The sequence below is a fragment of the Allorhodopirellula solitaria genome (assembly GCF_007859855.1).
In the GTDB taxonomy this organism is placed as follows: domain Bacteria; phylum Planctomycetota; class Planctomycetia; order Pirellulales; family Pirellulaceae; genus Rhodopirellula; species Rhodopirellula solitaria.
In genome coordinates this window covers 1-57,671 of sequence record NZ_SJPK01000015.1, presented here as the reverse complement: position 1 = coordinate 57,671, position 57,671 = coordinate 1, and the positions used below count along the sequence as shown (strand labels likewise).

Sequence of the window (57,671 nt, the reverse complement as noted above, 5' to 3'; positions counted from 1 at the left end):
CCCATTTATCGTCATCGGCTGCTGCGGCTTTTTCGGCGCGGGCTACCGCCTCTGCGGAGGATTGGACCGCCTCGTTTAACGTCGACATGGCCTCAGGGCCGCTGAGCGGTCGCAGCAACAGCGAACGGAATTCGACCTCCACCGGCGGACCGGCGTGCAGCTGCAGACCGAGCTTTCCCGATGACTTCGCAGCGGGATTTTCGTCGGTGATATCGACGGTTGTGATCCCATTGACTTGATGAATCAACCGATTACCGACCGCGATGATGCGAAGATCGTTCCAGCTACTGCCGTCGAGAGTATCCGCATTGCCGACTTCGCTCACGATCTGCGTCGTGCCATCGGCTTGGGCGACAATTCTCTGCCCCCTGGTGGCGATGATCCCACGCGGGGTTCGTTCGCCGTACATCATCCCGAAGTACTCTTGGCTGGGATGCAAGTCGGCTTGATAACCCGCCATGGCAAATTTGTCAGCGTCGACGATGTCGCTGCGATACTGCACTCCTGAATTATTGCCTTCGAACCGGACTTTGCAGCGGAACTCAAAGTCTCCGACTTCGCCTCCTTGCCAGACCAGAAAAGTGTTGCCGTTGGTCGGATGATCGCTGGTCGTCTGACCGTGGATCGCGCCATCGACGACCGACCAAAATCCGTCCAGCCCTTGCCAGCCATCGAGCGATTGACCATCGAACAAAATTTGGAAGCTCGATTCACCGCCGTTATCAGGCCCTGCCTGTTGGGCAGCGGCGTTGGATTGGGCAGCGGAGCAGAGGCCGAGCAAACAAAAACACAAGTATCCGGTGCGCGCGAGGGCACCCAAATTCAGCGGCATGGGAGGCTATATGAGGAAGGATAGGAGGCGGGGGAGGGGAGGTGGGACACCAGGCAGATCACCGAGCGAGAGCTACTGCAGATCAGCGAGCGTGTGCATCGGTTCACTCAGCCGAGTGTAGAGGTCACGATAGACTGGGAACAGTTTGTTGTAAATCGCTTTCGACTTCGCATCGGGCTTGGTTTCGTCGGCGACTTCGATCGTCGCAGCACAGGCCGATGCGATATTGCGATGAGCGCCGTCACCGACTGCCGCGAGCAGCGCGACACCGTAAGCGGCGCCTTGTTCGACTCGCAGGGTGGTGATTTTTTTGCCAAACACATCGGCTTGCATCTGTCGCCACATCGTGTTCTTGCTACCGCCTCCGGAAGCTCGGATCTGCCGAACGGGAACGCCGAGCGACTCGATAATATCGAGGCTGTCACGCAGGGCGAAGGTGATCCCTTCCATCACGCTGCGTGTCATCGCGGCCCGGTCATGGGTCAGGTTCATGCCGACAAAGGCACCTCGGGCTCGAGGATCCGCATGTGGTGTGCGCTCGCCATTGAGGTAGGGCAGGAACAGCAAGGCACCGCTGCCGGCGGGAGCGCCGGCGGCTTCCTCGGTGGCCGCAGCGAAGGAGCGACTCTTGGGTACGCCCGCTAAACCCTGCAGCACATTCTCAACCCACCACTGCAGCGATCCGCCGCTGGTCAGGTTCACGCCCATCATGTGCCATTTGCCTCGGACAGCGTGACAGAAGGTGTGTAGCCGTCCGGCGGCGTCAATATTGGGCTGGTCACTGTGCACGAACATGACACCGCTCGTTCCGATCGAGGTGCTCAGCAGACCGGTTTTCACGATGCCGTTGCCGATCGCACCAGCAGCACAATCGCCAGCTCCGCCGACAACTTTGCAATCGGTGGTCAGCCCGAGCGATTTGGCCGCTGCCGTGGTCAGCGTTCCGGTGACATCTTCGGATTCCACCACGCGCGGCAGCAGCGAGGAATCCAGGTCCAACTTGCTGAGCAGTTTGCTCGACCAAGCCCGCTCTTTCACATCGAGTAACAAGGTACCGCTCGCATCGCTGACCTCGGTTACGTAGTCCCCGATCAGACGCCGACGAATATCGTCTTTGGGCAGCAGGACCTTTGCGAGTTTTCCAAAGTTGCGTTTCTCTTTGTCTCGCAACCACAGAATTTTGGGTGCTTGGAATCCAGTCAGCGCTGGATTGGCGACCATGCCAATGAGTTTCTCGCGTGAACCGGCCGCGGAGGTGATCGCTTCGCACTGATCGGCGGTTCGTTGATCGTTCCACAACAAGGCGGGCCGGATCACTTCGTCGGAGGCATCTAGAAAGACCGAACCATGCATTTGTCCGGACAATCCGATCGCCTTGACATCGGCCTTATCGACCTTGGATTGCCGCATCACCGCCCGAACGGTTTTGATGGTTGCCTTCCACCAGTCCTCAGGGTCCTGCTCGGTCCAGCCGGGGCGAGGCTGGGCCATCGGATAGGTCGCGTCGGATTCCGCGAGCACCTTGCCCGCTTCATCGATGAGGAGTGTCTTCGTACCGCTGGTGCCGATGTCGATTCCGAGGTAATAGCTCATGCTGCCGTAAATCGTGAATAATTGGAAGAGTCGAAAGAAGAAGGATCCGGGGCTACCCTGAACAAGACGACAATATAACGCGTATGATGGCCGCGTTGGCCTCGCCGGCCAACGTTTTCTTGCGTTCCGAACCCTGACTGTTCTTTCATGCGATCATCCTCCCGCGCGGGCGACCTCCCATCTTCCTCGACACCGCGTCTGGCACGCCGTGAATGGATCGCAGGTGCCGCCTGCGTGATCGCGTCGGCCGGCTGCCGCCCTGATCCACAAGCCGCCGAAGAATCGTCCAAACGCCCAACACGCACTGACGTGCCCCTGCGAGTTCTTTGGATGGGAAGTCAGCAGGACGCCGACACGCTGCAAAGGACATGGGGGTCGATCAGCGAACAACCGCTCGAAATTCAGTTGATCGATCCGGTGCGTCAGCTGCCTGCGACCGAGGCACCCACTTCGCTCCTGTCCGATGAATTGTTCGAGCGAGCTGCTGCTGCCGATGTGCTGTTGTACCCTGTCTCAATGCTGGCCGAGATGGTGTCGCGAAAACGCGTCATGCCTCTGCTCGCGAGTGAGACCGTGTCAGCCGAGTTCGCCGATGCGGATGCGGAGGTTCCGGTCCTGGAGAATCGCTCGGCCGTGCCGGTCGCACTGCGAATGGCAACCTCGATCGCTGGCGAGAAGCTTGCCAAGCCACTCGGAGGCTACTTGCCCTCGCTGATGTTGGGCGAATCGTCCAGCGACGTGTCGGTCCCCACCTGGGACGACTACACGGCTTTGGTCGAATCATCCGATGGGAAGTGTAGTGAACCCACCGCGCCGCAGTGGGCCGGGGCGATGTATCTATGGCGATTGGCGAGCAGCCTGCAAACGACGTGGTTGTTTGACCGCGAATCACTCGCACCGCTGCTGACGCAGCCCGAATATGTTGCTGTCTTGCAGCAGATGAAGGACGCTGTTGCGAAATCCAGTCCGGAGTATCACGGTCTCACGCCAGGAGAAATCTACCGTGCGGTCGCCAATGGCGAGCTGCAGGCAGGTATCGGATTCCCCCAGCTCGATACAGGGCCGGAAGCCGATGGACCTTCCGGCGATACGGTGATCACTTTTAAGGAACTGCCAGGTAGCGCAGTATCCTCGAGGGCGACGGGCACGGAGGACGAGCGGCGCCCACTGCCGCACCGAGCCATGGTCGATCCATTCATGCTCGTCGGATCCATGGCGGCATCCTGTCGTCAAACAGCGGCTGCGGGCGTATTCCTGGAATGGATTGGAGGCGGTCAAGGCAGCGAACCGCTGTATCGCAATATTTCTTCGCTGGTCAACGTGGCGACGCCCGCGAGCGAGTCTTCCACTGACATGGCCGAGCGGTATCGGGCTTGGCTGAGCACGCAGTTATCTAGCCCAGGGTTTGTGCCTACCCTGCAGCTCGCTGGTGCTGCCGAGTATTACAATGTCCTCGACCGCAAGGTGCGAGAATGTGTACTCGGCGAGTTGTCCGCAGAGGTCGCCTGCGAGCAGATTTCGGAGGCCTGGAGCAAACTGCATCAGAAGCATGATCGAGCGAGCCAAAAGCGAATGTGGCGACGCGCCCGATCGATCGGCTGAAATTGCATGCTGGCAGTTCACGCCATTTGTGGTTCTCCCGACGTGCTGACAGGCTAGCCTTGCCTGGGTTCCAGCTCGGCCAAGACCATCGCCTGGCTCTCAACTCGTCGCAGTTGATCGAGCGCGTTGGCGACATGATCAGGAAGCGGCAATGGCGAACGTTCGCCAATCTGAAAAATTGCCCACACGCAGGCCGCTCTCACCATCGGCTCGGTGTCTTGGAGGCCGGATAAGAGCGGGGAGAGGCAGTCGAACGTGCCAGTGTTTCCCAAGACGATTGCTGCATTTCGTAGCAAACCACGCCGCCGCGTTCGCCACATCGGAGTCTTACGAAACCGCTCGCGAAAGGAATCCTCGTCGAGCCAAAAGAGTTCAGCCAGCTGCATTCGACCGCGTGAGGGCTGGGCGGCAGATTGGTGGCCCGACGCGTCGCTGCCCTCCGCTGCGATCGCCCGACGAGATGGTTTGCGATTCCATGGGCAGACTTCTTGGCAGACGTCGCAACCGAAAACCCAGTCGCCGATGTCGTGACGCAGCGATTCCGGTATCAGCTCCCGACTTTCTATGGTTAGAAAGCTGATGCACTTTGATGCGTCGAGCACGTGCGGGGCTACGAACGCATCCGTTGGACAGGCATCCAGACACGCTGTACAGGTGCCGCAGTGGTCCGTCTCAAAGGGCGTATCCGACGGAAGTTCGATGTCGACAAGAACGCACGCGAGAAAGAAATAGCTGCCCAGCGTTCGGCTCAGTAGCAACGTGTTCTTGCCTCGCCATCCCAATCCCGCCAACTGAGCGACTTCCCGTTCCATCATTGGTGCGGTGTCCACGATGCCACGGGCGTGGGCCTCGGGAGAAAGCTGCTTAATGCTGCGGCAAATCCGCTTGAGCTTGGGGTGAATCACGTCGTGGTAGTCGGCTCCGGACCAGGTGTACCGGGCGACGCGTCCGTGTATCGTTATTCCCGTCCCATTTCCGTCGGCGATCTTGCTCCCAGTCAGGTCCGGTGGAATGGGATCGGTCGCGGGATACGGATACGCCAAAACGACCACGCTCCGGGCCCCGGGCAGCACCCCACTGGGATGGCGATAGGCATCCAAGCGGTCCGCAAAATAGGTCATCTCCGCCGCGAAACCAGCTTCGATCCATTCCACGAGATCGCTAAACCCCGCGCTATCTAGGGCGGGCGCAAAACCGCAGGCGATAAACCCTTCCGCCAATGCATCCGCTCGAATCGCGGCAGCGATCGCGTCCGGTGCAGGTTTCGAAAGTGGCATAGGCTTTGGATCGACAGATTCGTTAACGTGAAACGGGTTGCGAGGACAGTTGCTTGGCGTGATCGGCGCCGCGACTTCTCGATGGATCGGGAACACTCGCAACCGATGCTACCATTTTCGCTTCAGTTTGGCCGCCCGGCATGCCGACTGTAACGATTAGATAGGTTATCCGCTTTTTTCGTTTTGTGCCGCTTCGGGACGTCGACCATGTCATCGGTTGAAACACAGTTTCACGTACCCCCGTTTCCTCCCTTCCCCAGCGCCTCGCGATACCTTCGCGTCGGTTCCCAGGATGACGCGTTGCAGCGAGTTCGCCACGCCGTGGAGGCTTGGGAGGCCATCTCGCTCGTCATCGGACCGCCCGGCACCGGCAAATCCTTGATCTGCCAAGTGCTGCAGCAATACTTCTCGCGAGATCGTGAAGTCATTGTGTTCGGCGACACCACGTTGGAGAGTCCGCTCGCTCTGCAGCGTCACCTGCTCAGCCGGCTCGATCGCATTCGCGGCATCGCGCCGTCGCCCCCAGCTCACGGTGATGATCCTCAACTCGCTATCATCGAGCGTATCGCAAACAGTTCCAAGGACTTCTCGGGTCTGTTGTTGCTCGTCGATGAAGCACAATCGCTCCGCCCGGATGTGCTCGAAACGATCCGCATTTTGACCAATGCGATGTCCGATGGTCGACCACGTGTCAGCGCCGTTTTGCTGGGTGGTCCCCAGCTCGATGAGACGCTCGCATTGCCGTCGCTCGACGCGCTTGTCCAACGGGTCGCCACGCGGTGTTATGTCCATCCGCTCTCCAGTGACGAGACCGAACGCTACATCCGCAGGTCAATCGAGCAGAACTGTGAGCCGGAGAGCATTGAGATCGACGAGTCGGCCGTTCGTTCGGTACATCACGCCTGCAGCGGCGTGCCACGATTGATCAACCAGTTGATGTCGGCTGCCATCGGATTGGCAGTCTCACGGCAACAGCCCTGCATCACAACCGACACGGTCGAGGGAGCGTGGTCGATTCTGCAGCAACTACCAGGGCCGCTTGTCGAAGAGCCGGAGCTGAGCCGTCCAGAATCCAATGTGGAGTTCGGACCGCTCACCGACGAGTGCTCTGCCTTCGAGAGTGCCGACTGTGAGGAGCCTGCCTTCGAGGAAGTCACCTCTGAGCAAACCGCCTCTGAGCAAGCGGCAGTTGAGCAAGCGGCTGAACAAGACGTTCTGGCAGACGATGACCGCGGGCAGTCCGGCGCCTCACAGGACGACACAGTTGCTGCTGTTGCCGAGGCGGCCTGTCATCCATGCGATCAACAGTCGGATCCGTGCGGATCAGCCGACGAAGATCACGAGAGTCAGACTCCGGAGTTCACGATGCAGACGCAGCTTGGCTGCACCGGTGATGATGGATCTCAGTACGGGGCGGTCAGCTTTGACTGCCAAGCGGAGAGTGACTTCGATTACGACCGCGTGGGTGCAATCGACGATAGCTCACACGCCGATCCGCCCCAGATTCTCTCTCACCAAGACGCCTGCGAGGAACCGATTCGGGATGCCACGCCATCGCCGAACGATCTTTTCGGCGACTTTGATGACGAGGAAGACGTCCGCGAGTTGCCTCAGGACGAGGAATTGAATCATAGCGAAGACATCGAATCAGAGCTTCATCGCGAAGTGCTGAGCCTGAGAGATGTCGCGACCGCGCCGGTGCTTTGGGTGGAAGATGCCGAAGAGGACGGATTCACTCACGATGACCGCGATATGCTGGTGATCGAGGACGACGTGCAAGTCGAATCGACTGTGATCGTCGAGGAAGCCCATTGCGACGGACCCGATGAGCCATCGATGGCGATCGACTTTCACGCGATGCTCGCCAAGATGCGTACTTCCAAGCATGCTGACCAATGACGCACGAACGATCCGTCCAATCGCTCTCGAGTGACACGACACTCGACGCGTTTCTCTCGCATGCCGTTGCGGCCAATCGAGCGGAACAGAAGACACTGGCTCTCGTCATGCCAGCGAGTCTTGCCTTGACGCCTGCGTTTTTCTGTGATCTCGGTAGTCGTTGGTGCGAGTTGCGTGAGAAATTGACGCTGGCGCCGAACACTCTTTTGCGAGTGGACTTCTGTACGGATACCGCTGGGATGAATTGGATCCCGAGTATCGGAGCTCGCTTTGAGCAGTGGCGACGCCAGCGGGCTCTGAGTCAGCGAAATTTGCACGCGGCGATTTCGCTGACACACTGCCTGCTCATCGGTCGTCCCGCCCGGGACGCCGCCACGGTCGTCATGGGGATCGCCGATCCGTCGCTCGATCTTCCCGACTGGGTCAAGGCCGCACCTGTGTCTCTACCGCGCCACTCCATGTGCTGATGGGCGACGGTGCAGAGGTGCTCTCTCGCCGATTCGACTGATGCGGGCAATGCTGCTGCTACACAGGTGACGACCCAAAACGACCTGCCCGCTGGGACGCGGCTTCGCAGCCCTCGCCCTATGCTGATGTCGGAGCTCACTGTCTAATGCTACGGTATCCCTGAACCGCATACTACGCAGGCAGAACGTGAGGTTTCTCCGCTGTGGTCCAACCGCACTGTCCAAAAGACACGACTGGAAAGAACTCGCCAAAACGATTGGGAAGCACGAGTCCGCCCCGATGGAGCCAAACGCGGCGGCTTGCTCCTGCCGAACTGTTCGTTGGCTCATTCTTGGCGCTGATTGTTGCCGGTACATTAGCACTTAAATTCATCCCCGGATTGTACGAGAACGAGGGGCTGGGTTGGACCGATGCTGTTTTTACGTCGACCAGTGCGGTTTGTGTCACGGGTTTGATTGTCGTTGATACCGCTACCTATTTCACGCCGCTGGGCCAAGCTGTCGTGTTGGTTCTGATTCAGCTCGGCGGACTTGGCATGCTCGTGCTGACCAGCGTTATCATCGGCGCTCTCGGGGGCAGGCCATCGCTAAGGACAGAGAGCCTGGCGGTTGGCGCACGGCATTTGCTGCCGCAGGTACCCACAAAACGGCTCATCGTCGATGTGGTCCGATTCACTTTTTTATTCGAGGCAATTGGCGCGTTTACGCTGTACCTGTTTTGGACGCCTCGGATGGGGTGGAAGGAGGCGATCTGGCCCTCGATCTTTCATTCCGTGAGTGCGTTCTGCAACGCGGGCTTTTCAACGAACTCGGGTTCTTTGATCGAGTATCAAGACTCTCCCGCCACGATCGTCGTGATCTCCGTGCTTATCGTCGCCGGCGGGTTGGGTTTCATCACGATGGAAGAGATCCATCAACGCTACATTCGGCGGAATCCCGCTTTCAGGCGTCTATCGATCCATAGCAAGCTTGTGCTCGCAACCACAGCTTTCCTACTGCTCAGTGGCTGGGCACTCTTCGCACTGTTTGAGTGGCAGGGCCTTCTTTCAAAAATGCCTCTGGTCGACAAGCTGACCAATTCGCTCTTCATGAGTGTCACACCCCGCACGGCCGGTTTTAACACGATTGACTATGGATCAGCGACGGATAGCACGAATTTCCTGACGATCATTTTGATGATGATAGGTGGATCCCCGGGCTCAACGGCTGGCGGGATGAAAACGACGACCTTTGCACTGCTGGGACTGCTTGCCTGGTCCCGGCTGCGATCGCATCAGACGGCGAGTTTCGCGAATCGTTCCATTCCATCTGAAACCATTCAGCGAGCAAGCGGCCTGTTTGTGATCGCAACTGGCATCGTAGTCTTGGGAGTCTTCGTGCTCGCCTTCATTGGAGATTCTCACAGGGCCACGCAAGCGTTTTTGGTGCGACTGTTTGAGACGACAAGTGCTTTTAATACGGTCGGGCTCTCGATGGGGATCACTCCGCAATTATCGACTCCATCACGCTGGATTGTCATCGTCCTGATGTTTATAGGGAGAACAGGTCCGCTGTCCATTGCCGCGGCACTCATCGTTCGTCTTTCGACTCGAGGGCGTTTCCGTCTGGCCTATGAAGACGTGGTTGTCGGATAGCCCCATGATCCAAACAATAGGAGGAGATTCGGTATGAAGCGTTTCGTTGTGGTAGGTTTAGGCAATTTCGGCTTCACCGTGGCCAAGACTTTGTCCGAAGGCGGACAGGATGTCATAGCAGTGGACCTGGATGGCGATGTTATCGACCGTTTGGCAACATTCGTGTCCCATGCCGCAGTGGGCGATGCCACCGACGTCGAAACACTACGTGGAATCGGGGCGGCGGAAGCCGACGCCGCGATCGTCTCCACGGGCGACGATATGGCATCGAGCATCCTTGTTGCGATGGCGCTGCATGACCTGAAGGTGAAAGAGATTTTCGTGAAGGTGGTATCGAGCGATCACGCCCGCGTGATGCGTCGCATCGGCGTTACCGACGTCGTTTTTCCCGAGCGTGATACCGCCCTGGCGCTCGCCACCCGGATCAGTGGTTCGGCGTTGCTAAACTACGTCCGCCTGGGAACAGGCTTTAGTATCCAAGAGATGGGGGTTCCGGCGAGTTGGTATGGCAAATCCATTCGTCAACTCGAGCTTCGTCAGAATTACGACATTTCGATCGTCGCGCTCCATGATGTTCTCGTCGACACGATCACAGCGACTCCCGACCCCGACTACATCCTGAAGGATTCGGACACGCTGCTCGTTGCTGGTGACGACACGGCGTTGGAAAAGGCAGCCATGGTGAAGTAGATGTTCATGACCGGTTCTATTGGACGGCCTTCCGTGGAGAGATTGATTCAGCGATCATGATCGCAACATCCATGTGATTGACCCGCGCGCCATTGGAAGCGACGATAGAGGCGATCGGTGCCTACCGTGGAATTCGCCTCCCTTGAATTAACGAGAGCAATCTATCGATGAGCAGCCCAGCGATCTCAAACGATCTTGCTCAGTTGGCGATTGCGATGTCCGGCATGGGGCTAGTACGGATAGACTGTTCTGCTGAGACGGCGTTTCTGGACGACCGCGCTGCCGCACTACTGGGTTTGCCCGTTGACCAAAGGCTTCCGCTGCGGCAGTTTCGTGAGCGATTTCACTGCCAAGATCGCAGCCGGTTTGACGATCAATGCGCAGCAGCGCTCCGTAAGGAAGTGCAACATCACTTCGAACACGAGTATCGTGTGGTCCATCCTAATGGAGATCTTTTCTGGCTGCTCGTGCGTTGCCAGCATCCATCCGCTGAGGAGGGGGATGATGGTGCTGCAGAATCCATCTTGCTGGCTTTGCTGGATATCACCGAACGAAAGCGACTACAAGACGAGCTCGGGCGCGCTCACGAGACTTTCTATCACTTGGTCGAGGACAATCCATTGGGGTTGTATGTGGTCGATGCAGACCTGCGCATGCGGTATGCGAGCCAGGGGGCCCGCGACGTATTCCAAAGTGTTACGCCGCTGATCGGATGTGACTTCGCTGAGTTGATGCATTCGATCTGGCCCGATTCCTTTGCATCCGAAGCGGTGCATCAATTTCAGCGTACGCTCGGCACCGGAGAGCCGTACATCGCGCCGCCCCTGGTGGAACGTCGGACCGACGTGGATGCGACCGAAGCCTACGATTGGTCGATCTACCGCATCGCACTGCCTGACAATCAATATGGAGTTGTCTGCTACTTCTATGATGCCACCAGTCGACAAATGGCCGAGGAAGCCATCCGGCAGCGCGAGACGTACTTTCGTGAAATGACAAATACTGCACCGGCGATGGTCTGGGTCACCGACGTCAACCATCAATGCACGTTTCTCTCACAGGGTTGGTGTGAATACACCGGACAAAACGCATGCGATGGATTGGGATTTGGTTGGCTGGATATGGTTCATCCCGATGACCGTCCTGTGGCCAAAGCTGTGGTAATGCCTGCGTTCGAGCGTCACGAGACGTTTTCGTTCGACTACCGCCTGCGTACCGTCTCGGGCGAGTATCGCTGGGCGATTGATTCTGGACGCCCCAAATTTTCTGAAAGCGGTGAATTTGAAGGCTATGTCGGCAGTGTCATCGATGTGCATGAGCGGCACACGGCTGAGAAGGCGCTTCGTGATCGGGCACATGAACTCGAAATCAGTGAGGAACGCCTCCGATTGGCAGCCGAAGCGACCGGCTTTGGTACCTATGACTACGATGTAGAAACAGATGAGACCGTTTGGTCAGATCAGCTCTATCGCATCTTCCAGCAAAAACCGAAGGCGGCCCTCCAGCCGAGTTTGGTGATGCGGTTGATTCATGATCAAGACCGGCCCAAGGTCCGCAAGCTCATTGAAGATGCCAAACGATCTGCCGGAGATGAAAGCTTCCAGTGCGAGTATCGCATCATCCGGCCCTCGGGAGAAATTCGCTGGGTCCTCGACTCCGGACGGGTTATATTCCAAGAACGCCGGCGCGTTCGATCCCCGGTGCGTATCATCGGTACCCTACAGGACATCACGCAGCGGAAGCTGCATGAGGTTTCCCTGGAACAAGCCAAGAAGTCGGCCGAATCTGCCAATCGTTCCCGTGGCGAGTTTTTGGCGAACATGTCGCATGAAATCCGGACCCCCATGGCAGCGATTATCGGGCATACCGATATTCTCAAAGACCATCTCACCGATCCCGATAACCTTCAATTAGTCGAAACGATTCGCCGCAACGGCAATTTCCTGTTGGAGATTATCAACGATATCCTCGACCTTTCCAAGATTGATGCGGGAAAGGTGGAGGTTGCGAACCGTATCGTTCGTCCAGATGCTATTCTTGCGGAGGTGAGGTCACTGATGGACGTGCGCGCCGCTGAAAAGAATCTGCCGCTGAGGATCGAGTTTACTGGGCCCATTCCGGAAACGATTCATACCGACGCGATCCGACTTCGTCAGATTCTCGTCAATCTCGTTGGCAACGCGATTAAGTTCACCGATGAAGGGGAAGTACGTTTAAGAATCAGTCATGGCTCCAGCGGAATGCTAACCTTTGAGGTCATCGATACCGGGATAGGGATCGCCCCGGATAAGATTGAAACTCTATTTGATCCGTTCGTACAGGCCGACAACACGTCGACGCGTTCGTTCGGCGGTACGGGACTTGGTCTGACAATCTGTCGCCGATTGGCACGCATCCTCGGCGGCGATATCGCCGTCGAAAGCATCCTGGGTGTGGGCAGTCGATTCACCCTGGCGATGGAAGCCCGGTCGCCGGGTCAGTTGGTTCAGCCCAATCTGGCGCTCGACGACGCTGCGGAGAAACCGGACACGTCGATTCGACTCAATGTCGCCGTGCTCGTCGTCGATGACCGTCGAGACATTCGCTATCTCGCTCAGCATTGTATCGAAAAGGCGGGCGGACGCGTTCTTACTGCAACCAACGGACGGGAAGCCATCGAGGTCGTCACGGAAGGCGTCTCGCCTCAGATCGGTGTGATTGTAATGGACATGCAAATGCCGGTTATGGACGGTTACGAGGTCACTGCAGAACTACGCCGCCGTGGGTGTGATGTACCGATCATTGCCTTGACCGCGAACGCGATGAAAAGCGACCGCGACAAATGCATGGCGGCGGGATGCACGGACTATACGACCAAGCCTCTCGATCGTCATCAATTGGTCGCGATGATCGACCGCCTGTCCCATCTCGGCGAATCGAACAGCCTTCGCTCTCACTGAATGCAACGGGAAAGAGCAGGATGAGGCTCCGCCAGTCCATCCGGTTGACTACAGCCGACAGTTATTGAGCGTCATCTCGAAGACGGCTGTCGCGCCGATCAATTTGAGTTGGTCCATGACGTCAACAACTTCGCCCCGGCGCACCATTACTTGCACGCTGCACCAGTCTGCATCTTCGAGCGAATTGATCGTCGGAGAGTTGAAACCTGGCGTCACTTTCTCCGCAGCGGCAAGCTCGCGCCGGGGAACGTTGTACTGGATCAGTGAGTAGTCACGGGCGATCACGACACCCTCGAGACGCTGCACAAGACTGTCGGCGATCCCGCTGAGTCGTCTCGTGTCGTTTTGGATCAAGACGGTTTCGTAGTGTCCGATTTCTTCGAGGATGCGGAGTCGGTTCGCCGCCAGTGTGCTGCCGGTTTCCACGAGATCGACGATCGCGTCAGCAACGCCGAGCTGAATCATCGCTTCGACGCTGCCAGCGAGCGAGACCAGGTGCGCTTGAGCCCCGTGCTCAGCGAGATATTGCCGGGTGACATTGGGGAAACTGGTGGCGATCCGTTTGCCATCGAGTTCCGCGGCCGACTTGATCTCTTTATCGTCAGGGACACAAAAAGCGAGCCGGCATCGACCGACGCCAAACTTCATCCGCTGCTCGACGGCGGCTCCCGATTCTTGAACTAAATCGCCGCCGGTGATCCCCATGTCGATGGCTCCCTCGGCGCAAAGCGTGGGGATGTCGTCGGTGCGAAGGTAGACGAGATCCACATCCATACCGCTGACCCGGGCGAACAGGCCCCGGTTTTGGCGTCGGAAACGCAACCCAGCTTGTGACAGGAGGTCGGTCGCTAAATCGCTCAGCCGTCCCTTGCTTGGGATGCCCAATCGAAGGTGAGAATCGGAGATCATGGCTACTACTTTGTTAGTCCATCGTTGGATTGACGGGCGGCCTTCTCGGCCAACCCGGAGGTGCCCTCGCGGCGGGCCAGTTCCGCGGCGACCTCGTCGAGCGAGATCCCGCGCCAGGCCAACATTACGAGGGTGTGATAAATCAAATCGCCAGCCTCGTAGACGGCGTGAGCACGTCCGTCAGCTCCTGCTTCGCCCGCTGCCTCGATCAGCTCTTCCGCTTCCTCGCGAATCTTCTTGCCGATCGCATCGGCGCCACCGTCGAGTAGTTTTGTCGTGTACGAGCCCGCCGGTCGCTCAGCGGCACGCTCAGCGAGGGTGGACATCAGACGATCGAGTGGAGCGAGCGAATCAGGCACGGGAAAAGGCTGTCGTGTCAGGAAAAGATCGTAAAAAACCGCAGGGCAGGAAGCCGCAGATGTTAGTCGGAGAAGCCGATTTCGCCAACCGCCACATGTTTTCCCGTCCGCCGCTGGCATTTTGGACAAAAAAACGTCGATCGTTGGGCCTGAACGATTCGGCGGATCGTGCCCTCGTGGCAGCGTGAGCACAGCTCCCCCGCCCGGTCGTACACGCGGTGCATGTTTTGGTACCCGCCCGATTGATTCAGCGCATTGCGATACGTTCCGTCGCTCAGCGTGCTGCCCTCGTGAGCGATCGCCTGGTTCAAGACCCGGCCAATGGCTGCGTGCAGCCGCGACCACTGCGGCCGGCTGAGTTGGTCGCACCTCCGTCGCGGATCGATGCCGGCGACGAATAAGATCTCCGCTGCGTAGAGGTTGCCGATGCCTGCCACGGCAGTCTGATCGAGCAGAGCGACCTTGATCGCCCGTCCGCTCCGGCTGAGCCGCTCGCGAAGTGTCGGTTCTGAAATCAACAGTGCGTCTTCGCCCAATCTCGCGTCGATCTGTGATTCGTACTCTGTGGGACTCATCAAGCGGATCGTGCCGAGGCCCCGCCGATCCCACACCAAGAGCGGACTATCGCTAGGCACTGCACGAGCGTTAGGCACTGTACGAGACATTCCGGCAGCGGCTTCGTTCGCCGCGGAGCCGGCCCTTCCCGGACGCTCGTCTGGCCCCAACCGCTCGGCAGCGGAAGTCTGCTCACTGCAAAATTCAATTCGGAGCCGCAGGTGATCGACACCCGGTGGATCGGCTAGCAATACCAGCCCGCTCATACGCGGTTCGATCACAAGTCGATACTGGTCCTCGAACACGATCATCACCCGCTTGCCCCGCCGCTGAATGTCGCTGACGAGTTGGCCCACGCGCGAGCGGTGGATCTCGGTGATTGGCGGTTCGATCCGACACGGTCGACAGGCGCAGGGTGGCTGCTCGACACGGGCGACCCGCGAACCAATGATGGGTCGAATCCCTCGACACATCGTCTCGACTTCCGGAAGCTCCGGCATCAGTGAGTCTGAGCGTCCGGAGAGTCGGCGTCATCCACACGGAGCAGTCCGAGCGTTTTGCCGGCCGAGTCGAGTTCGAACTTGTATCGATTGAGATAGCTGAGTCCCAACAGGGGTTCGGCTTTGAGAGGGATCGCTTCGAGCACGACGGCATCGACATCCTCGGCTTCGAATTGACCGACGCGAACACTCGAGAGTTTGACGCGTCGGCCACTGATCTGTTGCCCATTGGCGAGTTGCAGGCGGAGAATGGGAGCATCATCGGGAACGACGATCTGCAGCTCCTTTGCGGCGTCGGCAGGCAGTGTCACGAGGGTGGCACCACTGTCGATGATCATCCGGACGGATTGCTGGTTGACGCTGACCATTGTGTACAGTGCGCCACTCGGCGCAGCGTTCAGTTCAATCGTCTCTTGAAAGACCTCCTGTTCGAAATCGCGAAAGCGATTCTCGATCGCGTGCAAGACTTGCTCCGCATCAACATCTTTCGGGACGTCAAAGTTCGCGTTCATCACGCTGATCGCAATCTGAACCTGCCCGTTCTCGAGCTGAGTTTGAATCGTGTCCTCGAGTTCATCGATCTGCTTGCGTACTTGAAAGACGGACTCGGCGTAACCTTGTTCGGCAGTGTTGATCTTCGCTCGAGCCTTCTGGATCAGCTCTTTATGTTCGCCATGCTGCTTTTTAAGCTGTTCAATCTTGGTCCGCGTGGCATTGATCAATGCTACCAGTCGATTGTTTTTTGCCACGTCGATGCCAGCGACGCGGGCGAGTTGCAGGTTCAGTTCGCCGTCTTGGTTTTTAAGTTGGTTGATTTCATTCTCGAACATCGCCCCCTGGTTCTGGGAGACCGTGAACGCTTTCTGTTGCAGTTGGAGCTCTCGTCGTTCGCGGCCGAGCCCACTGAGCGTCCGCGACAACTCCGCCGCGTCGGTACTCTGGATCGATTTTCCGCTTCGTCGCAGCCCAGCGTCGAGCAATACAGTCTCCGCCTTTTCGACGACGGCCGCTGAGTAGGTTACCGAGGGCGCCGTCGTGTTGGAGTCGCTCGCCGCCGCGGTCGGGCCGTCTGCGTAGACGCTTGCGAGACCGCCCGTGACCGATCCACAAAGAAGCACCAATGCGAACTCGCCGGTCCGCCAGGCTACCCTCGAACAGATCCGGCGACCTGAAGCCCAGCAACCCCAGATCCGGCGACCCAAGATCCGGCGACCTGAAGCCCAGCGGCGCGGGGCCCACGAGCGCGAGGCCGGCAGGTGGGGGGCGGTGTGGGGCACGGAGAACATGGCAATCCATCCAAGGTTTTTCAAAACGATCCTTCTATTGTAAGCTATGGGGGTCCGCGGTGGCGTTCCGTTGTTGGACGCCTCATCATTGCAGCCTTTGACCCCCGGTAAAGTCGATTTTCATGGATGTCTCGAAAATGAAACCGAATCCCATGACCTGTCCGACCTGCGGCCGGAAATTCTTGTCCGACGAGACCCCGACACCTCCGTTCTGCACCTCCCGGTGCCAACTGATTGATCTGGGACGCTGGTTCAACGAGGAGATTGGTGTGCCGTTTGAGGGGGATGCGGAGGATACACCGGTTGAGTACCGCGACTATCCGGACGAACCTCCCCGGCGATGACTCTGTCTTAGAGATGCGAACGCACGCGTTGCAGATTTCGGCTGTTTTGCGTGCCGTGCCGGCCTCAGGCGGCGGACGTCGGATTGTCGGTTTCACGCTGGGGAAGGGCTCGAGAGCACTTGCCGCGCGCGTCGGACTGGTTCACAATGACGCGTCTTTGATTCGTCACGGCGGCCTTTTCCAACACATGGGTGTGGGAAAGGTTTCTTTTTTGGTTTCTGCAAAAATTCAGGATGACAGGCATGGTTGAATCCGTCCCCATGACCCGCGAGGGCTACAACAAAATCAAAGCGGAAATTCACCGTCTCGAGCACGTGGAAATGCCGCTCGTGACGGAGAAGATTGCCGAAGCTCGAGAGGAAGGCGATCTGAAAGAGAATGCGGAGTATCACGCTCAGCGTGAAAACCAAGGGATGTTGATGGCGAAAGTCAACGAGCTGAAAGACAAAATCGCGCGCGCCTCGATCATCGACCCGTCAAAACTGCCCAAAGATGAAGTCGTTTTCGGTTGCACGGTCACGGTGGAGGATGTTGCCTACGGGGACGAGGAAGAGTTCACACTCGTCGGCGCTGGTGATGAGGACTACGACGCGGGCAAGATTCTCGTCACGAGCCCCTTCGGCCAGGGCTTGCTCGGTAAGAAAAAGGGTGAGTTCGCCGAAATTGACGTGCCCGCGGGCAAGATCAAGTTCAAGGTGCTGAAGATCTCTTTCGAACTGTGACAGTAGTGGACGAAGCGATGAGTCCCCCGCATCGTAGCGGACGAAGCGATGAGTCCTTGCGTCCCCACAAATATCCCGTCAGGGATAATAGAAAATAGCCGCGGGTCAGCGCAGCGCCACCTACGATTGATCGTGGAAGAGGGGAGCGCCGACCCCGAAGTGGGTCGCAGACCTCGCCGTGGACGATCTTCCACCCCATTCGGGGTTAGCAGGCGTGTTTCGCGGCGTTTCCGGTGGTGTTCGCTTGCGCTCGACCACCGGCTATTTTCGGTTCATCCGACGGAAGCGTGCGCAGAGCACAGCGGAAGGATTTTTGAGGCATGGCTTTAGTATCCAATGATCTTTCAAAAATGCGTCCCTGACGAACAAACGCTCGCCAGGGATCGACAACACCATTGGCGTACCGCTTTTGCAGGGAAACGCTGTCGACCGAGATATCCCTTGCCAAGCCAGCACCTCTGCAGAGCTCGGCTCCGTTTCTCCCGGCAGTGCCAGTCTAACATTGATAATCACATCCCACAAATAAATCCTTCGATACTGGAGCCATGCCTTGAAAACCTCGGGCGCACGCTTCCCTCGGATGAGCCCTATTTCCTTGGTTCTTCTCGGAATTGAGTGGCATGGAAATCGCGGTCGAACCGATCGATTCTCGGATCCTGCGTGGTAGATTTTCCAGGCATGGGCTCCTGCGCTGAGTAATTTTGAATTTCAGGGACGACTCCGATAGATTTGTAGATGCCGGAAAAAACGGACTGGCGGCAATGCGGGGACGCGGGCCTGGGAAGGGATATTCCGGTCGATAGCGCACCAGTGGTGCGGTTGATGCTCGGCAACTTCACGCTTGCCGGGCATCCGTTCTTCGCTCACTGGATGCAGGAGCCGATGCCTCAAAAATCCAACATCCTCGATGCCTGCCACTCAATCACGAGCAGAAACATTTTCTTTTACGCCTTCGGCGTAGGAAAACTTGTGGGGAATGACCAGGAAGCGATGAGTCCCTCGCCAAACACCGATCGGGCTAGGAGCTCGAGGCGAGCGAGACCATGGCGGCGGGGGCGTCTTCGATTTCCTGTTCATCGAGCCGGTACGGAAGCGTCACCCAGAAGGTACTGCCTCGGCCCAGTTCGCTCTTAAAATCAATCTCGCCACCGAGCAGAATCGACAGTTCTTTAACGATCGATAGCCCCAGGCCGGTCCCGGCGAATTCTCGGGTCAGACCATCGCCCTCGAGCACTTTGGTACTCTGACGGAACTTCTCAAAGATGATCGGCTGGTCTTCTTCGGCAATTCCGACGCCGGTATCGATCACCGACATCCGGAAGCGACCGTCGGCCAAGTCCGTGACGCGGATCGTGATCATGCCTCCTTCGGGCGTGAACTTGATGGCATTGCTGAGCAGGTTGTTGATGATCTGACCGAGCTTGTTGGGATCTTGATAGGCCTTGGGCAGGTCATCGGGGACGTCGATCGACAACGAGATGTTCTTGTCCTCTGAGAGTGACTGGATCATGTCGCACTGGGCACTGATCAGCCGCGAGATTTGGAATTCGCTGCGACGCACCTCCATCTTGCCGGCTTCGACCTTGGCCAAGTCGAGGATGTCATTGATCATCTCCAATAGCAGACGCCCACTTTTTTGAATGTTGGTGGCATACCGACGCTGTTTATCCTCGAGCGAATCGATGCCTTGTAGGACTTCCGAGAACCCGATGATGCTGTTCAGCGGTGTGCGCAGTTCATGACTCATGTTCGCCAGAAAGTCTGTCTTCAGGCGGTTGGCTTCGTAAAGTTGCAGGTTCAGTTGGGCGAATTGGTCCACGCGGGCATCCAGTTCCCGGTTGACGCTTTGGAGCTGGGTTTGCGTCTCGGTGAGGTGCCGGAGCATGCGATTGAAGGCATCGGCGAGCTCGCGAAATTCATCTTCGGTATCGATCACCGCACGCTGGTTGGTGTCACCATGGGTAATCGCATCACTGACATCGCGCAAGTGCAGCAAGGGTTGGAGGACGAGATAGCGGACGATCGCGTGCAACACAAAGAGGGTCACCGCCACGATTAACATTGCCATCGCAACGACAGCGGCTCGAATTTGGTTGGTATCGTTGAGGATCTTTTCATCAGGCATGCTCACCCGTTTGACGCGAAACGGCAACTCAGCAGCCCGCGTTTCGGGATCGACGTCAGGCGAGAGAGCGATCGCCGCTCCCGTGGGCGTGTGGCAGGCGATGCAGTCCTGGGTCAGGAAAACGGGCTCATAGTAGACGTACCGACCTTCAATCGGACCAATCGCTCTGAACAGCGGCCGGTTACCGGGCCCGATTCGGCTCATGGCTGCGTCCTCGGCAAGGTTGACCGGTTCGGCCAACCCGGGTTGGTCCTCACGCAGCCGATCGGCCATCCGGGAGCGAAACATGCCCTCGAGTTCAACCAGAAGTTGACGCTCCGATGGCGACGCGGGTGGGGTCGCGGGCTCGAGATTGTCAAAGGGGTGCGGGTCCTCAAGCCCGAGGATATCGAATTCAATATCCTCGCTGAGCAGTTGCGACCGCAGTGCGGTGACCTGTTGTTGCTCAAGCTCGAGACGTTGGGGGGGCACCCCATTCTTGTAAATTGCGTTGGCGTGCAGCAGCATCATCTCGGTGGCCGCGACGTCACGGGCCTGTTGCTGTGTCGTCATCCGGACGAAGCGATCGGCCAATAATAGAACGACGCAGAACGCACCGCACATCAGCACGACCAGCGCCGAGCCGAAGAACAGCAGACATTTGCGTTCGAGACTCATCGACGCGAATAAGCTTTGGAAAAACCGCAGCATCAGCAAAATAGGTGCAAGGGGAATGGGCTGAACGTGCGAACCGGTTTTCGGTAGCAGACTGTCTAGTTTGACTGAAACTCGCCACCGTGACGAGACGAATCCACCCATTACTCGTTTTTCGCGTAATCGAGATATTTTACCGAATTCCTACAGTTTCTGTGCCCCAGGCGGCCTCCACGTGAAATAATGCTTGTTTCGCTGCGGAGTCATAATTAGGATTACCTGCGTTTTGTCACGGAAGACTGTGAAAAAAAGCTGACCGATCAGCTTGCGTTTAACTGTAACTGTCCCCGCTTTGACCTCTGTAAACCACCCCGAGACAATGATGAAGCGTTCAATCCGCCACTCCCTGCGATGGAGCCTTGTGGTCACGTTGGCCACTTACCTCAGTACTGGCCCGGTGGCCGCTGGGTGGCTTCACCGACACATGCACCCATGTCCACCCGAGCCGCAGTGCTGCCCCGTGCCGACTTGTAGCACGCCACCGCCCGCTCCGGATTGCTGTGCCGAGCCCGTCTACTCGCCACCTGTCGTCGACTGCTGTGAGCCAGATCCCTGCTGCGGTGGCGACGTGGTCGAAGGTGTGTCGGTTCTCGAGGGCAGCTCGGTGATGGAGGGAACGATCGTTCCTGAAACCGAAATGTCAGAGGAAGCCTCGGTGCTCGAAGAGCCAGCCGCCGATGCTGGTCAAGACGCCGAGCCAGCTGCGGAGACGGAAACCGAGGAAACCACTTCGACGTCCACCGACGCTCCTGAGGAAGCGGACAGCGAGGCTAGCGAAGCCGCGGCAGATGCCGAGTCAGTCGAGGCTGCCGACGAAGAACTCGACGCGCCTCCCGCGCCAGTCGAAGAGCCCGCGCCAACTCCCGAGCCGGAAGCGGACGCTGGTATGGGCGGAGCCGAGGAAGCCATGGAGCTTCCTAACGACCCACAACCCGCTGATCCAGAACCGATTACCCCAGAACCCGCCGCTCCCGCAGCGGAGGAGTCAATTGACGATCTGTTTGGCGAACCCGCCGAAGCCGACATGAATGAGCTCCCAACTGAGCCGGTAGAGCCGGCGAACGAGTCCGACGAAATGGACGACTTGTTCGGCGCACCAGCCGAAGATATCCCGCCAGCCGACACTCCTGCCGCACCTGCTGAATCGGAAAGCGTCGAGGACTTGTTCGGCAGCGATGCGGATGACGCCTTGCCCGGTTTGGAAATGCCAGCCGAAGACGCCGCTGCTAGCGACGATCTCTTTGGTGCTCCCGCAGAGATGGAAGATCTGCCAGCCGATGATTCGGGTGCGATCGATGACCTGTTTGGGGATCCTGCTGCCGAGCCCGGGGCCGCCGAGCCGGAAGCGATTGAGCCCGCTGCTCCTGGTGAAGGCATCGATGACCTCTTCGGTGACCCGCCTGCCGACGAACCGGAGGCTGACACTTTGGACGACCTGTTCTCACAGTGGTCCGACGAAACCGAGGCAGCTGAAAATGCGATGATCGAGGACGCCGCACCTGTTGCCGATTCCGACGAAGTTGAGTCGCCCGAGGAAACAGGCGATACCTTGACCGCACTCGACAGCACGGTCGTACGTGATTGGGTTGATAACACGGGCGGATTCCGCACCGAAGGACGCTTGATCCAAATCGGTGACGACCACATCAAGTTGCTCAAGAACAATGGCAAGACCTGCACGGTTCCAATGGACCGCCTCAGCTCCGAGGACAGCGATTACGTCGAATCAATCGCACGTAGCATCGCTCTGTTCGTGATGGTCTCACCGAGCAACTAGGTCTGCTCAGGCTTCGTCAAGCAAGCGTGGCGTCCTTCGGTTTCACCCATGGAACCGTTGGACGCCACCGGTACTGTTCGAGACGCGGCTTAGGATCCTTCTTCTTCGGTCTTGCCTTCTAATCGATAGCACTGGGCGATCGCTTGTCTGGCATAGTCGACTGACTCGGCGAGAACCCGAGCGGCTTCCTGGCGAGCATGGAAGCCTTTGCTGTTTTCGCTTGAGATATAGTCCAGTCGCCACATTGCTTTGCGCTGCAGGTCCCGGATCGGCTCGAGCTCTTCATCGGTCGCTCCGGCCTCTTGGACTGCCACGATCGCGTCGAACATTTCCACGCACGCGTCGGCGGCTCGATCGATCAATTGGACGGTGCGATCTTGAATGACGCTCACCCGGTCCTTGAGTTCTTGCTCGGCAACGTGGTGACAGGTCTGGCAGGCCTTGTTGATATTCGTCATCGGGCTGCGGACCCAGTGGCTGCTGACCTTGGTCGCTCCCACTTTCTCATAGGGCATGTGGCAATCGCTGCAACTGACGCCCGCACGAGCGTGAATCCCTTGGCTCCACAGTTCAAATTCAGGATGCTGGGCCTTGTAGACCTTGGTGCCGGTTTCTTTGTGGACGTAATCATAAAACGAACCGCCCTCATTTCCGTCAGCATCCTCGGGGAACTGCGTCTCGTCCCATTCCTTTTCCAGATCTTCGACTTTCAATCCGTTACCCCACGGATAGGTGAGTGTCATCTTGTTGGCGCAGTAGTATTCAACATGGCACTGCCCGCAGACAAACGAACGGAGCTCTTGACGCGTGGCGTGCACGTTGGGGTCATAGTCACCCTGGGCACCGTCGTCACGCCATTTCTGAATGCTGGGTAGATGCGGGACCGGATCGTCACTTTTGGCTAGCTTGTCGATGCCGAGAATGAAGCCAGGACGGGTCACACGAATCGCCATGGTTTCCGGATCGTGGCAATCGATGCAGGAAACGGGGTGGGCCTCGCCTAAGTGCGGATCACCCGCTTCGGCTTTGACGACACCGTCGGGGGTTTTCTCCAGCTCCTTCAAGACGTCTTCATAGTTATGCTGGCTGACGGCTCGGAAACCTGCCATCACCGCGTCGTGGTCAAAGGACTCCGCGAGAGCTGCCTCGGTCACCTCTTCTCCTGCCTCCTCCATGCCGATGCGTCGATAGGTGGGAACGATCGCAGCATGGCAGTGCAGACACGCACCGGCTTGCTGGACCTGTGTCACCCGCGGGCTCACTTCTTGATCGGACAGCATATAAGCATGGCCGCGCGCCTCTCGATATTCGATGCTGAACGCGTAACCAGCGTAGAGGCGTTTCAGCCAGGGGTGTTCTTTCAGCTTGCTCGGCGGCAAGGCGTGATTCCCACCGTAGTCGGTGTACTCGTCGTCGACTGTGCGGAGGTAGTCCTCGTACTGTTGAGGAAAGTTGAGCCCCCATGGTTCTGGATCGGTGCTGATCTCGCTCACTTCGACCACTTTGACGAATGGCGTTCGCGCTTCCTGTTGGCGTTCAAAGATGTTGACTAGCAGCATGGCGATGCCGATCGTGGCCAAGGCAACCAAACCTGTCAGGAAAGCGAGCCAGCCGTAACTTTGCTTTTTTTCAGTACTCATTAGGTAAGCTCGTCGAAGGAAGAGTTCAAATAGGGAGGCCGCCGGTTGCTATCTTTCGGCGTGTCCGACGCTGGTATGGCAATGAACGCATGAGAGCATGTCTTGTCCTCGAACGTCCGGTAAGAGTGGATGAACAAGGTCTTGGTGACAATGGATGCAGGCATTCTGCGTCACACGCTTGTTCCTTGGCTTGATCTGGATTGGGTCTTTGAAATTTCCCATCGTGAAGGCCAGCGAATGGAAGAAGCCATTGTCCGCTTTCGTCACCCACTTGCCTAAGAAATAGTGGGGCAGGTGGCAGTCATTGCAGACCGCGACGGCATGATGCGAACTCTGCTGCCACGAATCCATGTGAGATTGCATGACATGACAATTCGCACAGGTTTGCGGGTTATTACTTAGGTAGCTGGCCCCCTTGCCATAGCCGAACGTGAAGAATCCGATCCCGATCAACATCCCCATGCAAACCGCAAACAGAACAACAGCTTTGCCAGGTCGAAATGGGAACGCGGATTTTGCTGTCGAAGTCTCGGTCACCTGCTCTTGTGGCGGGGATGATTCATCCGACATCGAATCGGTCCGAAAAAGAAGAGGGTAAGGGCAAATGCAAGGTCACGCTCAGACCACAGTTGCTCCGGGGATCTCGAAGCCAGAGTTGTCAGCGTCTTTGATCAAAGCATTGGCTTGCTCAGCAAATTCACCGGTGAAACGCTCTGTCGCAGGGTCGAATGTGAGCGACTTGCCGAGCTGATACTCGGTGCTGTTCTCAGCGATCCCGACCCCATCGCGCATGACCTCATGGAGCTTCGTGAAATGGGCGACCGCGTCATCGTTACCTAGCAAGTTGGCAGCATCGACATGGAAGGAAACCGGTTCGCCAATTCGATACGAATTGTTCATCAGATGGCCGAGGACGCAGCCATAGTGGGCGTCGAGCGCATTTCCATTGGCCATCGATGGGTCTCCAGCGCGAACCGCTGCGATAAACGAGTTCCAGTTTCCGCCTGGCGTCACGTGGCCCTGGGCCAGCTTGAGTTTTTCGGGGCGTTTGGCACCAGGTCGGAGGATCTGGTAGCTGCCCTCACCGGTGATGACGCTGCCGTCTTCGAGGTAATACTCGTTGAAAACCTGGCGCTGGTAACCTTCGTAATTGACGTTGCGGACGTTGAAGAACACCATTTGACCGTTGGGGTACTCCGCATAGGAGAACATTGTATTGGGGGTTTCGCCCTGGTCATCCCACTGGAAGCGACCTCCGATCGACATGGCTCGCACGGGATGCGTTTGGTCATCGTCGATAGCCCAGCGGGCGATGTCGAGTTGGTGCGTGCCTTGGTTATTGAGATCGCCATTGCCGGTCTCCCAGAACCAGTGCCAGTTGTAGGGATGGTAATTGGCATGGTATTGGTCGATGACAGCGGGGCCCTTCCAGAGATCCCAGTTTAGATTTTCAGGCGGAGGGCCCGGTGGCTTGTTGCCGATCCCACCCCGCGGCTTGCAGCAGTAGCCGTAGGCGATCTTCAAACGCGGCAATTCGCCTGATTTCAACGCTTCGTGCAGGCCCGCGATGCCTGCGTTGCTGCGGCGCTGGGTACCGTGCTGAACCACGACGCCATACTTCTTCTGCGCCTCAACTGCCGTGCGTCCTTCGCTGACGTCATGGCTCATCGGCTTTTCGACGTACACGTGCTTGCCCGCCTGGGCCGCACGAATGGTCATCAGCGAATGCCAGTGATTCGGGGTGGCGATCGAGATAGCGTCGAGCCCTTTGTCATCGAGTGCTTCGCGAAAATCAGCCACTCCCTTGGTCGTGAACTTGCCCGTGGCACGTTTTTCCAAGCCATCCATGCGGCGTTGCAAGACGTTTGCAGCCGGATCGATGACGTAGGCCAGTTCCACATTGTCGGCCTTAGACCAACCGTCAATATGGCTCTGTCCGCGACCGTTGAGCCCAGCGACCGCGATCCGCACGCGATCATTGGCACCCTGAATTCCCGCCGTTGCTTTCGTCCCCATGATGATCAAGGATCCGCCAACAGCGGACGTACTCTTGAGAAACTGACGGCGATTGGAGCGAGCTTGCGAAGACTTTCTCATGACGATGATTTCCTTGGCAGCGGAGAGGCGACGGTAGCTAGAGAGAGAAATTGTATCACAGTTCGCCGCGGCCAGTGTGTTTCGTGTCCATCGTCAGGCAGAACGACCATGCCAGCCAAGGCTGTTGATGCACAGCGTGCTCTTATTCGCCTCGGCCTGGCTGTTGCTGTGATCTCAACGAAGCGGCGTTGGGACCGGGCGGGATACCATGATTGATCTCATCAATCGAAACGCCAAGCAGACGCTCGGAGATTGGATTGAGTTGCCCCGGGGCACCTTGGACATGAATCGTTCTCTGAACGTGTTTCAAAGTCTCTCCCGGTCCGAGAGCCGCCGCTGGCGAAGATGTTTCCAGTTCGTAGAACGGACCAAGTGGAGGTTCACCGGGAGCGGGAGAACCGTCGTTATAGGCATTGATAGCATCGCCCTGGAACGGCTCGTCTTGAAATTCCCACATCGAATTGACGTATCCCAACGGGGCCGTTGGAACATTGTATGTCACCACGGTGAGCACCTCGCCCTCTGCGTCGTAGCTGCCGGCGATTCCTAGAGACCGCTGCGGGGAAATTCCGATTTTTCCGCGCCGCGTCCCATCACCTTTGAAGAACAGGACATCATCTTCTACGCTCAGGTGTTCCGGTGGAACCTCTCCGAAATAGCTGTCGTTGACTTTGGGACCTAGCGATGAGTCATTGCCAGCTCGGAAAGGGACGACGATCGTCGTCTGCGGCGATGGGTTGTACATGCCGAGCAACCAAATCGAAGGCATTCCTGTTTCAACGGTCCAGGCCTCTGTGCCGATGTTGGTCAAGCGATTATCGGATTCGTAGGCGACCACATGCACGCCAGCGGGCAGCTGCGAAACACGCAGCGATTCGGCGATGGCCTCTTGATCGAGTAGCCGGACGGTTCGCTCGATACCCATTTGGAATGTCGTGTTGCTGAAGTTGGTGATTTCGCAGTCCCGTTCGAATTTTGCCGTCGTCTTGGTTTGCTGAACCAGTTCGAATGGTTCCGTATCGATTGCCGGCGGCGTGGACCAATCGGCGAACTCGAACGACGTGCCCGGTTTGAAGAACAACGCGAATTGTCCTCCTTCCGGGCCGAGCCAGAATCGTTCTTCACCACCGAAGATATAGATGTGCTCCTCCAATTGCCCCTCACGCTCAGCTTCGCTCAGCAATCCTTTCTCGATCACAGGGCGATTGATCCAGCCGAAACTGGGGCCGCTTTCGCGATCAACGGTGCTGGTCATCACGCGGCCTTGATAGTCGGGCACCAAAACGACAGCGGCGCCCTCTCGTTCCAATAAGACCGTATTGGTGTGCTCGCGGAGAAACTCATAATCCGCTTGAAATGTTGTCATGCTGGACTCCGGTCCGGACTGCGCGCGTGTCGCTTGAGGTAGCAACAGCGAGCTGAGCAGCACGGCGAGAGTCAAAGCGTAGGGGCGGTTCATGGGGTACCTTGAAATGCCTTCGCGGGATCTTTCTCGATCACGTTCGGGTGGTGCTGAAGAGTGGTCGTCGCAATCTCGAACGTCCAAGCGGTCGTCGACTCGCCCAAATCGCTCGGTGGCGTGATACGCACGCCTTCGGGAGTGACTTCGTAATCAACTTCCGCGTTGGAACCGAGCAGGGCAATCGCAGTAACATCCGACGCCTGCCAGTTGGCTGTCCCTTTGATCAGAAACGGTTTTTCGGGCCGCGACATCTTGATGGCGTAGAGATTCTTTCCCTTGGCCGTGAACGCCAATTGCTCGTCATGCTGATCGCTCACCTTCCAATATCTCGATCCGTAGATCGCCTCCCCGTTGATTCGCAGCCAATCGCCCATCGCTCGCAGTCGTTCGACCTGCCAGGTGGGAATTGTGCCGTCGGTTTTGGGACCGATATTGATTAGAAAGTTACCGTTGCGGCTAATGACTTCGACCAGCTCATGGATCACCGCTTGATCGGACTTCTTGCGTCGGTAATCTGGCGCTTCCTCGGCCGCGAGGTATCCGAAAGAGGACCCGAACGTCGTGCAACTTTGCCATTTCGGTCCGATCACCTTGAATTTCAAATTGTCCTTTTCATAACAGCCAACACCATCCGGCCAGTTGGGGTTGCCGCCCTTGTTGTTGCAGTACACCGCTTGCCCTCGGGAGGAACCCTCGTTCATGAAATCCGTAATCATGCCGCGCAGTTGATCGTCCATATATTGGATCGGAGGCTTGGCGATTCCAGCTCTCACCTGATTGCCGTCTCGAGTATAGATTGGAAAGTCATCGACCCATAAGAAGTCAGGTTGATACTTTTTCTGGATCTCCTTCCAACGAGCAACGTAGTCGTCGATGAAAGCCTTGTCGTAGCGGAACGGGCCGTAGAGTGATGCAGCTTCAGGCACCCGCTGAATCTCCTCAGCGATATCTTCTTGCGGTTTGCTCTCCACCGCATAGAGATCCTTTGCAAAGAAGCCGGTGTGCCGTTCGCGGTGGTATGATGGTGCGTACTTCAACCCGTGTTTCCGGACGGCCTTGCCGAGATCCCCGACGAGGTCGCGTTTCGGACCCATGTCCATCGCATTCCACGGCGTCAGGTCGGAGTCCCAATTGGCCCAGCCATCGTGGTGTTCTGCCGTCAGGACCACGTACGTGGCGCCGACTTCGGCGAACAACTTCGCCCATCGGTCCGGGTCCCAGTTCTCGGCTTGGAACTCGGGGATAATGTCTTTGTATCCAAACGCAGGCGGGGTCGCTCCCCATCGCTTTTGCATGTACGGGTAGTAGTGATCGGATTCCCGATACAGCAACTTGGGGACGTGTTCGGCGTAGCCAGCACCACCCCGCTTGTACCCAATCGCACTGTAAGGCCCCCAGTGAATGAAGATACCAATCTTGCCGTCATTGAACCAAGCGGGAACGGGCATCTCTTGAAGCGATTCCCAGCTCCCGTCGTAGGGAGGGGCTGCACGCTCGTCTGGTTCCGATCCGGCAGTCTTTTGCGATTCCTGGTTCGCAGAGTTTCCAACGTCAGCGGGTGTCTCAGCCGCATACGCGATTGAGACGCTCAACGCGAGCAGGAAGGATAGTAGCAATTTCATTCATCGGGCCTTGTTATGGGGGGGCGGTCTCCCGCCTTTCGATCTGCTGCGATCATCAGGGGAAGCCGAGAAGCCGTGCACGAAGAAGCCGCATGCCGAGAATCTCGGAGTGCTGGTTTCCGCCATGTTGCTGCTAACACAATCGGATGCACGTAAAGACCTTAGTTTTCCTTGCTGAGAGATTCAACGACGCGGCTGGATACGAGTTCGCGAGGGTGCGGCGTGACCGCTCGACCGGGAAGCGTCGTTAGCACGACGCAAACGGTATCGGTGGCGGGATCGGCCCAACAAATCGTGCCCGTCGAACCGGTATGACCAAACACATCGTTTCGGGCGGGGCCGTTCAAACCGCTTCCGAGATCGAATCCAAGACCGCGTGCCCTCATGTTGGGTGGATTGTGATTCTGGATCATCAAGCGAGCAGTCTCCGGTTGCAGCATGGTTACCTGAGGATGCAAAAACGCGTTCAGGAACCGAGCCACGTCGCCCGCCGACGAAAACGCCGTCCCCCAAGGTGCTCCGAGTTGCCGCCAGTAGTCGCTGTTCCAATCCCAGGATTTCGTGCTCGGGTCTCCCGCACCCGATTCGGGAGCGGCGTGTTCGACCTGGCACCGCATCAATGATTCTCGGTGCAATCGACCGATTCCCAGAGACGTCCGTTTGAGCTGCAGCGGCTGACAGACAACTTCGTCGACCAACTTCGCAATCGGCTTGTCCGTGATTCTTTGCGCCACTTCGGACGCCAGCAGAATGGCCATGCTGGAATAACTGTATTGCCCACCCGGTGCGAACAGCAATGGAGTCCGGATGGCAGCATCAACGAACTCGGCCAAGGGGCTGTGGGCCGCTCGCAGTTTCGCATTTTCTGGCAATTGGTCGGGCAGTCCCGAGGTATGCGTCATCAGTTGCTGCATGGTGATCCGTTCCCGACCTTCGCCCTGGAACTCGGGCAGAAACTCGACGACTCGATCATCCAGTTTGAACTCGCCGGCATCGAACAAAGACATCACCGCCGCGATGGAGATTGGCTTGGAGATCGACCCTAATAAAAAGCTCGCGTCCACCGTGCCAGCACCGCCGTAAGCTTCGGAGAAAACGTCGTCTTTCTGACGCAGGTACATCGTCGCGGATTCGACTTGCCCCGATGCTGTCGCCTTCCGCAATACCTCGGCCCCCGCGTCAAAGCGACCTTCTCGGACGGCAGCCAACAGTGGCGGTGCGACAGCCAGGCTCAGTCCGGCGTGAAGGATTCGGCGGCGTTTCATAATTCTACTTTCGATATCTTTGGGATTCTTTACTTTTTACGATTGTTATTGCTATCAGCTGGAAAAGCTGAGCGACACGGTCGGGCTGCTATTCAAGCAGCCACCCAATCGCCTCGGCTTGCTGCTTCTCAGCCTCACCGGTGAAGGTTACCAGTGCACTGGATTGAGAAGCCTGGTCATAGGTAGCGGCGATCATTGCAGGCGGAGCGTCTTGACCGGCGAGCCATAGCGGTCGTGGAGCCAGCGATGCGATCAGGCCGGGCAGATCGAGATACTTCGCGGCTACCGGGAGGAACATTGGATGTGTCATTAAATGAACCAGTGAACGAGAGAGAGAACGCTCTCAAGTGTACAGCGTCTCCCTGTGTCTGTGTCGCCGAGCTTCCTGTCGCCAAGCCTCCTGTCGGGAGCTTCCAAGTCGTTCGCACGCTGTTGCTCGAGCGTGTAGACTTGCAGACACCAGCGGATGTTCTGCGAAAGCCAGCGACGTACTGAGCTCAGCATAACGCCGGCAATCAACCACATGCACGCGATGATCCGTTCACAGGCAGCTAGCATTCCACGGTGAATGGGTTTGGATCTTTGCTCAGCGTCCCAGCGATGAAGGAAGAAATATGGACACTCCAGTTCCATCACGCCGCAACTTTCTGCAAGCCACCGCCGGTGGGCTCTTCGTCTCCGCTTCGCTGACTTCGCCAGACACGAAGGCGTCCGACGCCAACCCTGGGATTCGGATGGCGAATCCGCTCAGCGGTGACGTACTGCGCACTGAAGCAGAGCTTTCACCTGACGCTCAGGTTTTGAAAGAGCAACCCCGAGAGATTCCTGTGGCCGGAAAGAGCGAAGTGCTCGTTTGTGGCGGTGGTCCGGCCGGAGTCGCTGCGGCCTTGGCAGCTGCTCGTGCCGGGGCAACGGTGCAATTGATCGAAGTCGCGGGATGTCTGGGCGGTGTCTGGACAGCAGGGCTATTGACCAAGATTCTTGATGCGGAGAACAAATCCGGGATCATGGCCGAGCTACTCCAGCGGTTCGCAGAGCACGGCAGCGCGGTGGCGAATCAGACCAACGGCACGGTTTACGATCCGGAAGTGGCCAAGTTTGTGCTCGAAGACGTTTGTGTCCAGGCGGGTGTGAAGATCCGCTTGCACACACGGCTGGTCGGGGCTGTCACGGACTCGAACCGCCGCGTCGTCGCGGTACTGACGGAATCAAAGTCCGGTCGTGAAGCTTGGCTAGCCGATCGATTTATCGATTGCAGTGGTGATGGTGACTTGGCGGCCCATGCAGGTTGTCGATTCGATCTCGGCTTCGGCGAAGACTGCGAGTGTCAGCCCATGTCGATGCTCGCGTTGTTGACTGGGATCGATCCCGATGCCGTGCGCCCATACATTCGAGAAACAGCACCTGCAGCAAAACGCTTGCTACTGGATCTGATGGAAGAACACGGGCTGTCTCCTTCGTACCGGGCACCCACGTTGCGACATTTGCACAGCGATATTTTTTCGATCATGACGAATCACGAGTACGGCGTCTCGGCGTTCGACGCCAATGCGATCAGTGAGTCGACGATTCGTGCTCGCCGCGAAGTTCACGACCTGGTTAACGGCTTGCGCCGTATCGGCGGCCCTTGGAAAGACATTGCCGTCGTGGCAACGGCGGAACAGATCGGGGTTCGCGAAGGACGAAGGATCCGTGGCCGCTACCAAATCACCGCAAACGATATCGCCACGGGGCTCAAGCACGAGCAATCGGTCTGTACCGCCAAATTTCCAATCGATGTGCACGCATTGAACGCGCACGGCAATAAGGAGATTGATGGCGCGTTCAGAAAGGGCGGCCATCAACCGTACGACATACCCTATCCGGCATTGATCGCCAAAGATGTCGATGGATTGCTGCTGGCAGGCCGCTGCATTAGCGGCGACTTCATCGCCCACTCTAGCTACCGGGTAACTGGAAACGCTGTTGCGATGGGCGAAGCGGCGGGACGCGCCGCGACGGTCTCGATTCAGCAGCAGGTCATGCCGCAGGAGCTACGTTGGGATAAGATCAAGGGCTAATCAAGTGCATTTTGGCACCGCTGCGTCACCGACTTCGAATGGACAGAAAACGATGATCGGACTGCTAGCACTCATTGCCGCAATTTCGGGCTCATCCGACGGAAGCGTGCGCGGAGCACAGGGGGAAGGTTTTTCTAGGCATGGCTTTAGTATCCAATAATCTTACAAAAATGGGTGCCTGACGAACGAATGTCCGCCAGGGACCGGCAACACCATTGGCGTACCATCGACCGAGATATCCCTTGCCAAGCCCGCACCTCTGCAGATCTCGGCTCCGTTTCTCCCGGCAGCTCTAGTCTAACATCCACTATCACCTCCGACAAATCAATCATTGGATACGAGAGCCATGCCTAGAATAACCTTCCCCTGTGCTCCGCGCACGCTTCCGTTGGTTGAGCTCAAAAAGGTTGGTTCGGAATGAGATTTGGTTGGTTGCTGCTCGGTTGTTTCTACATTTCGGCGAGCATCGGCGCGGCCGATGATTCCGCTCCGTACAAGGAACCGGTGGTTCGGGAAATCGAGGGTTGGACCGTCAAAGTGGATCCGCAATTGCTGACCCCCGATCATGCCGCCAAGGGACAGCGGGCATTGGACGCGCTCGCAAATCATCTCCAACGCTGCGCTTTTGTCGTTCGTGGAGAACGATTAGCTGAACTGCAGAGCCTGCCAATTTGGATCGAATGGGCAGGCCAAGGTCGGGGGCTGGTCTATCACCCGAACGCCCGCTGGTTGGCGAGAAACGGGATGAACCCGGCGCTTGCGAAACACGTCCATGTGCCCAATGTGGACCATCTGCTTAGCCGAACGCAGTGGGCTAAGCATCCCTACGCGGTGTTGCACGAATTGGCGCATGCGTACCACGATCAGGTCCTGGGATTCGATGAGCCGGAGATCCGGGCGATCTATGACAGTGCGAAGAATTCCGGTAGCTACGACAAGGTATTGACCCACGACCATCGCACGGCGATGCACTACGGCATGAACAATCACAAGGAGTACTTCGCGGAGTCGACGGAAGCCTACCTGGGGGTCAACGACTTCTACCCCTTCGTTCGCGCCGAGTTGAAACAGCACGATCCTCGGATGTTCGAACTGCAAGCGAGAACGTGGGGAGAATTTTAATCCGCCAATGCCGCAATTAAACAATCTGCGAGCAACCACCGGCGGATCCACTTTTGGCGGATCCACTGTTGGCTGATCGACGGCTGGCGGAATTGCGATGAACGAGGCGACGAGCTGTCAGCTGCCCCAAGGCAACCCGTGGGGAACTCCAGGGTATACCTGCAGGTCGGCGCGGTGCCGCTTACGGTGTTTCCGCTGATTTCGAGATCACGATAATCGTTTTGTCATCCGGCTGCTCTTGCGAACCTCGGTGGACTGCCAGGGCGCGATTGATTCGCTGAATCGAATCAGTCGCCCGACCTTCGCAGCCAGCGAACGCCTGGGTTAAACCCACCACTCCAAACACCTCGCTCTATGGGTTCATTGGTTCGATGAGTCCGTCATCTTTAGTTCCTGCTCAGGAGCGATATAGATCAATCATCAGACGCGAATCTCGTGCCTGGCGAGACAGGTCACCGTCGGGAGAGCGAACCGGGTGACTTATGCGGACCTGCTCGACGCCAGCGAACTGTCGGCTCCGACGTCACTGCTGGACGGAAATACAGAACGTAGGTTCAGTGATTTTTCTCGTGGAATGCGTAGCGACGCTGGATGGCGTGATGTTTCTTCGGTGAATCAACCGCGAGGCGGGCCGGCAGTCAAGCCGCCGAGAGGGGAGCTGACGGTGCCCAAGCCCGGTGATGGTGCGACGGCATTCGAGCGACGCCAGCCCTCATCGGTCTGAGATGTCTTCGACGTCATCGTCGACGGCGTCGCCATCGAGCGTCTCATCGTCGGCGGCCCGCTGCAAACGCTCCTCGGCAGCCGCATCGTCGGACTCCTCCTTCTCCAACGGGTTGTGCTCCGATTTCTCCTCAGGGGTCAACCGAAGATCGATCATGATTGGAAAATGGTCTGAGCCAATATTATCTAATCTGGCGATCTTGCTCAGCGTAAAGTGGACGGAGTGAAAAACGTGATCGAGCGGAAATCGCAGGTACCATCGGCCGGCGTGGAACGAATTGAAAAACCCGCGTCCGCGGCGGGGATCGAGTAAGCGACTGACCCGCAGGAACAAACGCGTCGTCTGTGACCAGGCGACGTCGTTGAGGTCACCACCGATGATCACGGGACCTTCTTCATCGGCTAGCTCTTCACCCCACAGTATCAGCTCTGCATCCCGCGCCGTCGCGTCGGTGTCACGAATCGGTTCGGGAGGTCGGGGATGAACGCCGATGAAGCGAATCAAGGTGCCATCATCCATCCGGAGGCTCGCATCGATCGATGGAATATCGTCCTGGATCAGATAGCGAACTTCATGGCGTTCAATCGGAAGTTTCGAAAGCAGCATCATCCCGTACCAATTGTCCTGTGGAACGATCACTCGGTGTGGATACTCAGCAACGAATTCCGAAATTTCCTCTAGCCAACTTTGATCAATCTCAACCATCAGCACGACGTCCGGCGACGCCCGACGGATAACCGCCATCGCTCGTTCGTACTGGTCGTTCTCCATCTCCACGTTGCTCATCAGCAACCGTGTCGTGTCATTGTGCTCGCGTTGATGATCCGGCAGATCCGGCGGCGTGTCCGCGACTTGTTTCGGGTACAGCACCGTGTATGGGATGATGCGGAAGCCATGCCAGAGCGTCAGAGCGACCGCCAGCGTCACGAATGGCCAGGCGGCCAGCACGGCATCCGCACCACAGACGCCGCGCACGGCGGCATACAGGGACAGTAGCGCCCAGCTGAGTACCAGGATCTGAACGCGAGGGAAATCCCAGCCGCGCACGAACCAGTGTGGGTGACTGCTCAGGCTCAGCAGTGAGCCGAAGGCCAGGAAAAGCAGTGCCGCGAGAATCACAACAGACGCGATGAAGGCGATACTCATACTAACGCCTCACCATCTTCGCAGATCCACGCGGTTTCCAGCCAGCAGCCTTGTCGTTGGGAAGGATAGCTAGCTGTTCAGCGGCAAACTGACCCCAGCGGATTCTCACGCCGAATTGCTGAGTGTCTGCCAATGCAACCATGCCCGGCAGGCCGCCGTGGGCCGAGCCGTTTTCCTCGGGAGCACCGCCGATAGACTGCACCATTGCGGCCACGCCACTTCGCTTTGCGATCCGCCCCAGCATCACGCCGGGATAGGATGCTGTCCTTGCCATACTTGTCTCGTTTGCGCTGGTCGGCTGCCCGCACTGCTTAGCAACGTGCTGCACGACGGAAAATAGATCGAAAGTGGTTTCTGTCTCGACAGAGTTCCCTGAAACTAGCCAACCCCCCGAGACGCGAATCGGAATGGCACGTGGTAACGCCATTGGTGAGTTCGGCAACGAATCGGAAATCATGAACGTCGACTCAGGTGCCAGGATAGGAACGCATAGAACACGGGATACAGCAGTGACACGGCCACCAAGACGATCGGCGGTCGAGGGAAACTGTATAGCATCGCTAGGAGTATAAGCGTCCACAGCAACGCGCCAATCATGACGGTAGGCTTCCACGCCCTCGGAGCCAAGTTCGGATAGATCATCCGTACCGGAGCAACCGTCAGCACAGTCAATATCCACAGCGTAATGGCAGTCAACCACGGTGAAAACAGTGTGGAGAAAATGCCAGCGTAAAGAGCGAACGCGTTCCAGTACGAAGGAAAGCCGCGGAAGAAACCATCCGTCTCGTCCTTCGCTTCGGTATGGGCAAAGCCAAACAGACTCGCGCCCATCGCCAGCACGACCGTCCAACCTAAGCCGATTGGCATCCACTGCATCCGCCAGATCAACAGGAGGGGGATGAACGCGAACGTCAGGTAGTCCAACAAGTCGTCGATCGTCCGCCCGTCAATGCTGGCTGCATACTTCTTGACGTGAAATCGTCTCGCCAGTGGACCGTCGATCGCGTCGATCAGCGTTGAGAGCAACAACCACAGAAAAACGATTCTGGGATCACACGTCGGGCTGGCGATCTCCATCGCCGCCAGCGCAGCCGGCACGACTCCAGAGGCCGTCAACACATGGACGGAGTAGGCAATGAGCCGCTTTCGATGCATCACCGGATCACTTGCCAATGTTGAACCGACGATACCAGCCCATCAGACACATGTGAACGGCATAACAAACCAATCCTAAGCCGGTGATACCGATCAGGACTTTGCCAAAAGGTTGCGCCGCGATCGCTGCCAAGGCATCGCTCATTCCGGCAATTTCGCCATCGGCGGTTCCATTGACCGCCGAACGAAGGATGAACCCACCGATGATCGCGAAAGCGACGCCACGTGTGGCCAGTCCAAATCGCCCAGCGTGCAGTGCGAATTTCCTCGCCGACTCGCTCATCCGGGCGAAGTCATATTTCTCCATGAACTTCGCCAGGTAAGCTTTGTAGACGAAGTAAATCGCGACGCTGATCGTGACGGCACCCGCCACGCCTAGCACGATGCGACCCCAAGTGGAATCGAGTAGCGTGCTCGAACCGCCACCGGATCCACTTCCCGATCCACCCGCCATTCCCAAGGCAAGCGAACCGGCAAAGATCCCCAGCGACAGGTAGGCGGCTCCGCTGAGGGCGTACCCCACGCGTTTAACGATACCTTTGGCATCGGTGCCCTCCCCCTCGGTATCCTTCGCAGCCTGCACCCAACGCCACAACGTGTACCCGAGCAATCCAATGGCAACAATGCCTAGCAAAATTCGCCCGAATGGCTGCTGGCCGATCTCCCGGACAGCTTCCCGGGACCCCGATATCTCACCGCCCGCCCCAATCGCGAGCTGAAATGCCAACGCACCGATGATCCCGTAGACCACGCCCTTGGCGATGTGTCCCGCTCGACCGAGCGGTTCGACCCACGACGGTACCTCGGGAAGCGTCTTGGTTTCAAAGCCGTGCCACGATTCGTGTTCGGAGAGATCATTCTGGTTTGTAGCTGTTTTCGACATGCTCAATTGGTTCAGTGAAAGTTGAGAAAGTGCAGTAAGTCGTTCGTGGGCTGCGAGCCAATGGGGGCCGGTAATTCTTCGCCCAAGCGGCCGGGCGCAGCCGCAGTTTCGCTGCCCCAGGGCTCGGCGTCTTATTCAGTTCCAGGGACACTGGCGGCGGCTGGCCCGTTAGTGGAATCAGACAAGACGAACGCTCGTTCGGCTAATAGCCCAGCATTTGTCGTACCAATCCGCAGACTGCGGTCGAAGGTGGTACGATACTTGCGGCGGCCCGAGTCTCGACTGCGGGGGCTGATGGCACGGAGGTGTCTCCGCTGGCAGATTAGAGCCGCGTGTTCGATCTGACCTTTCGAAAAGGATGCTGGCACTGTCGGATTTTCACTCGTCCCTCAATCGATCAAAGGATACGATGTCAAACGAAGCAAAATCCGGCCCTACCGCTGCCCCTGATTCGAAATCGTTGGACCAACAAGCGGCAAGTGACGAGCTTGCCCAGACCGCCCCACCGCAGTCGCGTGCGGGGAAACCGAATCGACGTCAGGGCGCCCCAGCGTGGGCGGTCATCGGGATTTTCGTGCTCTTGTCCGTTGCGGGGTTGGCCTACGCTCAGGTTTTCTTGACGCCCGTAATCCTTGCTTTTCTGCTGTCGCTAGTGTTCAGTCCCGTACGTCGGCTGTTGGAGCGAATTGGCACGCCGCCTGGTATCGCGGCGGGGATGATCGTCATGACGCTCGTCGGCGGCTTGCTACTGACGGGGCTGATGTTGATAACGCCGCTGACAAACTGGGTCGAGAATGCTCCGGAGATCGGCGCTAGGCTTGAACAACGCATGCTCGAAATCCGCAACGGCTTCGGTGGAGGTTCCGAGGGCAAGTCCGTCAGCGAAGTGGTGCAAGAGGTCGAAGACGCGGCTACACCAGAGTCGAATGGCGACGTCCAAGAGGTCGTCGTTCGCGACCAGAGCTATGTTGGCATGCTCGCCACGACGGCGCCCTCGGCGTTCGTGCAAACTATCTTGGTGTTGGTGCTGCTGTTCTTCATCCTCGCGTCGGGGGACATGTTCTACGAGAAGCTTGTGCATACGATGCCCACGTTTCGCGATAAACGACGAGCGATCACGATTGCGCATGATGTGGAGCGCAAGCTTTCTCAGTATCTGATGACCATATCGATCATCAACGGAGGTCTGGGGATCGCGGTCGGGCTGGCCATGTGGGCCTTCGGGATGCCCAACCCGTTTTTGTTTGGACTCGTTGCTGCCCTGTTCAACTATGTGCCTTACATCGGTGCGATTGGCGGTTCGCTGCTCGCCCTGGTGGTTGGACTGTTGACGTTCTCGGGTGCGTGGGCAGCGATCATGCCAGCGGCCACCTACTATCTGCTGACGGCGATCGAGGGCCAGTTCATCACGCCGTATTTCGTGGGCCGTCACTTGAAACTCAATACTGTCGTGGTTTTCATTTCGGTCACCTTCTGGGCGTGGTTGTGGTCGGTCGTCGGCATGTTGGTCGCCGTTCCTCTACTGGTCACGCTCCGTACGTTCTGCGAACACATCCCATCGCTGGAACCCTATGGTGATTTTTTGTCGGCCCGCGGTGCTGAGGTGGATCCGGACGATGGCGGAGCGGATGATTCAAAGTGACCGGCCGAGGCTCACGCGACGCGTCAGAGCCGCTATGATGTCGATCATTCATTGGTTCCACGCCCCCCCAAGCTGTCCCCACCTGTATGAGCACACTTTTTGTCGCCTTGGCCTCGATGCTAGGCTTCGTCGTCGCCTATCACACCTACGGCCGCTATCTGGCAAAGCGGCTCTTTGGTCTGCGTGACGACGAGCCCATGCCAAGCGTGCAGCAGCGTGACGATGTTGACTTTGTTCCGACTGACCGCAGTGTTGTCTTTGGTCATCATTTTACGAGCATCGCCGGCACAGGACCGATTGTAGGCCCGGCTTTGGCTGTGTTTTGGGGTTGGCTGCCGGCGCTTCTGTGGGTGGTGTTTGGTTCGATTCTCGTCGGCGGAGTGCATGATCTGGCTGCTTTGGTGATTTCGATCCGCAACCGCGGCGAGTCGATCGGCCAGGCTGCTGGGCACCTTATCTCGCCCCGAGCCAAGTTCTTGTTTTTGATCGTCCTGATGTTGGCGTTGTCGATCGTGCTGGCGGTCTTCGGGTTGGTGATCGCCAATATCTTCCAGCTCTACCCCGAATCGGTGTTGAGTGTTTGGACGGCGATGCCGGTCGCGGTGTTGATCGGATGGCTGGTGATCCGCCGAGGTGGCAATTTAGTCGTGCCTTGCCTATTGGGGCTGGCCGTCCTCTATCTAACGGTGTACCTCGGCGCCTATCACCTCCCTATCGACTTGGCTGTTTATTTGCCGAGCGACAACGTGTACCTCACGCCAATTGTTGTCTGGACCGCTTTGCTGCTCGGATACGCGTTCATCGCCTCGGTGCTACCGGTGTGGTTGCTGTTGCAGCCACGCGATTTCATCAATTCGTTGCAGTTGCTCGTCGCGCTGGTCCTGCTTGTTGCGGGCTTGGCGATCGCGTCCTTCAGCGGCCAGGCTGACTTGGTTCAATCCGCACCGGCGATTGCGCAAAATATCCCGAGCGATGCGCCACCGATGTTGCCATTTCTATTCATTACGATCGCCTGTGGTGCCTGCAGCGGGTTTCACTGTCTCGTTAGCAGCGGAACGACGAGTAAGCAGTTGAGCTGTGCCTCCGACGCTCAAATGATCGGCTATGGGTCCATGCTCGGGGAAGGGATGTTGGCTGTGTTGGTGATCTTGGCCTGCTGCGCCGGAGTTGGGATGGGGCGTTTGGAGCGAAGTGTCGTCGACGGAGCCACTGTGATTGCCCGGGTACCGTCGGATCCCGCGGACGATCGTTCGGCGGAGGCAGAGGGTTCGGCCGCATGGCGATCTTATTACCAAACTGGCCTGAGCGCCTCGACTGCATCGGCAGCCGCCGGCGTCAGCGGCGTCGACGATCCCAACCCGGGTGGTTGGAGAAAGCAGGGACTGGCAAAGAACCTTGCTGCATTCATCGATGGCAGCGCCAATTTCCTCTCCTCCATTGGCGTGCCCCTGAAATTTGGCGTTGCTATCATGGCGGTCATGGTTGCCTGTTTCGCCGCGACGACGCTCGATACGGCGACACGGTTGCAGCGTTACGTGATCAGTGAATTGTCCGAATCGGTCGGTTTTCAACCGGGCAAGAACAAGTATGTGTCGACTGCGATCGCGGTCGCTGTGGCCATGTTGATCGCTATCTTTGCTGGCGAGGCACCAGGCACGGGTGGTCTAATCCTCTGGCCACTTTTTGGTGCGACCAATCAATTGCTCGCTGGATTGGCCCTGATGGTCGCTGTGTTTTACTTGGCCCGTCGCAATCAAAGCGTTGCTTTGTTGGCGATTCCGATGTTCGCTATGTTGCTGATGCCAGCGTGGGCGATGACGTTCGACTTGATCGAGAATTGGTGGCCCGCCCGCGACTGGGTGTTGGTCGCGTTCGGTCTGTCGATATTGTCTCTACAGGCCTGGATGATCGTAGAAGGGGTCCTGCTCTGGCGGCGCGGTTGGGGGCAGTCACGGTCGACTGAGAATGCGACCGAGTGAGGCGAATTCATCAGTCACCTTGGAGGGGCATGGTCTGCTCGGGCGGGCGCAGCGCCGCGGCCGCGCTACGGTAGATCGCTATCGGCCTCTTTTTCCGACTCGTCTTCGGGGCGAAACTGGTACTGCGGGTTGGTGCGATCGAAGTCGAGGTCAGTCAGTTCGGCGTTTAAGTCAATCTGCGTGATCGCATACTGTTCCTGCAAGACGGGATCGTCCTCGGGGTTGTCTGCCCATGCATAGGACGAAAAGAACACAGGAAGTTCGTGTTCGATATCGATGTAGACCTTCGCGACCTGGAACGTGGAATTGGACCGGCGTTCGACTTGGCTGACTTCGATATGTTGACAGGGACGTCCGTCGACCTTCGCGTCAGCGAAGTAGCGAATCTTGATGTTGTCCGGATCGATCTCGGACTCGATCCGTTCGAGTATCTGTTCGAGCATTGGGCGAATACCAGATTGCACGATGGAGTAGTGGCTCTCCCGTTTAGCCAATCGTCCTTCTGGATCGAGTTCGACCGTTAGGTTGGGCAACCGTGTGCCACCGCGACGCACCAACAGGTCACCATCGCGCTCGTTCTCGACGTAGAGCACCTCACGTCCGACGACGTCGCTCGGTTTGAGGAACTTTGCATACAGACTGCGCGGCTGGACCAAACGTTCGCCGTCGACGCGACGCTCGCGGATTTTCAGCCGGATATAGTGAGTCGGTTCGAGCTTGCCTTCCAACGTTTCTCGTTTGACGAGCAAACAGGTATACGCATCGACTTCACTCTCGAACCGCAGCTGCGCTCTCGTTGCGAATTCAATCAGCGGCTCGAGCGAATCGGGTGGTCGTTTTCCGGGACCGATTGAATGCACCGGAATCGCAGATGCCTCGTTGGCGGCATCATCGTGTGTGCTCTCATCAGACGTCGCTGCGCTCGATTGAGGTGTTTCGGAGGCGGGAGAGGACAGCGTGGCTGGATCTGCCAATCCGGGCTCGTCGGCGGCGCTTCGTTGTGGCAGTGCGACTACGCACAGGACAGCCGTGAAAGTGATCGGGGCGATCCACCCCACCGCAATCCACCCCACCGCGATCCGCCGAGCAGCGATGAGGTTAGGAGCGTTCAGGGCAGAAAACTGCGGAGAAATCATCCGGTTGGGCCAGCTAGAAGGAGCGTGAAGTCGAAGTCCATCGATGAACATCCCTCAGTCTGGTTGCTGGAGACGGGCAATCAAGGCCTTATTCGCCGACGATAGCAGCATCACCGACTTTGGATCAATGCGAACGTTGGCATCGCTGAGTGGCCGAGAAAGAAATCTTTCACCGACGAGTCACCCGATTCTCAGCTTGGGTTATAATCCGGATCCTCCCACCTTCATTGCCCCCCTTTCCGATACAGACAAGGCATCGATCAATGCGACTACTCCGCGTTCTCTGCTTGCTCACCCTACTGCCCGCTGGCCAGATTCCCTCGTTGGCTGCGGATGCTCCGAGCGCCGGTGCGACTGATGCCAAGAAGATTGTGTTTCTCGCGGGGCGTCCCTCCCATGGATACGGAGCGCACGAGCATTATGCGGGATGTCGATTGCTCGCTGAAGCTTTGAAGGAAGCCAAACCTGATTATGACGTGGTGGTCATGAAGGAGGGTTGGCCTAAAGAAGGCGCAGACGCCTTGAAGGATGCCGATTCCATCGTCGTGTACTGTGACGGTGGGTCGCGGCATTTGCTCAACCCGCATGTCGACGAGTTCGACCCGTTGATGAAAGCGGGGGCCGGTTTGGTCTGTATCCACTACGGAGTCGAGACGCCCAAAGGGAAAACTGGTGACGCTTTCCTCGACTGGATGGGCGGCTATTTCGAAGCCGGGTGGTCGGTCAACCCGCACTGGGTAGCAAAGTTCGAAGCTTTTCCTGCTCACCCGATTAGCCGTGGTGTGGAGCCGTTTCAGATTAACGATGAGTGGTACTTCCACATGCGGTTTCGTGACGAAATGGAAGGTGTCACGCCGATCCTGTCCGCTCATCCGCCGGAATCGACGATGCGGCGACCCGATGGCCCGCACAGCGGCAACCCTGCTGTCCGCAAAGCTGTCGCCGAGGGCGAGATCCAGCACATGGCGTGGGCCGCCGATCGAGAGGACGGGGGACGTGGATTCGGGTTCACCGGTGGCCATTTCCACTGGAATTGGGCCGACGAAAACTTTCGCAAGGTCATGCTCAATGCGATCGTTTGGACTGCCCATGATGACGTTCCCGATAGTGGCGTCAGCACTCCGAATCCCACCGAGGCGGAACTCGAAGCAAACCAAGACGAGCCCAAGCCGCAGCCGAAACGAAATGCCGGCGCCGCAAAAAAAAAAGAGCTCCGCAAGTCAAACGCTCCGTCGCTCGGGTAAAGCGTCAAGCGTCCAAGCCAGTCTTTCAAAGTGAGATCGTCACCAGTCAAACGAGCGGACACAGCGTCGAGATCGATGTCGAACTCAACGGCGCCAGTGAGATTTATCTCGTCGTCAACGATGGTGGCAACGGATTCTCGTGTGATTGGGCCGATTGGGCCCTGCCGCGTTTGATCGGACCAAAGGGCGAAAAGAAGCTCACGGAACTGACGTGGGAGTCAGCGGTCGCTGGCTTCGGGAAGGTCCGCGTTAACAAAAGTTCCGGTGGCACGCCACTGCAGATCGCCGGTGAGCCGATCGAGTATGGAATCGGCACCCACGCCAATTCAGTCATCGCGTATCGTGTTCCCAAAGGTTACGACCGGTTTCGCGCGATCGGAGGCTTGGACAACGGTGGTACCGACCAAGGCGCCTGCGGAAACGAGGCGAGTGTCCAGTTTCTCGTTTACACCTCTGAACCTCCAGAGATCGCCGCAGCCCAGGGCGCCGCATCGCACGACGTTGCTGACGCGTTGGCGGGTTTAGAAGTCGGGCAAGCTCTCACGGCTAGCCTCTTTGCTGGCGAACCCCAATTGCTGAGCCCCTCGAATATTGACATCGACCATCGGGGTCGCGTGTGGGTTTGCGAAGTCGTCAATTATCGCGGGCACAACGGCGAACGGGCTGAGGGCGATCGGATCCTCATTCTCGAGGATACCGACGGCGATGGATTGTGCGACAGCGAGAAGGTGTTCTACCAAGGCAATGACATCAATTCGCCTCACGGCGTCTGTGTTCTTGGCGATCAAGTCATCGTGTCGGCTGGCGATAAAGTGCAGGTGTTCACTGACCGAGACGGCGATGATCGGCCCGACGAGCAGCGGGTTTTGTTCAGCGGGATTTCGGGGACTCAGCACGATCATGGCATCCACGCGTTCCGATTTGGTCCCGATGGAAAACTCTACTTCAATATCGGCAACGAGGGGCGTCAGATCAGAGACGCCGCTGGCAATCGGATCGTCGACCAAGCCGGCAACGTCGTCAATAATCATCGACAACCCTACCAGGACGGGATGGTGTTTCGCTGCAATCTCGACGGAACTGAGTTCGAGACGCTAGCGTGGAACTTTCGGAACAATTGGATGGTCGCGGTCGACTCCTACGGGACGATTTGGCAGTCGGACAACGATGACGACGGAAACCAAAGTTGCCGGATCAACTTCGTCATGGAGTTTGGCAATTACGGCTATAAGGACGAACTGACCGGCGCCGGTTGGCGTTCGCAGCGCACCGGTATGAGTGATGTCATCGTCGAGCGACATTGGCACCAGAACGACCCCGGTGTCGTCCCCAATCTTCTGCACACCGGTGCGGGGTCTCCGACAGGAATCACCGTCTATGAAGGCGATCTGTTGCCAATGTTTCGCGGTGATCTCATTCACTGCGATGCTGGTCCGAACGTCTGCCGCGCGTATCTACTCAAGAGCGACGGAGCGGGCTATCAAGCGAAGATCCGAGACATTCTCAAGGGGACCCAGGATCGATGGTTCCGTCCTTCCGATGTGAAGGTTGCGCCGGATGGATCACTCGTGATCGCTGATTGGTACGATCCCGGGGTGGGGGGCCATGGCATGGGCGATGTCGATCGCGGCCGTTTGTTTCGCATGACGCCACGAAAAGGTAACGTGAAATACGACGTGCCTACCTACGACTTTGACTCCATAGGCGGAGCGGTCGAGGCACTCCAAAGCCCCAACGACGCGGCCCGTGCTTTGGCTTGGCAGTCACTACGCGCCCAAGGTACCAGCGCAGAAGCTGGTCTGCTCGAGCTGGCCCGTTCGGACAACCCGATCTACCGTGCTCGCGCCTTGTGGTTGTTGGGCAAGATCGAGGGCCGCGGTCTCGAGACGGTGAACGAAGCTCTTGGTGACGACGATAAGAACATCCGTATCGTGGGGATCCGATTGGCGCGGCAATTGGGGATCGACTTGGCGGACTACGCTGCGAAGGTTGAGCGGGACGCATCTGCCGCGGTGCGGCGGGAGCTGGCGATCTCGCTGCGGCGCAGCGACTCGCCGCGAGCTGCGAAGGTATGGGCAACGCTCGCAAAGCAGTATGATGGCAGCGATCGGTGGTATCTCGAAGCACTCGGGATCGGCGCTGGCAACGGGCACGCCGAAGCGTACTTTGATGCTTGGTTGGAACTCGTTGACGGAGACTGGAACACCTCCGGCGGTCGAGAGATTGTCTGGCGCAGCCGCGCACCGAAAGCTGCCGCCTTGCTGGTGAAGATTCTGCAGGACCCAGATACCCCGGTCGAGCAGCACGATCATTTCATGCGGGCCTTCGATTTTCATGAAGGACCTGCGAAAGACGCCGCGCTGCGATCGCTGCTCGGACTGTAGGTTCCTGCTCAGCAGCACCCCGCCCGAGCCGTGAACCGACACTTTACCGCTCATTCCAATCGCCAACCATTCCCACCGGTTCCCCATCTCCATGACTCCGCGACTTCGCCCAGCGATCCTGATTCTGCTCACGATCTTTGCCTGTCCCCTTCTGCCTGGTCCCCTTCTGCCAGCCGCCGATGACGGGGGCGAGCTGTCTCCTCAAGACAAGCTCGTTGTTGAGACCGTGCTGCGATTGCAGAGTTTTCAGTTGGAGTCGTCGGCTCCGGCGAAGGCGGCTGTGCTGCGCTATCTGCGTGCCCGCTTGGGATCGAAGCAGTCCTTTGACCTGATCAGGCGTTTTAAACCGGTTGAGATTGCTCCCGATTTGGCCGCTTTTGGTTTGGAACATGCCAACGAGACCGAGGGAGTCCGGGCAGCGGAATTGCTGTTCGCGATGGGGCAACAGAAGCGGTTGCTCGACGTCGCCGAGGCCGACGATTCGGAGCGTGCGATGACAGCGATCGCGTTAATCGGGAGAAGCGGTCGCGGCAAAACAGTCGAGTCTTTACTGCCGTTGGTGACATCGGGTGAAACATCCATGGATCGCCGCATTGCCGCGTTGACCGCGATGGGCAGGCAGATCGACGGTCAAACCCAGATCCTCAGCATGGTCAAAGAAACGGCACTTCCTGACGAGCTGAAATTTGCTGCCGCAAACGTGCTCTTGGCATCCCCGAACGCGGAAGCTGTGGAAGAAGCGAGTAAGTATCTCTCGCTACCCGAGACCGCCGATAGCCAACCGCTGCCTCCCGTTGTCGAGCTGGCCAAGCGAAGAGGCGATGTCGCAACAGGAGCCAAGGTGTTTCGCGAGCCAGGAACCTGCATCGAATGCCACAAGATCCACGGTGAGGGGAAAGAGGTCGGCCCCGATCTTTCAGAAATCGGCAGCAAACTCTCGCGTGAAGCGATGTTCGTCGCGATTCTCGACCCGAGTGCGGCAGTCAGTCATAACTTCGAAACGTACGTGCTGCTCACCGACGATGGCACCGCTTTCACGGGGTTGTTGATCAGCCAAACCGATGCCGCGATCACCCTGCGGACCAATGAGGGCATCGACCGGACGGTGGACCGTGAGGCCGTGGAGTTGTTCGAGAAAAAGTCTCAGTCGATGATGCCGCAGGATCTGCAGCGATTGATGACCGCGGAGCAGCTTGTCGATTTGGTCGAGTATTTGATGGGGCTGCAGAAATCAGCTGAGGGTTCGACCGCTACTTAGCGGCGTCGTTTCGGAATCAACCTGCTTGACGACGACCCCGGTTTTAACGTCTGATATCGTGCGATTTCTCCCCCTCCGCACGCAAATGATTTCATGACTGCCGCCTCGATCCCGCCTGATTCCGATGCTCGCTCCTCAGCGAACGCCCCGATGGGGATTGCGGAAATCGAGCGAAAAATCCCGCATCGCACGCCGATGCTCCTGCTCGATGAAGTCGTCGAATTGACGGAATCGACGATTCACGCGCGGAAGACCTTTTCCAGCAACGACTATTTTGTGCAGGGGCATTTCCCAGACTACCCACTTGTGCCGGGAGTCATTCAGTGTGAATGCTGTTTGCAAGCGGGCGCCATCCTGCTGAGCGAACAGACCCCCGAGGCGGGCGGTTTCGTGCCCGTGGCCACGCGGATGGATAGCGTGAAGTTCAAAAACATGGTGCGGCCAGGTGATACCGTGGACATCCACGTCACGCTCAAGGAACGTCTCGCCAACGCCTTTTTTCTAAATGGGAAAATGCTACTCAACGGTAAAACCACCACACGCCTCGACTTTGCCTGCAGTATCACGAATCCCGGCGGTGCTGACGCGAGTAGCGGGGGGACTGCCCCGTGAGCGAATCCAGTCCTGCTCCCACCCCGATCGATTTCCTGGGATTCTCCGGAAAGACATTTCTGGTCATGGGCGTGGCCAATCGGAAGAGCGTTGCCTGGAGCATCGCCCGATTGGTCGAGCAATCCGGTGGCGAAGTCATCTATACCGTTCGCAGTGAATCACGTCGCGACAGTACCGCCAAGCTATTGGCGGACCGCCGTGTGATTGTGTGTGATGTCGAGGACCAGAGCCAAATCGACCAACTCGCCGAAACACTCGCTAGCGAGAATATCGAGTTGGCGGGATTGGTGCATGCCATTGCCTTCGCGGACTACTCCGAGGGCATGCGGCCGTTTCACGAAACGACGCGGCGGCAGTTCTTGCAGGCCATGGATATCTCAGCATTTTCGTTGACTGCGGTTTGCCAGGCACTGCGAGACCAATTCGCTCGAGACGCCTCCGTGGTCACGATCGGGATCAGTACCACACGCATGGCCAGTGAGAGTTACGGCTTCATGGCTCCGATCAAAGCTGCGCTGGAGTCATCGCTCGCTTTCTTGACGAAGTCCTTCAGTCGCTTCAGCGAGGTGCGATTCAATAGTGTCGCCGCCGGATTGCTGAAAACGAGCGCCTCAGCGGGCATTCCTGGATACGTTGATTCCTACTTGTACGCCGAAAAGGTCATCCCTCGCGGCCGTGCGGTGAAGACAGATGAAGTCGCTGCGACGGCGGCATTTTTGTTGTCGCCCCGATCGAGTGGAATCACGGCTCAATCCCTGATCGTCGATGCTGGCATGTCGATCAACTATTTTGATGCAGACGTGGTCGGCGCGGTCACCGATGCCTCGGTCGATTGATCTCGACAGCCGCGGTCGTGGCGCTAGCACTCGGACGGCGGGCGTCAGTCCCAGGAGATCGATTGCCCCACCCGGCTAGCCTCGGTAGGGGCGACAGCGAAACGCGAAAAGGACACGCTTTCGCTGGTTTCATTTTTTTCTTCCAACTTCAGACGACAGTATTTTCTCATGGCTCAAGCGATCTACATCAACGGTGAATTTTTCTCTCGCGAAGACGCCAAGATCAGCGTCTACGATCACGGGCTGTTGTACGGTGACGGCGTGTTTGAAGGGATGCGGATTTACAATGGCAAGGTTTTCGCATTGGAAGATCACCTCGTCCGCCTCTATGAATCCGCCCGCGCGATCGCGTTGACATTGCCGATCGATATCGATGCGATGCGGAGTGCCGTCAGCGAGACCATTGAAAAGAATGGTTTGAGTGAAGCTTATGTGCGATTGGTCTGCACCCGCGGCAGCAATCAATTGGGGCTCGATCCGAACCGTTGCGAAGAGCCGCAAGTGATCATCATCGTCGATAAGATCTCGCTGTACCCCGAAAAGTTCTACACCGAGGGATTGGATCTGATCACCGCCTCGACGATTCGGAACCATCCGGCAGCCCTGAGTCCTCGGGTCAAGTCGCTGAACTACCTCAACAACATCATGGCCAAGATCGAGGCGATCCGAGCAGGATGCATCGAGGCTGTGATGCTCAATCACAAAGGCGAAGTTGCCGAGTGCACAGGCGATAACATTTTCATCGTCCGCCGTGGACGGCTGCTGACCCCGCCGATCCATGCTGGGATTTTGGAAGGAATCACCCGCAACACGGTGATCGATTTGGCACGGGAAGCCGGGATCGAAGTATCCGAAGAAACACTGACCCGCCACGACTTGTTCATCGCCGACGAATGCTTCCTGACCGGTAGTGCCGCTGAAGTGATCCCCGCTGTCCGGCTCGACGGTCGCCTGATCGCCGCAGGGAAGGTAGGACCTGTCACCCAGCAGCTCAATAAGCTTTTCCGCGACCACGTCAGCAGCATCTAGTCCATGCTCTTGGACCCCAGCGTCTAACGCTGGATTGATTCTCGCTCCGCTGCTTCGCAGCGATAGAAGCACGGCGGGGCTGCCTCGATCACTGCGCCTTCAATCACTGCGCCTTCAATCACTGCGCCTTCAATCACTGCGCCTTCAATCACTGTGCCTTCGAACGCGTGCCGCTGCTACTGAAGATGATAGCTTGACCTTCCATCAGAGGTCGGGAAGCAGTCGCGAAGCCACGTTGGTAGAGATGTTCTTTCAGCTGGCGGAGTTCGCCGAAGCTGTCTGGATAGACCCAGACGGTGATCGTGGTCGCATTGGGATCTCGCCCAGCCAACTCGACGTCGAGGAAGCTACGGTTGCGAAGCACTTCGCCGATCGGTTGGCCAACGGATTCGGTCAGCGGTTCAAAGGCGACCGCACCGAGGCGGGCCGTCATCGCCATGCCCGAACGCCCGTTCTGTGAGACACGCTCTACCGTTCGTTCGATCACATAATTGGCGATGTAGTCGCGCATCGGTCCGACGGTCGCCGCGGCGTTTCCGGGCTTGCGAGTCATTCGTTGGACATCTTCTTTGATGTCCTTCATCAGAATCTCCACGGGCACAACCGACAAACGCCCTGCCTTGAGACGCAGGTCAATTTCGTCCCCGAAAACGGTTTTTGCCATCGGAGTGGGCAGGTGCTCGACGGCGACGAGCGGAGCCTTTTCATTGGCCAGCCGATCCTTGGTACCTGCCAATTCTGCGAGCTCGCCCTCGATCTCGTGAATTTCACGCTGCAATTTGGCACCACGAACCTTCGATTGGTCGAGTTTGGATTGGGCGTCCTCCCATGCGGCTTCCGCCACCCCGAGTAGATCGAGAAGCTTGCCGCGGGCGGTATCGAGCTGTTGGACCTGGGCATCGTAGCGGCGCAGCTTGGCTTCTAATTCCATCGATTCTCGCTGTGCCGATGCCGCCCGCATCGCCATCTGGCCAAGCTCATCGAGCTGGCTCCTTGTCGCGACAGGGGACGAGGAGTCGGTCGAGTCGAGCTCGTCTTCGACCTCGGATTCGGCGCGCATCATCTCAGTGACATGGTGGGTCTGCGTGCCCAGAATCACGACGAGAATGATTAGGATGCCGACGAGGTTAGCAACGATGTCCAAAAAGGCATCGTGTCCAAGTTCGACGGAACTGCGACGGCGTCCACTCATGGTGCTCTCCTGGTTACTTCGACACCACTATCTTCCATGAGCCTTTGGAACTCTTCGAATTGCTGCTCAGCACGCGGTCCCACGCTGACTTCCAGGCGGGGCTTCCAGTAGCCGCCTCGCATTGTGGCACCCCAGTTGGCAACGCGGTCGCGGACAGCGGTGGCCAGTTCTCTGGTGGGGCGTTCGAGACCGCTGCTACCCAGCGGGATCGTTCGCACCACGCGGCCGTTATCGACTAGTTCAAAGCGATCGTGCTGACACCGCATCGCGATCGGACGAATGAACTCTGTCCCGCCCATGCCTCGGAAGGCCTCCGGCAATGCCCAGTCCACGCCTTTGCGTTGGACCATGTTCTGCGGTTCCTGGCCGGCAGCGGAGGCGGACGGAGATCCCGAGGACTGTCCGTCCGATTGGGATGTGCTCTCAGCGTCATGGCGTGACGACGGCCCGGCGTGCCCAGCATCGCTCAACGCCATCGCAGCCGCCTGGCTCGCTCCGTTAGGATTGGCCGAGGACGTCATCTCGGGCGTCTCTGTCTGCTCCGCCGAACCGGTCGGGCTCATCGCGGCGCCAGAGGCCGCGGAGGTTCCGGTCGACGAGTTGCCGCCCGCAGATTGAGCTTGCCCCTCCGGTCCTGCCCCGTCGGCAGCGCCGCCTGCGGTGTTCTCGCCGTCGCCGTTCATCTCGCCGTTCATGCTTGCATCAGCGTCATTGGCATCGCCGGTTCCTTCTCCTCCACTGCCACCTTGGCTCGCCATTTCGCCGGAGCCGCTGGGATTGGAATCGTCCATGCCTGGATTGGATTTGCCATTGAGGAAATTGTTAAGAGCATCGGACTGCGATTCCACAGATTGGGCGGCGCCGTAGCTTTCCGATCGTGATCCGGGAGGCTGCGAATAGACCCCCGAGGAGAATCGCTGGTCTCGGGCGAGTGAGTAACCCTTGGATTGTGCCTGTCGGTCGAGATCTCGGGCGGACAAGGTGGGCAGGGATCGCTGTTGACGGTTGCCCGATTGCGTTCCGCCTCCGCTTCCCCCAGCCTCGCCGGCGCCGCCTGTTTGCCCAGCCGGTTGAGATGGATCATTGCTAGCGCCAGCGGACGCGTTGGCTTGGTTCGCGGCCAACGGCGTGCCCGATGCGCTGTAGCTGGAATCACCACTGCTGGCCCGACCGTAACCGCGGCCCCGCCCACGACCTCCGCCGCCTCCGTACCCGCCGCCTGCGAGTTGGAGATTGCGCGCAGCTGCTTCGGCAACAGCAGTTTCCATATCTTGACGCAGGACTTTGTCGCCGCCGGGGAATGCGAGATCTACCTCGCCCGGGACGAGTTCGTAACCGTACTGATCGTCCCAGTCCTTCATCAATGCACTGGCGACACGATACATATAGATCCCATTGGGGCGGACGATGAGCAGCGGATAGGGTGGCTGGTTGTCGCCGTACTTCTCAACCGCAAACCGGCGGGCGACGCGGAGCGCCGACCCCAGCGGATTGCTCAGCGGGTTGTTGGTCTCCGTCGCCGCGAGGGCTTGTTCTTTGCTGATCCGAACGCCTTCGGGCATGACCTGCAATCCATTGGCATCGCAGATCACGTAGACCGGACGCCGCTGGGTTCCATTGGGACCGCGGTGCGGCACAATCACCACGCGTGGTTTCGTCCCTCGTTCGCTCGACTGTAAATCTTTGATTTCGGCGCGCAGTTTTTCGGCTTCTTCCCGCATTAACAACAGGGTCTGTTCATCGGTCTCAATGTCCGAGGACGGTTTGTCGGTCGACTCCATCGCCGTCTCGACCTCGGTATTCAACGCCTCGAGTTCGTCTTGGATTTTGCGCATGTGCGATTCGACTTGGGTGATCTCGTCGCGTTTTCGCTCCAACTCCGCGGTCTGCTGATCGCGATAGGATACGAGCTCGCTGACGCGAAAACGCTCCTGTTCGATCATGCTGTCGGCAGCTGCAGCAGTCAATGTTTGAGGTGAATCGTTCTCTGCAGCAGAGTTTTCAGCGGCCTCGGCCGTGTCTGGATCGGTGGCCGCTGATGCAGCCTGCGACTCCTGTTCTGCCTCGGCAACGACCGCTTCCTTCGCATCCTGAGCGACTAGCGCAAGAAGCAAGATCAGCGTACCGAGCGTGCAGATGAGCACCGCCAGGAACGGGAAGAGCGACGGTGAGATTCCGGCGCGGCGGCGACTCATGCGGCCCGCCCGACGTTGGAGTCAGCTGCGTCAGCAGCACGAACGCGTTGTTCGGGCTGAGTCGGTGCTAGCGGCTGTTCCATGGACGCTGGCAATCGCGAGCTGAGCACATCCACGGCGCGAGCGAGCACGGTCATCGCTTGTGTGACGGCCGGATCGAAGCTCGCCGCGGAGTCCGCCTGGTCATCGCTTTGGCGATCCGCAACGACAAGCTTCAGGGCGTCCCTGAGCGAGGAGTCCTGGTCGCTCTGCCGCGACGCAAGGGTCGTCATGGCTTCAGTATGCGTCAGCAGGGTCCGGCGATGGGTGTGCACCTCGGAAGTGGTCTCCTGCACGGCAGCACGCCAAGCCGCAGTTTGTTCTCGCAGTGCGTTGCCCACGGAATTCGCTGCGTTATCGAGCCGGCCGATCGATGCATCAATCCGGTCGGCGTGATGCGTCAATGCCGGTTTCATCGCCGACTGCAGCAATTGACGAAACTGTTCGGCTCCCTCGGTCTGCTGGCTACGCCAGGCATCCTGGGCCTCTTCGATCGTCTCACGCCACAGTTTGGCTTGAGTCGCCAGCGATTCGGCGACCGCGGTTTCGATTCCGCTGCACAACCTCGTGATCATCGCTGTTTGATCGTCAGCGGATTCGTCGCTGGGCAATCCAATCGAAACTAGGTTTCGAACCCGTTCGTCTATTTCGACGATCAGCGATTGCATCGCTCTCTCAACGGGGAACTGTAGGAAGATAGCGACGACAGATAGAACCAGGCCGAGTGCCGTCGTGTCGAAAGCCACATACAAGCCGCTTTTCAAACGGTCGACCGCGGCGGTTCCGTCGGAGAAATCAAGTCCACCGAGCGTTTGGGTAATGCCGATGACGGTACCGAGAAATCCCAACATGGGGATTGCCCAGACAATGATGCGAATCAGACCCAGCGAATCGTGAGCGGCATCCGCATCGCGGACGGATAGCTCTCGCAGGTCCTCTGGCAGTTCGCCGGTCGTCGAACGGTAGCTCTGCCGGGTCAGCACTTCATCGAGTCTTCGCACGACGGCGCTTCTGCGAGTGCTGACAGGCAAGCGGCTGAGGGTAGCACGCCAAAGTCGGGCAGCGTGGCCGGCGTCGTTCTCGGTTCGCCAACGTTGGGCCGGCGATTCGAGCGAGTCCTCGTCGGACGAGGGTGGCAAGAGATCGCTGTCACGCAGCAACCGCAGGGTGCGTTGCTGCGACGCGGTTCTCAGCGACATCATGGCAAGAATGGCCAGTGCGACGGAGAAGAGGGTCGTAGCGGCGATCGAAACGGGGTGCCCAGTGAAGTAGCGGTTCAACGGTGCCCAGTTGACTGTCAGCACGATCGCGTAAAACACGCCGCAGCCGGCCAATCCCAGCACCAACGGGGTGAGTTTGCCGACCAGCACCTTGCTGGGGGAATCAGCTCGAAGCGAGGCGTCTGGGGTTTCAGGAGGCTGAGTCATGGGACTGCGTTTCCGCTGGGAGAGGTGGGCCGCCGAGCAGCCTAAATGGGGAGGGCTCGAACATGAGCCCAAACGTGCATCGGCGTGACACTATCATGCAGGACGTACGAATCACCAGATCGACCACTACAACCGTTCGACTTTACCGAAACGGCAAAATTCGGGTTTGCGGTGAAGTCGGCGTGCTCGGTATGACTGAACCGTTGCCTGGATAGTATCCAACCAAAGCCAATCTCACTGGAATTTTCCATGAACTTCCCCATCGATCGCCCTCGGCTCTCACGCACCATCGCTCGCTGCATGCCCTTGATAATCGGTATCGCGATTGGCCTGGTTTGGGGATCGGAGCAGCCCGCAGCGGTCACGGCCCAATCGCCGGGGGGGGACGCGCCGGCGGGGCGTTGGTCGAATTTCGGCGCCGAGCCAAATCAACCCGCAGAAAAGAGTTTTCGCAATCAGGTGGGGGATCGTGTCACCGTCGTCGAGGCTCGGGAAGGACGCGATGTTGCCGGTTCGGGAGGATTGATCGGATTTTCCCACGTTGACAACGAGGGAACTCAGGTAATTACCATCGTAGATGCGGAAAAACGGTGGATGGCGGTGTATCATGTAGGTTCAGGGGGCACGATCCGACTGGCAAGCAGTCGCGAAATTGCCGCCGACTTCACACTCCAGCTCAATGCAACCGCTCCGATACCGGACGAGATCCGCCGTCTTCAGGGCCTGCCGCCGCGATCCGAGTGATCGTCCCTGCAGCCTGTACGGTCGAATAATCGATCCGCGGAGACTAAGTGCGAGCGTGACAGAGTGTGGTTTTTACCCCTGCTTCCTAACGCCCATTTCCGAATCTCCCGCGCTGCCATGGCCAACTATCTCTCGCTCGAAGAAGCTGCGAAAAAACTCGGTATTCCCACGCAGACACTCATCGACCTGCGTTCTCAAGGGCAGGTTCGCGGCTTCCGCGATGGTACAAGTTGGAAGTTTCCTGAGAATGAAATCGATCGATTGCAGGATGACCTGCCCAATCTCTCGGGAATTGGATCAGGAATCAACGTGGGCGGTGGGGCCGGATCCAAGCCAGAAGGGATCAGCGGTGACGACAGCGCGTTGTCTCTCGGTGGTGTGATCGGAGACGACGAAGCCGGTAGCAGCATCGAGTTGGGTAGCGAACCTGCGGGCCAAGGTGGCGATAGCGACGTGAATCTCGTCCCCGGCGATGGCTCCGATGGCAGTGATGTGCTCGTCATTCCAAGTGCCAGCGGTTCGGGGATTCTCGATCTGGACGATTTGGATGTCGCTGGTTCGGCGATCTCCCATGATAGTGGTGAACTGAATCTCGAGACCGGTTCCGGGACCGAGCCCAAAGCCGACGACGCCGGGGCCGCGTCGCCAGCGGCGAGCGATCAGGCCAGCGAGTCAGCAGCCAAGAGTGAACAACCACCGGCCGCTTCCGAAGATAGCGATGAGTTCAACATCGGTAGCGTATTGGACCTCGAGGAGGACATCGTTCCCGGCAGTGATCAAGATCTCAATCTCGATCTCGGCGGTGAAGACGAACGATCTAGCAGCCTCGATATGCTCAGTGAACCCGACTCGAGCGGCAAAGCGGAGGATAAACCCGCCGGTCGTGCGAGCGGCGATGTGCTCAGCGAACTCGATCTGCTCGCCGGGGATTCAGTCGGCAGCGGTGTGCTCAGCGGCGACGGTGAGAATCCCATCGCAGGTTCCTTGAGCGGTATCTCCGATACAGGTTCCGGCGTCGATGATGCCTTGGCGGACGATGATCTGATGATCTCCGATGACGACGATGACCTGATTATTAGCAGCGAGGGCAACGACATCTCGATGGCAGGCGATAGCGGTATCGATCTGATGAGCCCGTCCGATAGCGGATTGTCGCTCGAAGGGGAGCCATTGGATTTGGCCAGCAGCAGCGTTTCCTCGCTGGACCTGGGCGCCGAGCTCACCGAAGGCAGCGGGTCGGGAATCGGCAGCGGCAGCTACGGATCTGGGTTGAGCCCCGCCGATGACAGCGGATCCGATATCGACTTTCCGGCCGATGAAGAATTCCAGCTCTCTCCATCGGGTATCCAGCTCGACAAATCAGAAGAAAGTGAATCGCAAGAGATCGACGTTGAGAATTCGGACTCCTTCGGCGGCGGGTTTGATGAGCCTGCCTTTGAAGAGGCCGGAGTCGTCGAAGAAGCCGGCGGCTTTGAAGAGGTCGATGCCTTCGGTGATGATGCTGCTGCAGTTGAAGACGAAGGTGGTTTTGGGGAAGCGGATGCCGAGGACGAGGCTGTCGCTCAACCCGCCGGTGCTCAAGCAGGTGCCCCGGCTGGATTCGAAATTCCGTTCACGATGCTGCAAACCGTCGGCATGCTGCTGATTTTGATTGTCATGAGCCTCGGCGGCATGCTGATGTCGGATCTCGTCCGCAATATGTGGAGCTATTCCGAACCTGCCGCCCCGGTCAGCTCGCTCACCGATTGGCTGATCGACGTCGCCGGTTGGGGCAAGTAGTCGCCCCGGCGGTGACCGACGTCGATCGGGCGAGTGACACCAATCTCGGCCCCGCTCGGAAGCATCTGTGCTTGCCGCTTTGGCGGCTTATTTGACTCGGTGCGCCTCCGCTGCGGCGCCCAAACAGCCGGCCAACGCTACGCTGACGTTCCCGGTGCTGGTCGATAAGCTTAAAGACTGTTGATCGAATCGACGTTGGACCCGCAGCGGTGAGCCGAGGGCCGTAAGGCGAATACCGCTTACTTTGGCCTCGTTTGGGGCGCGACTAGGTTGGCAATCCGATGCGTTAGCGAGGAAAATGGGTTCATCCGACGGAAGCGTGCGCAGAGCACAGCGGAAGGTTTTTTGAGTACTGTCATATCCAGAACGAAAATTTGCAGTGCGCGCGTACGCTCAGCGGCACCACCAATAGGGTAGCTTTTTCGACACTCAAAGTCCACTGTTTGTCGGCCAGCCAGCACGGCTCGGTTAGCTTTGGTGGTTCAGTCTCGCCACCCTGGTAGATATCCGAAGCTCTGAGAGCCCCACACTGTCTCATCCGGCGTTTGAACCGCTAACAGAGCATCTCACTCTAGCACGGGCTTGCTCAGCAGAGCTACGCTCCACCGATACCCTCGGCATGCGACGACGTTGTTAGTGTGCTTGGCAGCACGACAATTCAGCCTAAGGCTTCAGAGCTTCGGACGGTTTCGATTCTACAGTGTTTTCCTGGTTCACTCCAAGACGAATTAGTAAGCCGATCAGCAAGTCGCCGATCGATTGAGGGCCTCGACGCTTCTTGCCAGCGAGAAGCTGC

Annotated in this window: 45 protein-coding genes and 1 pseudogene (1 of these 46 running past the window's edge); 22 read left to right on the top strand and 24 right to left on the bottom strand. The window is 58.1% G+C overall.

Annotated features, from left to right (window positions below; all coding sequences use genetic code 11):
• Both CA85_RS20650 and xylB read right to left on the bottom strand, forming a co-directional pair.
• Positions 1–832, bottom strand: partial view of a family 16 glycoside hydrolase gene (locus tag CA85_RS20650; protein ID WP_146393261.1) — the 5' portion only. 2,957 nt of this gene lie to the left of the window's left edge; the window shows 832 of its 3,789 coding nt (coding positions 1–832); the start codon lies at positions 830–832; its stop codon lies off the left edge, out of view.
• A gap of 72 nt (positions 833–904) precedes the next feature.
• Positions 905–2,425: a xylulokinase gene (gene xylB, locus CA85_RS20645; RefSeq protein WP_146393260.1), complete on the bottom strand. Its 1,521-nt coding sequence runs from the start codon at positions 2,423–2,425 to the stop codon at positions 905–907.
• A 147-nt stretch (positions 2,426–2,572) separates the two neighbouring features.
• Between xylB and CA85_RS20640 the strand changes: the two genes are divergently transcribed.
• The gene (locus CA85_RS20640) at positions 2,573–4,027 is read left to right on the top strand and encodes a type 2 periplasmic-binding domain-containing protein (RefSeq protein WP_146393259.1); all 1,455 of its coding nucleotides are present in this window, start codon (positions 2,573–2,575) and stop codon (positions 4,025–4,027) included.
• 53 nt (positions 4,028–4,080) lie between these two features.
• On the opposite strand, the gene queG is transcribed toward CA85_RS20640, so the two are convergent.
• Entirely contained in the window at positions 4,081–5,304 is a 1,224-nt protein-coding gene (gene queG, locus CA85_RS20635) for a tRNA epoxyqueuosine(34) reductase QueG (protein ID WP_146393258.1), read from the bottom strand.
• 207 nt (positions 5,305–5,511) lie between these two features.
• Between queG and CA85_RS20630 the strand changes: the two genes are divergently transcribed.
• From CA85_RS20630 to CA85_RS20610, 5 genes are all read left to right on the top strand, one after another.
• Positions 5,512–7,203 (top strand): ExeA family protein, encoded by a 1,692-nt coding sequence (locus tag CA85_RS20630; RefSeq protein WP_146393257.1) that lies wholly within the window; start codon positions 5,512–5,514, stop codon positions 7,201–7,203.
• Complete coding sequence (locus tag CA85_RS20625; protein WP_146393256.1) at positions 7,200–7,670, top strand: hypothetical protein; 471 nt, start codon at positions 7,200–7,202, stop codon at positions 7,668–7,670. Before CA85_RS20630 ends, CA85_RS20625 begins: the two co-directional genes overlap by 4 nt.
• Before the next feature lie 332 nt (positions 7,671–8,002).
• Positions 8,003–9,304, top strand: a complete 1,302-nt coding sequence (locus tag CA85_RS20620; protein ID WP_222435492.1) for a TrkH family potassium uptake protein — start codon at positions 8,003–8,005, stop codon at positions 9,302–9,304.
• A gap of 33 nt (positions 9,305–9,337) precedes the next feature.
• On the top strand, positions 9,338–9,994 hold the full coding sequence (locus CA85_RS20615) for a potassium channel family protein (RefSeq protein ID WP_146393255.1): 657 nt from the start codon (positions 9,338–9,340) through the stop codon (positions 9,992–9,994).
• 167 nt (positions 9,995–10,161) lie between these two features.
• A complete protein-coding gene (locus tag CA85_RS20610) occupies positions 10,162–12,933 on the top strand; it encodes a PAS domain-containing hybrid sensor histidine kinase/response regulator (RefSeq protein ID WP_146393254.1) in 2,772 nt (923 codons plus the stop codon).
• A 48-nt stretch (positions 12,934–12,981) separates the two neighbouring features.
• On the opposite strand, the gene hisG is transcribed toward CA85_RS20610, so the two are convergent.
• The 4 genes from hisG to CA85_RS20590 all read right to left on the bottom strand — a co-directional run bounded on the left by hisG (position 12,982) and on the right by CA85_RS20590 (position 16,374).
• Positions 12,982–13,842 carry an ATP phosphoribosyltransferase gene (hisG, locus tag CA85_RS20605; protein ID WP_146393253.1) on the bottom strand — a complete coding sequence of 287 codons (861 nt, stop codon included), beginning with the start codon at positions 13,840–13,842 and terminating at the stop codon, positions 12,982–12,984.
• A gap of 5 nt (positions 13,843–13,847) precedes the next feature.
• On the bottom strand, positions 13,848–14,201 hold the full coding sequence (locus tag CA85_RS20600; RefSeq protein ID WP_222435491.1) for a phosphoribosyl-ATP diphosphatase: 354 nt from the start codon (positions 14,199–14,201) through the stop codon (positions 13,848–13,850).
• Positions 14,202–14,263: 62 nt separating this feature from the next.
• Entirely contained in the window at positions 14,264–15,256 is a 993-nt protein-coding gene (locus CA85_RS20595; RefSeq protein ID WP_146393252.1) for an Fpg/Nei family DNA glycosylase, read from the bottom strand.
• Complete coding sequence (locus tag CA85_RS20590) at positions 15,256–16,374, bottom strand: retropepsin-like aspartic protease (protein WP_246113021.1); 1,119 nt, start codon at positions 16,372–16,374, stop codon at positions 15,256–15,258. Before CA85_RS20590 ends, CA85_RS20595 begins: the two co-directional genes overlap by 1 nt.
• A gap of 305 nt (positions 16,375–16,679) precedes the next feature.
• Between CA85_RS20590 and yacG the strand changes: the two genes are divergently transcribed.
• Positions 16,680–16,886: a DNA gyrase inhibitor YacG gene (yacG, locus tag CA85_RS20585; protein ID WP_246113020.1), complete on the top strand. Its 207-nt coding sequence runs from the start codon at positions 16,680–16,682 to the stop codon at positions 16,884–16,886.
• Positions 16,887–16,950: 64 nt separating this feature from the next.
• On the opposite strand, the gene CA85_RS20580 is transcribed toward yacG, so the two are convergent.
• Positions 16,951–17,130, bottom strand: coding sequence for a hypothetical protein (locus CA85_RS20580; protein WP_146393249.1), 180 nt, complete (start codon positions 17,128–17,130; stop codon positions 16,951–16,953).
• Here CA85_RS20580 and greA point away from each other — a divergent pair.
• Positions 17,129–17,608 carry a transcription elongation factor GreA gene (greA, locus tag CA85_RS20575; RefSeq protein WP_146393248.1) on the top strand — a complete coding sequence of 160 codons (480 nt, stop codon included), beginning with the start codon at positions 17,129–17,131 and terminating at the stop codon, positions 17,606–17,608. The two genes, CA85_RS20580 and greA, sit on opposite strands and share 2 nt — an antisense overlap.
• Positions 17,609–18,626: 1,018 nt before the next feature.
• Here the strand turns inward: greA and CA85_RS20570 are convergent.
• Positions 18,627–20,423 carry a sensor histidine kinase gene (locus CA85_RS20570; RefSeq protein ID WP_146393247.1) on the bottom strand — a complete coding sequence of 599 codons (1,797 nt, stop codon included), beginning with the start codon at positions 20,421–20,423 and terminating at the stop codon, positions 18,627–18,629.
• A gap of 463 nt (positions 20,424–20,886) precedes the next feature.
• Between CA85_RS20570 and CA85_RS20565 the strand changes: the two genes are divergently transcribed.
• Positions 20,887–22,203: an SHD1 domain-containing protein gene (locus CA85_RS20565; protein ID WP_246113018.1), complete on the top strand. Its 1,317-nt coding sequence runs from the start codon at positions 20,887–20,889 to the stop codon at positions 22,201–22,203.
• An 89-nt stretch (positions 22,204–22,292) separates the two neighbouring features.
• Here CA85_RS20565 and CA85_RS20560 read toward each other — a convergent pair whose 3' ends face one another.
• The 7 genes from CA85_RS20560 to CA85_RS20530 all read right to left on the bottom strand — a co-directional run bounded on the left by CA85_RS20560 (position 22,293) and on the right by CA85_RS20530 (position 30,587).
• Positions 22,293–23,843 carry an ammonia-forming cytochrome c nitrite reductase subunit c552 gene (locus tag CA85_RS20560; protein WP_146393245.1) on the bottom strand — a complete coding sequence of 517 codons (1,551 nt, stop codon included), beginning with the start codon at positions 23,841–23,843 and terminating at the stop codon, positions 22,293–22,295.
• Between the two features lie 48 nt (positions 23,844–23,891).
• Positions 23,892–24,413: a cytochrome c nitrite reductase small subunit gene (nrfH, locus tag CA85_RS20555; RefSeq protein ID WP_146393244.1), complete on the bottom strand. Its 522-nt coding sequence runs from the start codon at positions 24,411–24,413 to the stop codon at positions 23,892–23,894.
• Between the two features lie 48 nt (positions 24,414–24,461).
• The gene (locus tag CA85_RS20550) at positions 24,462–25,940 is read right to left on the bottom strand and encodes a Gfo/Idh/MocA family protein (RefSeq protein WP_146393243.1); all 1,479 of its coding nucleotides are present in this window, start codon (positions 25,938–25,940) and stop codon (positions 24,462–24,464) included.
• A 142-nt stretch (positions 25,941–26,082) separates the two neighbouring features.
• Positions 26,083–27,399, bottom strand: coding sequence for a DUF6786 family protein (locus CA85_RS20545; RefSeq protein ID WP_186775092.1), 1,317 nt, complete (start codon positions 27,397–27,399; stop codon positions 26,083–26,085).
• A complete protein-coding gene (locus tag CA85_RS20540; protein WP_146393242.1) occupies positions 27,396–29,024 on the bottom strand; it encodes an alpha-L-fucosidase in 1,629 nt (542 codons plus the stop codon). Before CA85_RS20540 ends, CA85_RS20545 begins: the two co-directional genes overlap by 4 nt.
• Before the next feature lie 161 nt (positions 29,025–29,185).
• The gene (locus CA85_RS20535; protein ID WP_146393241.1) at positions 29,186–30,289 is read right to left on the bottom strand and encodes a serine hydrolase domain-containing protein; all 1,104 of its coding nucleotides are present in this window, start codon (positions 30,287–30,289) and stop codon (positions 29,186–29,188) included.
• A gap of 88 nt (positions 30,290–30,377) precedes the next feature.
• Positions 30,378–30,587: a hypothetical protein gene (locus CA85_RS20530; protein WP_186775091.1), complete on the bottom strand. Its 210-nt coding sequence runs from the start codon at positions 30,585–30,587 to the stop codon at positions 30,378–30,380.
• Positions 30,588–30,903: 316 nt separating this feature from the next.
• Here CA85_RS20530 and CA85_RS20525 point away from each other — a divergent pair, with 316 nt between their 5' ends.
• Positions 30,904–32,349, top strand: a complete 1,446-nt coding sequence (locus CA85_RS20525) for an FAD-dependent oxidoreductase (RefSeq protein ID WP_146393239.1) — start codon at positions 30,904–30,906, stop codon at positions 32,347–32,349.
• Positions 32,350–32,766: 417 nt separating this feature from the next.
• Positions 32,767–33,471, top strand: coding sequence for a metallopeptidase (locus CA85_RS20520; RefSeq protein ID WP_146393238.1), 705 nt, complete (start codon positions 32,767–32,769; stop codon positions 33,469–33,471).
• A 712-nt stretch (positions 33,472–34,183) separates the two neighbouring features.
• Here CA85_RS20520 and CA85_RS20515 read toward each other — a convergent pair.
• The 4 genes from CA85_RS20515 to CA85_RS20500 all read right to left on the bottom strand — a co-directional run bounded on the left by CA85_RS20515 (position 34,184) and on the right by CA85_RS20500 (position 37,379).
• Positions 34,184–35,341, bottom strand: a complete 1,158-nt coding sequence (locus CA85_RS20515; RefSeq protein WP_146393237.1) for an endonuclease/exonuclease/phosphatase family protein — start codon at positions 35,339–35,341, stop codon at positions 34,184–34,186.
• A 1-nt stretch (position 35,342) separates the two neighbouring features.
• Positions 35,343–35,615, bottom strand: coding sequence for a hypothetical protein (locus CA85_RS20510; protein WP_146393236.1), 273 nt, complete (start codon positions 35,613–35,615; stop codon positions 35,343–35,345).
• Positions 35,616–35,794: 179 nt separating this feature from the next.
• Positions 35,795–36,496, bottom strand: coding sequence for a CDP-alcohol phosphatidyltransferase family protein (locus CA85_RS20505; protein WP_146393235.1), 702 nt, complete (start codon positions 36,494–36,496; stop codon positions 35,795–35,797).
• 7 nt (positions 36,497–36,503) lie between these two features.
• Positions 36,504–37,379, bottom strand: a complete 876-nt coding sequence (locus CA85_RS20500; protein WP_146393234.1) for a DUF1206 domain-containing protein — start codon at positions 37,377–37,379, stop codon at positions 36,504–36,506.
• Positions 37,380–37,788: 409 nt separating this feature from the next.
• Between CA85_RS20500 and CA85_RS20495 the strand changes: the two genes are divergently transcribed.
• Entirely contained in the window at positions 37,789–39,021 is a 1,233-nt protein-coding gene (locus CA85_RS20495) for an AI-2E family transporter (RefSeq protein ID WP_146393233.1), read from the top strand.
• A gap of 86 nt (positions 39,022–39,107) precedes the next feature.
• On the top strand, positions 39,108–41,000 hold the full coding sequence (locus CA85_RS20490) for a carbon starvation CstA family protein (protein WP_146393232.1): 1,893 nt from the start codon (positions 39,108–39,110) through the stop codon (positions 40,998–41,000).
• Between the two features lie 65 nt (positions 41,001–41,065).
• Here the strand turns inward: CA85_RS20490 and CA85_RS20485 are convergent, their stop codons facing one another.
• Positions 41,066–42,136 carry a DUF1571 domain-containing protein gene (locus CA85_RS20485; protein ID WP_146393231.1) on the bottom strand — a complete coding sequence of 357 codons (1,071 nt, stop codon included), beginning with the start codon at positions 42,134–42,136 and terminating at the stop codon, positions 41,066–41,068.
• 263 nt (positions 42,137–42,399) lie between these two features.
• Between CA85_RS20485 and CA85_RS20480 the strand changes: the two genes are divergently transcribed.
• The 7 genes and pseudogenes from CA85_RS20480 (at position 42,400) to ilvE (ending at position 49,499) form a co-directional block, all read left to right on the top strand.
• Positions 42,400–43,380 (top strand): ThuA domain-containing protein, encoded by a 981-nt coding sequence (locus CA85_RS20480; RefSeq protein WP_146393230.1) that lies wholly within the window; start codon positions 42,400–42,402, stop codon positions 43,378–43,380.
• A gap of 26 nt (positions 43,381–43,406) precedes the next feature.
• A pseudogene (locus CA85_RS26185) lies at positions 43,407–43,541 on the top strand (NPCBM/NEW2 domain-containing protein); the annotation flags it as partial.
• Positions 43,542–43,550: 9 nt separating this feature from the next.
• Positions 43,551–45,764 (top strand): PVC-type heme-binding CxxCH protein, encoded by a 2,214-nt coding sequence (locus CA85_RS20475; protein WP_186775090.1) that lies wholly within the window; start codon positions 43,551–43,553, stop codon positions 45,762–45,764.
• A gap of 91 nt (positions 45,765–45,855) precedes the next feature.
• Complete coding sequence (locus CA85_RS20470; RefSeq protein ID WP_146393228.1) at positions 45,856–47,022, top strand: c-type cytochrome; 1,167 nt, start codon at positions 45,856–45,858, stop codon at positions 47,020–47,022.
• 93 nt (positions 47,023–47,115) lie between these two features.
• On the top strand, positions 47,116–47,634 hold the full coding sequence (locus CA85_RS20465) for a 3-hydroxyacyl-ACP dehydratase FabZ family protein (RefSeq protein ID WP_391564914.1): 519 nt from the start codon (positions 47,116–47,118) through the stop codon (positions 47,632–47,634).
• Between the two features lie 65 nt (positions 47,635–47,699).
• On the top strand, positions 47,700–48,470 hold the full coding sequence (locus tag CA85_RS20460) for an enoyl-ACP reductase FabI (protein WP_146393290.1): 771 nt from the start codon (positions 47,700–47,702) through the stop codon (positions 48,468–48,470).
• A 168-nt stretch (positions 48,471–48,638) separates the two neighbouring features.
• On the top strand, positions 48,639–49,499 hold the full coding sequence (ilvE, locus tag CA85_RS20455; RefSeq protein ID WP_146393227.1) for a branched-chain-amino-acid transaminase: 861 nt from the start codon (positions 48,639–48,641) through the stop codon (positions 49,497–49,499).
• Between the two features lie 148 nt (positions 49,500–49,647).
• Here the strand turns inward: ilvE and CA85_RS20450 are convergent, their stop codons facing one another.
• The 3 genes from CA85_RS20450 to CA85_RS20440 are packed head-to-tail and all read right to left on the bottom strand — an operon-like array spanning position 49,648 to position 54,352.
• A complete protein-coding gene (locus CA85_RS20450) occupies positions 49,648–50,691 on the bottom strand; it encodes a hypothetical protein (RefSeq protein WP_146393226.1) in 1,044 nt (347 codons plus the stop codon).
• On the bottom strand, positions 50,688–52,886 hold the full coding sequence (locus tag CA85_RS20445; protein WP_146393225.1) for a hypothetical protein: 2,199 nt from the start codon (positions 52,884–52,886) through the stop codon (positions 50,688–50,690). The genes CA85_RS20450 and CA85_RS20445 overlap by 4 nt, the downstream gene beginning before the upstream one ends.
• Positions 52,883–54,352: a MotA/TolQ/ExbB proton channel family protein gene (locus CA85_RS20440; RefSeq protein ID WP_146393224.1), complete on the bottom strand. Its 1,470-nt coding sequence runs from the start codon at positions 54,350–54,352 to the stop codon at positions 52,883–52,885. Before CA85_RS20440 ends, CA85_RS20445 begins: the two co-directional genes overlap by 4 nt.
• Before the next feature lie 249 nt (positions 54,353–54,601).
• Between CA85_RS20440 and CA85_RS20435 the strand changes: the two genes are divergently transcribed.
• Together CA85_RS20435 and CA85_RS20430 are read left to right on the top strand one after the other, a co-directional pair.
• Complete coding sequence (locus CA85_RS20435; RefSeq protein WP_146393223.1) at positions 54,602–55,096, top strand: hypothetical protein; 495 nt, start codon at positions 54,602–54,604, stop codon at positions 55,094–55,096.
• A 117-nt stretch (positions 55,097–55,213) separates the two neighbouring features.
• A complete protein-coding gene (locus CA85_RS20430; RefSeq protein ID WP_146393222.1) occupies positions 55,214–56,875 on the top strand; it encodes a helix-turn-helix domain-containing protein in 1,662 nt (553 codons plus the stop codon).
• Positions 56,876–57,671 lie beyond the last annotated feature (796 nt).

Excerpts from the sequence above, each read along its gene's own strand:
- CA85_RS20545 (WP_186775092.1), bottom strand. The coding sequence starts at position 27,399 with ATGAACCGCCCCTACGCTTTGACTCTCGCCGTGCTGCTCAGCTCGCTG.
- hisG (WP_146393253.1), bottom strand. The coding sequence starts at position 13,842 with ATGATCTCCGATTCTCACCTTCGATTGGGCATCCCAAGCAAGGGACGG.
- queG (WP_146393258.1), bottom strand. The coding sequence starts at position 5,304 with ATGCCACTTTCGAAACCTGCACCGGACGCGATCGCTGCCGCGATTCGA.
- CA85_RS20515 (WP_146393237.1), bottom strand. The coding sequence starts at position 35,341 with ATGAGTATCGCCTTCATCGCGTCTGTTGTGATTCTCGCGGCACTGCTT.
- yacG (WP_246113020.1), top strand. The coding sequence starts at position 16,680 with ATGAAACCGAATCCCATGACCTGTCCGACCTGCGGCCGGAAATTCTTG.
- CA85_RS20495 (WP_146393233.1), top strand. The coding sequence starts at position 37,789 with ATGTCAAACGAAGCAAAATCCGGCCCTACCGCTGCCCCTGATTCGAAA.
- CA85_RS20610 (WP_146393254.1), top strand. The coding sequence starts at position 10,162 with ATGAGCAGCCCAGCGATCTCAAACGATCTTGCTCAGTTGGCGATTGCG.
- CA85_RS20480 (WP_146393230.1), top strand. The coding sequence starts at position 42,400 with ATGCGACTACTCCGCGTTCTCTGCTTGCTCACCCTACTGCCCGCTGGC.
- CA85_RS20470 (WP_146393228.1), top strand. The coding sequence starts at position 45,856 with ATGACTCCGCGACTTCGCCCAGCGATCCTGATTCTGCTCACGATCTTT.
- CA85_RS20580 (WP_146393249.1), bottom strand. The coding sequence starts at position 17,130 with ATGCCTGTCATCCTGAATTTTTGCAGAAACCAAAAAAGAAACCTTTCC.
- CA85_RS20525 (WP_146393239.1), top strand. The coding sequence starts at position 30,904 with ATGGACACTCCAGTTCCATCACGCCGCAACTTTCTGCAAGCCACCGCC.
- CA85_RS20445 (WP_146393225.1), bottom strand. The coding sequence starts at position 52,886 with ATGAGTCGCCGCCGCGCCGGAATCTCACCGTCGCTCTTCCCGTTCCTG.
- CA85_RS20625 (WP_146393256.1), top strand. The coding sequence starts at position 7,200 with ATGACGCACGAACGATCCGTCCAATCGCTCTCGAGTGACACGACACTC.
- CA85_RS20540 (WP_146393242.1), bottom strand. The coding sequence starts at position 29,024 with ATGAAATTGCTACTATCCTTCCTGCTCGCGTTGAGCGTCTCAATCGCG.
- CA85_RS20570 (WP_146393247.1), bottom strand. The coding sequence starts at position 20,423 with ATGCTGCGGTTTTTCCAAAGCTTATTCGCGTCGATGAGTCTCGAACGC.
- greA (WP_146393248.1), top strand. The coding sequence starts at position 17,129 with ATGGTTGAATCCGTCCCCATGACCCGCGAGGGCTACAACAAAATCAAA.
- CA85_RS20500 (WP_146393234.1), bottom strand. The coding sequence starts at position 37,379 with ATGTCGAAAACAGCTACAAACCAGAATGATCTCTCCGAACACGAATCG.
- ilvE (WP_146393227.1), top strand. The coding sequence starts at position 48,639 with ATGGCTCAAGCGATCTACATCAACGGTGAATTTTTCTCTCGCGAAGAC.
- CA85_RS20530 (WP_186775091.1), bottom strand. The coding sequence starts at position 30,587 with ATGTTCCTCCCGGTAGCCGCGAAGTATCTCGATCTGCCCGGCCTGATC.
- CA85_RS20595 (WP_146393252.1), bottom strand. The coding sequence starts at position 15,256 with ATGCCGGAGCTTCCGGAAGTCGAGACGATGTGTCGAGGGATTCGACCC.
- CA85_RS20550 (WP_146393243.1), bottom strand. The coding sequence starts at position 25,940 with ATGAGAAAGTCTTCGCAAGCTCGCTCCAATCGCCGTCAGTTTCTCAAG.
- CA85_RS20435 (WP_146393223.1), top strand. The coding sequence starts at position 54,602 with ATGAACTTCCCCATCGATCGCCCTCGGCTCTCACGCACCATCGCTCGC.
- CA85_RS20615 (WP_146393255.1), top strand. The coding sequence starts at position 9,338 with ATGAAGCGTTTCGTTGTGGTAGGTTTAGGCAATTTCGGCTTCACCGTG.
- CA85_RS20430 (WP_146393222.1), top strand. The coding sequence starts at position 55,214 with ATGGCCAACTATCTCTCGCTCGAAGAAGCTGCGAAAAAACTCGGTATT.
- CA85_RS20630 (WP_146393257.1), top strand. The coding sequence starts at position 5,512 with ATGTCATCGGTTGAAACACAGTTTCACGTACCCCCGTTTCCTCCCTTC.
- CA85_RS20640 (WP_146393259.1), top strand. The coding sequence starts at position 2,573 with ATGCGATCATCCTCCCGCGCGGGCGACCTCCCATCTTCCTCGACACCG.
- xylB (WP_146393260.1), bottom strand. The coding sequence starts at position 2,425 with ATGAGCTATTACCTCGGAATCGACATCGGCACCAGCGGTACGAAGACA.
- CA85_RS20465 (WP_391564914.1), top strand. The coding sequence starts at position 47,116 with ATGACTGCCGCCTCGATCCCGCCTGATTCCGATGCTCGCTCCTCAGCG.
- CA85_RS20450 (WP_146393226.1), bottom strand. The coding sequence starts at position 50,691 with ATGAGTGGACGCCGTCGCAGTTCCGTCGAACTTGGACACGATGCCTTT.
- CA85_RS20510 (WP_146393236.1), bottom strand. The coding sequence starts at position 35,615 with ATGGCAAGGACAGCATCCTATCCCGGCGTGATGCTGGGGCGGATCGCA.
- CA85_RS20535 (WP_146393241.1), bottom strand. The coding sequence starts at position 30,289 with ATGAAACGCCGCCGAATCCTTCACGCCGGACTGAGCCTGGCTGTCGCA.
- CA85_RS20440 (WP_146393224.1), bottom strand. The coding sequence starts at position 54,352 with ATGACTCAGCCTCCTGAAACCCCAGACGCCTCGCTTCGAGCTGATTCC.
- CA85_RS20460 (WP_146393290.1), top strand. The coding sequence starts at position 47,700 with ATGGGCGTGGCCAATCGGAAGAGCGTTGCCTGGAGCATCGCCCGATTG.
- CA85_RS20560 (WP_146393245.1), bottom strand. The coding sequence starts at position 23,843 with ATGAGTACTGAAAAAAAGCAAAGTTACGGCTGGCTCGCTTTCCTGACA.
- CA85_RS20485 (WP_146393231.1), bottom strand. The coding sequence starts at position 42,136 with ATGATTTCTCCGCAGTTTTCTGCCCTGAACGCTCCTAACCTCATCGCT.
- CA85_RS20520 (WP_146393238.1), top strand. The coding sequence starts at position 32,767 with ATGAGATTTGGTTGGTTGCTGCTCGGTTGTTTCTACATTTCGGCGAGC.
- CA85_RS20490 (WP_146393232.1), top strand. The coding sequence starts at position 39,108 with ATGAGCACACTTTTTGTCGCCTTGGCCTCGATGCTAGGCTTCGTCGTC.
- CA85_RS20505 (WP_146393235.1), bottom strand. The coding sequence starts at position 36,496 with ATGCATCGAAAGCGGCTCATTGCCTACTCCGTCCATGTGTTGACGGCC.
- nrfH (WP_146393244.1), bottom strand. The coding sequence starts at position 24,413 with ATGTCGGATGAATCATCCCCGCCACAAGAGCAGGTGACCGAGACTTCG.